50 protein-coding genes and 1 tRNA gene (2 of these 51 running past the window's edge) are annotated in these 57,671 nt (G+C 71.9%); 19 read left to right on the top strand and 32 right to left on the bottom strand.

The window, feature by feature from the left end:
• Positions 1–1,560, bottom strand: the 5' portion of a protein-coding gene (gene ftsH / locus ACYVLT_RS32955; RefSeq protein ID WP_461124029.1) for an ATP-dependent zinc metalloprotease FtsH. It extends 765 nt beyond the left edge of the window; only the first 1,560 of its 2,325 coding nucleotides appear in the window; it begins with the start codon at positions 1,558–1,560; its stop codon lies off the left edge, out of view.
• Between the two features lie 420 nt (positions 1,561–1,980).
• Here ftsH and ACYVLT_RS32950 point away from each other — a divergent pair, with 420 nt between their 5' ends.
• A complete protein-coding gene (locus tag ACYVLT_RS32950) occupies positions 1,981–3,681 on the top strand; it encodes a substrate-binding and VWA domain-containing protein (protein WP_461124028.1) in 1,701 nt (566 codons plus the stop codon).
• Between the two features lie 53 nt (positions 3,682–3,734).
• Here ACYVLT_RS32950 and hpt read toward each other — a convergent pair whose 3' ends face one another.
• The 4 genes from hpt to dacB all read right to left on the bottom strand — a co-directional run bounded on the left by hpt (position 3,735) and on the right by dacB (position 7,761).
• Positions 3,735–4,286 carry a hypoxanthine phosphoribosyltransferase gene (gene hpt, locus ACYVLT_RS32945; RefSeq protein WP_461124173.1) on the bottom strand — a complete coding sequence of 184 codons (552 nt, stop codon included), beginning with the start codon at positions 4,284–4,286 and terminating at the stop codon, positions 3,735–3,737.
• Positions 4,287–4,303: 17 nt separating this feature from the next.
• Positions 4,304–5,215, bottom strand: a complete 912-nt coding sequence (tilS, locus tag ACYVLT_RS32940; RefSeq protein ID WP_461124027.1) for a tRNA lysidine(34) synthetase TilS — start codon at positions 5,213–5,215, stop codon at positions 4,304–4,306.
• 24 nt (positions 5,216–5,239) lie between these two features.
• Entirely contained in the window at positions 5,240–6,253 is a 1,014-nt protein-coding gene (locus ACYVLT_RS32935) for a zinc-dependent metalloprotease (RefSeq protein WP_461124026.1), read from the bottom strand.
• Positions 6,254–6,432: 179 nt separating this feature from the next.
• Positions 6,433–7,761 (bottom strand): D-alanyl-D-alanine carboxypeptidase/D-alanyl-D-alanine endopeptidase, encoded by a 1,329-nt coding sequence (gene dacB / locus ACYVLT_RS32930; RefSeq protein WP_461124025.1) that lies wholly within the window; start codon positions 7,759–7,761, stop codon positions 6,433–6,435.
• A gap of 103 nt (positions 7,762–7,864) precedes the next feature.
• Here dacB and ACYVLT_RS32925 point away from each other — a divergent pair, with 103 nt between their 5' ends.
• Entirely contained in the window at positions 7,865–8,125 is a 261-nt protein-coding gene (locus ACYVLT_RS32925) for a hypothetical protein (protein WP_461124024.1), read from the top strand.
• Positions 8,126–8,163: 38 nt separating this feature from the next.
• On the top strand, positions 8,164–8,667 hold the full coding sequence (locus ACYVLT_RS32920; protein ID WP_360466180.1) for an inorganic diphosphatase: 504 nt from the start codon (positions 8,164–8,166) through the stop codon (positions 8,665–8,667).
• An 89-nt stretch (positions 8,668–8,756) separates the two neighbouring features.
• On the opposite strand, the gene ACYVLT_RS32915 is transcribed toward ACYVLT_RS32920, so the two are convergent.
• Both ACYVLT_RS32915 and ACYVLT_RS32910 read right to left on the bottom strand, forming a co-directional pair.
• On the bottom strand, positions 8,757–10,430 hold the full coding sequence (locus ACYVLT_RS32915; RefSeq protein WP_461124023.1) for an MDR family MFS transporter: 1,674 nt from the start codon (positions 10,428–10,430) through the stop codon (positions 8,757–8,759).
• Positions 10,430–10,933, bottom strand: coding sequence for a MarR family winged helix-turn-helix transcriptional regulator (locus tag ACYVLT_RS32910; RefSeq protein ID WP_461124022.1), 504 nt, complete (start codon positions 10,931–10,933; stop codon positions 10,430–10,432). The genes ACYVLT_RS32915 and ACYVLT_RS32910 overlap by 1 nt, the downstream gene beginning before the upstream one ends.
• Before the next feature lie 148 nt (positions 10,934–11,081).
• Here ACYVLT_RS32910 and ACYVLT_RS32905 point away from each other — a divergent pair, with 148 nt between their 5' ends.
• On the top strand, positions 11,082–12,032 hold the full coding sequence (locus ACYVLT_RS32905; RefSeq protein ID WP_461124021.1) for a TIGR03617 family F420-dependent LLM class oxidoreductase: 951 nt from the start codon (positions 11,082–11,084) through the stop codon (positions 12,030–12,032).
• Here ACYVLT_RS32905 and ACYVLT_RS32900 read toward each other — a convergent pair.
• A complete protein-coding gene (locus tag ACYVLT_RS32900; RefSeq protein ID WP_461124020.1) occupies positions 12,019–12,195 on the bottom strand; it encodes a hypothetical protein in 177 nt (58 codons plus the stop codon). The two genes, ACYVLT_RS32905 and ACYVLT_RS32900, sit on opposite strands and share 14 nt — an antisense overlap.
• 172 nt (positions 12,196–12,367) lie before the next feature.
• A tRNA-Thr gene (locus ACYVLT_RS32895) sits at positions 12,368–12,441 on the bottom strand.
• Between the two features lie 122 nt (positions 12,442–12,563).
• Here ACYVLT_RS32895 and ACYVLT_RS32890 point away from each other — a divergent pair.
• On the top strand, positions 12,564–14,168 hold the full coding sequence (locus ACYVLT_RS32890; protein WP_461124019.1) for a hypothetical protein: 1,605 nt from the start codon (positions 12,564–12,566) through the stop codon (positions 14,166–14,168).
• Between the two features lie 10 nt (positions 14,169–14,178).
• On the opposite strand, the gene ACYVLT_RS32885 is transcribed toward ACYVLT_RS32890, so the two are convergent.
• The 8 genes from ACYVLT_RS32885 to ACYVLT_RS32850 form a co-directional block, all read right to left on the bottom strand.
• On the bottom strand, positions 14,179–15,378 hold the full coding sequence (locus ACYVLT_RS32885) for a DNA polymerase III subunit delta' (RefSeq protein ID WP_461124018.1): 1,200 nt from the start codon (positions 15,376–15,378) through the stop codon (positions 14,179–14,181).
• Between the two features lie 20 nt (positions 15,379–15,398).
• A complete protein-coding gene (locus ACYVLT_RS32880; RefSeq protein ID WP_461124017.1) occupies positions 15,399–17,426 on the bottom strand; it encodes a bifunctional MFS transporter/dTMP kinase in 2,028 nt (675 codons plus the stop codon).
• A gap of 84 nt (positions 17,427–17,510) precedes the next feature.
• Positions 17,511–17,999 (bottom strand): hypothetical protein, encoded by a 489-nt coding sequence (locus ACYVLT_RS32875; protein ID WP_461124016.1) that lies wholly within the window; start codon positions 17,997–17,999, stop codon positions 17,511–17,513.
• 13 nt (positions 18,000–18,012) lie between these two features.
• A complete protein-coding gene (topA, locus tag ACYVLT_RS32870) occupies positions 18,013–20,775 on the bottom strand; it encodes a type I DNA topoisomerase (protein ID WP_461124015.1) in 2,763 nt (920 codons plus the stop codon).
• A 126-nt stretch (positions 20,776–20,901) separates the two neighbouring features.
• Entirely contained in the window at positions 20,902–21,804 is a 903-nt protein-coding gene (locus tag ACYVLT_RS32865) for a hypothetical protein (RefSeq protein WP_461124014.1), read from the bottom strand.
• A gap of 92 nt (positions 21,805–21,896) precedes the next feature.
• Positions 21,897–22,502 carry a hypothetical protein gene (locus tag ACYVLT_RS32860; protein ID WP_461124013.1) on the bottom strand — a complete coding sequence of 202 codons (606 nt, stop codon included), beginning with the start codon at positions 22,500–22,502 and terminating at the stop codon, positions 21,897–21,899.
• A 40-nt stretch (positions 22,503–22,542) separates the two neighbouring features.
• Positions 22,543–23,124: a hypothetical protein gene (locus ACYVLT_RS32855; RefSeq protein WP_461124012.1), complete on the bottom strand. Its 582-nt coding sequence runs from the start codon at positions 23,122–23,124 to the stop codon at positions 22,543–22,545.
• A 162-nt stretch (positions 23,125–23,286) separates the two neighbouring features.
• A complete protein-coding gene (locus ACYVLT_RS32850) occupies positions 23,287–25,590 on the bottom strand; it encodes a sodium-translocating pyrophosphatase (RefSeq protein WP_461124011.1) in 2,304 nt (767 codons plus the stop codon).
• A gap of 256 nt (positions 25,591–25,846) precedes the next feature.
• On the opposite strand from ACYVLT_RS32850, the gene ACYVLT_RS32845 reads away from it, so the two are divergent.
• On the top strand, positions 25,847–28,285 hold the full coding sequence (locus tag ACYVLT_RS32845; protein ID WP_461124010.1) for a DEAD/DEAH box helicase: 2,439 nt from the start codon (positions 25,847–25,849) through the stop codon (positions 28,283–28,285).
• Here the strand turns inward: ACYVLT_RS32845 and ACYVLT_RS32840 are convergent.
• From ACYVLT_RS32840 to ssd, 8 genes are all read right to left on the bottom strand, one after another.
• Complete coding sequence (locus ACYVLT_RS32840; protein WP_461124009.1) at positions 28,255–28,857, bottom strand: bifunctional DNA primase/polymerase; 603 nt, start codon at positions 28,855–28,857, stop codon at positions 28,255–28,257. The genes ACYVLT_RS32845 and ACYVLT_RS32840 overlap by 31 nt on opposite strands.
• A 264-nt stretch (positions 28,858–29,121) precedes the next feature.
• Entirely contained in the window at positions 29,122–29,454 is a 333-nt protein-coding gene (locus tag ACYVLT_RS32835) for an Rv3654c family TadE-like protein (protein WP_461124008.1), read from the bottom strand.
• Complete coding sequence (locus tag ACYVLT_RS32830; RefSeq protein WP_461124007.1) at positions 29,447–29,839, bottom strand: TadE family type IV pilus minor pilin; 393 nt, start codon at positions 29,837–29,839, stop codon at positions 29,447–29,449. Before ACYVLT_RS32830 ends, ACYVLT_RS32835 begins: the two co-directional genes overlap by 8 nt.
• Complete coding sequence (locus ACYVLT_RS32825) at positions 29,836–30,012, bottom strand: DUF4244 domain-containing protein (RefSeq protein ID WP_461124006.1); 177 nt, start codon at positions 30,010–30,012, stop codon at positions 29,836–29,838. Before ACYVLT_RS32825 ends, ACYVLT_RS32830 begins: the two co-directional genes overlap by 4 nt.
• Before the next feature lie 28 nt (positions 30,013–30,040).
• Positions 30,041–30,595 (bottom strand): type II secretion system F family protein, encoded by a 555-nt coding sequence (locus ACYVLT_RS32820; RefSeq protein WP_461124005.1) that lies wholly within the window; start codon positions 30,593–30,595, stop codon positions 30,041–30,043.
• 475 nt (positions 30,596–31,070) lie between these two features.
• Positions 31,071–31,832, bottom strand: coding sequence for a type II secretion system F family protein (locus ACYVLT_RS32815; RefSeq protein WP_461124004.1), 762 nt, complete (start codon positions 31,830–31,832; stop codon positions 31,071–31,073).
• Positions 31,829–32,959, bottom strand: a complete 1,131-nt coding sequence (locus tag ACYVLT_RS32810) for a TadA family conjugal transfer-associated ATPase (RefSeq protein WP_461124003.1) — start codon at positions 32,957–32,959, stop codon at positions 31,829–31,831. Before ACYVLT_RS32810 ends, ACYVLT_RS32815 begins: the two co-directional genes overlap by 4 nt.
• Before the next feature lie 565 nt (positions 32,960–33,524).
• The gene (ssd, locus tag ACYVLT_RS32805) at positions 33,525–34,583 is read right to left on the bottom strand and encodes a septum site-determining protein Ssd (RefSeq protein ID WP_461124002.1); all 1,059 of its coding nucleotides are present in this window, start codon (positions 34,581–34,583) and stop codon (positions 33,525–33,527) included.
• 471 nt (positions 34,584–35,054) lie between these two features.
• Between ssd and ACYVLT_RS32800 the strand changes: the two genes are divergently transcribed.
• From ACYVLT_RS32800 to murQ, 6 genes are all read left to right on the top strand, one after another.
• A complete protein-coding gene (locus ACYVLT_RS32800; protein ID WP_461124001.1) occupies positions 35,055–35,867 on the top strand; it encodes an HAD-IB family hydrolase in 813 nt (270 codons plus the stop codon).
• 614 nt (positions 35,868–36,481) lie between these two features.
• Complete coding sequence (locus ACYVLT_RS32795; protein ID WP_461124172.1) at positions 36,482–38,197, top strand: glycoside hydrolase family 3 protein; 1,716 nt, start codon at positions 36,482–36,484, stop codon at positions 38,195–38,197.
• Between the two features lie 5 nt (positions 38,198–38,202).
• Positions 38,203–39,450, top strand: coding sequence for an exo-beta-N-acetylmuramidase NamZ family protein (locus ACYVLT_RS32790; RefSeq protein WP_461124171.1), 1,248 nt, complete (start codon positions 38,203–38,205; stop codon positions 39,448–39,450).
• A 13-nt stretch (positions 39,451–39,463) separates the two neighbouring features.
• On the top strand, positions 39,464–41,116 hold the full coding sequence (locus tag ACYVLT_RS32785; RefSeq protein ID WP_461124000.1) for a serine hydrolase domain-containing protein: 1,653 nt from the start codon (positions 39,464–39,466) through the stop codon (positions 41,114–41,116).
• A gap of 109 nt (positions 41,117–41,225) precedes the next feature.
• A complete protein-coding gene (locus tag ACYVLT_RS32780) occupies positions 41,226–42,143 on the top strand; it encodes a MurR/RpiR family transcriptional regulator (protein ID WP_360454791.1) in 918 nt (305 codons plus the stop codon).
• Positions 42,140–43,075: an N-acetylmuramic acid 6-phosphate etherase gene (gene murQ / locus ACYVLT_RS32775; RefSeq protein ID WP_461123999.1), complete on the top strand. Its 936-nt coding sequence runs from the start codon at positions 42,140–42,142 to the stop codon at positions 43,073–43,075. Before ACYVLT_RS32780 ends, murQ begins: the two co-directional genes overlap by 4 nt.
• Here the strand turns inward: murQ and ACYVLT_RS32770 are convergent.
• Positions 43,044–43,493, bottom strand: coding sequence for an Lrp/AsnC family transcriptional regulator (locus tag ACYVLT_RS32770; RefSeq protein ID WP_360454785.1), 450 nt, complete (start codon positions 43,491–43,493; stop codon positions 43,044–43,046). The two genes, murQ and ACYVLT_RS32770, sit on opposite strands and share 32 nt — an antisense overlap.
• Before the next feature lie 107 nt (positions 43,494–43,600).
• Here ACYVLT_RS32770 and ACYVLT_RS32765 point away from each other — a divergent pair, with 107 nt between their 5' ends.
• Both ACYVLT_RS32765 and kynU read left to right on the top strand, forming a co-directional pair.
• Positions 43,601–44,416, top strand: coding sequence for a tryptophan 2,3-dioxygenase (locus ACYVLT_RS32765; RefSeq protein WP_461123998.1), 816 nt, complete (start codon positions 43,601–43,603; stop codon positions 44,414–44,416).
• Positions 44,413–45,543 carry a kynureninase gene (kynU, locus tag ACYVLT_RS32760; RefSeq protein WP_461123997.1) on the top strand — a complete coding sequence of 377 codons (1,131 nt, stop codon included), beginning with the start codon at positions 44,413–44,415 and terminating at the stop codon, positions 45,541–45,543. Before ACYVLT_RS32765 ends, kynU begins: the two co-directional genes overlap by 4 nt.
• 212 nt (positions 45,544–45,755) lie before the next feature.
• Here kynU and ACYVLT_RS32755 read toward each other — a convergent pair whose 3' ends face one another.
• The gene (locus ACYVLT_RS32755) at positions 45,756–46,481 is read right to left on the bottom strand and encodes a Fic family protein (RefSeq protein ID WP_461123996.1); all 726 of its coding nucleotides are present in this window, start codon (positions 46,479–46,481) and stop codon (positions 45,756–45,758) included.
• 92 nt (positions 46,482–46,573) lie between these two features.
• Here ACYVLT_RS32755 and ACYVLT_RS32750 point away from each other — a divergent pair, with 92 nt between their 5' ends.
• The 5 genes from ACYVLT_RS32750 to ACYVLT_RS32730 all read left to right on the top strand — a co-directional run bounded on the left by ACYVLT_RS32750 (position 46,574) and on the right by ACYVLT_RS32730 (position 52,144).
• Positions 46,574–47,143, top strand: coding sequence for a GNAT family N-acetyltransferase (locus ACYVLT_RS32750; RefSeq protein WP_461123995.1), 570 nt, complete (start codon positions 46,574–46,576; stop codon positions 47,141–47,143).
• A 202-nt stretch (positions 47,144–47,345) separates the two neighbouring features.
• Positions 47,346–49,322 carry an acetate--CoA ligase gene (gene acs / locus ACYVLT_RS32745; RefSeq protein WP_461123994.1) on the top strand — a complete coding sequence of 659 codons (1,977 nt, stop codon included), beginning with the start codon at positions 47,346–47,348 and terminating at the stop codon, positions 49,320–49,322.
• Positions 49,323–49,473: 151 nt separating this feature from the next.
• Positions 49,474–50,670, top strand: a complete 1,197-nt coding sequence (gene nhaA, locus ACYVLT_RS32740; RefSeq protein WP_461123993.1) for a Na+/H+ antiporter NhaA — start codon at positions 49,474–49,476, stop codon at positions 50,668–50,670.
• A gap of 59 nt (positions 50,671–50,729) precedes the next feature.
• Entirely contained in the window at positions 50,730–51,209 is a 480-nt protein-coding gene (locus ACYVLT_RS32735) for a phage holin family protein (protein ID WP_461123992.1), read from the top strand.
• Positions 51,210–51,217: 8 nt separating this feature from the next.
• Positions 51,218–52,144, top strand: coding sequence for an alpha/beta fold hydrolase (locus ACYVLT_RS32730; RefSeq protein ID WP_461123991.1), 927 nt, complete (start codon positions 51,218–51,220; stop codon positions 52,142–52,144).
• 13 nt (positions 52,145–52,157) lie between these two features.
• Here ACYVLT_RS32730 and ACYVLT_RS32725 read toward each other — a convergent pair whose 3' ends face one another.
• The 5 genes in view from ACYVLT_RS32725 to ACYVLT_RS32705 are tightly spaced (at most 29 nt apart) and all read right to left on the bottom strand, a layout consistent with a single transcriptional unit that may run on beyond the window.
• A complete protein-coding gene (locus ACYVLT_RS32725) occupies positions 52,158–53,465 on the bottom strand; it encodes an AAA family ATPase (RefSeq protein ID WP_461123990.1) in 1,308 nt (435 codons plus the stop codon).
• Complete coding sequence (locus tag ACYVLT_RS32720; RefSeq protein ID WP_461123989.1) at positions 53,462–55,327, bottom strand: toll/interleukin-1 receptor domain-containing protein; 1,866 nt, start codon at positions 55,325–55,327, stop codon at positions 53,462–53,464. Before ACYVLT_RS32720 ends, ACYVLT_RS32725 begins: the two co-directional genes overlap by 4 nt.
• 29 nt (positions 55,328–55,356) lie before the next feature.
• A complete protein-coding gene (locus ACYVLT_RS32715) occupies positions 55,357–56,544 on the bottom strand; it encodes a MarP family serine protease (RefSeq protein ID WP_461123988.1) in 1,188 nt (395 codons plus the stop codon).
• Positions 56,545–57,213, bottom strand: coding sequence for an NUDIX hydrolase (locus tag ACYVLT_RS32710; RefSeq protein ID WP_461123987.1), 669 nt, complete (start codon positions 57,211–57,213; stop codon positions 56,545–56,547).
• Positions 57,210–57,671: the 3' portion of a TlpA family protein disulfide reductase gene (locus tag ACYVLT_RS32705; protein WP_461123986.1), read on the bottom strand. Its footprint extends 141 nt past the window's final position; the window shows 462 of its 603 coding nt (coding positions 142–603); the start codon falls outside the window, past its right edge; it ends in the stop codon at positions 57,210–57,212. The genes ACYVLT_RS32710 and ACYVLT_RS32705 overlap by 4 nt, the downstream gene beginning before the upstream one ends.

The following is a 57,671-nucleotide window of genomic DNA, read 5'->3' as shown; positions in this document are numbered from 1 at the left end:
GCCGTACTCGGTCACCATCGCGCGGGCGATCTTGGTCGCCTGCTCGATGTCGTTGGACGCGCCCGTGGTCGGCTCGTGGAAGACCAGCTCCTCGGCGGAGCGGCCGCCCAGCGCGAACACCAGCCGGGCGATCATCTCGGACCTGGTCATCAGGTCCTTGTCCTCCTCGGGCACGGAGAGGGTGTGACCACCCGTCCGGCCGCGGGCCAGGATCGTGACCTTGTAGACCGGGTCGATGTCCGGCATCGCCCACGCGGCCAGGGCGTGCCCGGCCTCGTGGTAGGCGGTGATCTTCTTCTCCTTCTCGGAGATGATCCGGCTCTTGCGGGCCGGACCGCCGATCACCCGGTCGACCGACTCCTCCAGCTCGACGCTGGTGATGATCGTGCCGTTCTTGCGCGCGGTGAGCAGCGCGGCCTCGTTGACCACGTTGGCCAGGTCGGCGCCGGAGAAGCCGACGGTGCGCTTGGCCAGGCCGTCGAGGTCCGCCTCGGGCGCCAACGGCTTGCCCTTGGAGTGCACGCGCAGGATCTGCTTGCGGCCCTTCAGGTCCGGCGCGGACACCGGGATCTGCCGGTCGAACCGGCCGGGGCGCAGCAGCGCCGGGTCGAGGATGTCGGGCCGGTTCGTCGCCGCGATCAGGATGATCCCGCCGCGCGAGTCGAAGCCGTCCATCTCGACCAGCAGCTGGTTGAGCGTCTGCTCGCGCTCGTCGTGCCCGCCGCCCATGCCGGCGCCGCGGTGGCGGCCGACCGCGTCGATCTCGTCGACGAAGATGATGCACGGCGCGTTCTGCTTGGCCTGTTCGAACAGGTCGCGCACGCGCGAGGCGCCGACGCCGACGAACATCTCCACGAAGTCCGAGCCGGAGATCGAGTAGAACGGCACCCCGGCCTCACCGGCCACGGCGCGCGCGAGCAGCGTCTTGCCGGTGCCGGGCGGGCCGTACAGCAGCACGCCCTTGGGGATCTTCGCGCCCAGGGCCTGGTAGCGGCCCGGGTTCTGCAGGAAGTCCTTGATCTCGTAGAGCTCTTCGACGGCCTCTTCGGCGCCCGCGACGTCCGCGAACGTCGTCTTGGGCATGTCCTTGGACAGCTGCTTCGCCTTGGACTTGCCGAAGTTCAGGACGCGGTTCCCGCCGCCCTGGGCGTTGTTCATCATCCACATCAGCAGGAGCAGCAGCAGGCCCAGCGGGACCAGGTACAGCAGCATCTGCATCAGGAACGAGTCCTGGGTGACCTTGGTCTCGACGACCGGCTTGTTGCCCGCCTGGTCGAGGATGGTGAAGATCTCGTCCGTTGAGCTCGCCGGGAACTGGGCGCGCACGCGGTTGCTGCCCTCGACGGTCACCCCGTCGTTGAGGGTGAGCTTGAGGAGCTGCTCCTTGTCCTCGATCGTGGCTTCCTTGACCTGGCCGTCCCGGATCTGTTGCAGTGCCTGGGACGTCTTGATCGGGGTGTAGCCCCGGTTGTCGTCGAAGAGCACGTTGAAGGCGTAAAAGAGCAGCAACACCGCCACGATCCACAGCAGCGGGTTGCGAAGCAGGCGCTTGCGGTCCATGCACTTACGGCCGGCGGGCGGCCTCGACCCTCCCTGACTTGTCGACGGGCGCAGACGGGCACACCCGTCCGACCAGACTACCGCCCATGGCTCGGGCGAAGCGCTCCGCGTGCGGGCCCTGTCGCGTCTTGCCCGACCAACGGGCGAGGGCCGCCCGGGGTTCCCGTGGTGACCGCGAACACGGATCCCAGGTCAGCGCGGTTCAGCCGGTCGGATGACTCGATCATGAACCGGGTGGGGCTCAACCCCGTAACACTTACATGGGGTGGTCCGTTACTAGCAGGTAGCGACGATGTGAGGACCATTCGAGTGATGTAGAACACGAGAGTTTGTCATGTGAGTGAGCCGTGTCATCCTCGGCCAACCACCGAGTGTTCTTCGCCCACCCGAAAGGGTGAACACCGACCGAAGGTACGAAGCATGTCAGCTCGCAACCCGGACAAGCCCGGTCGCTTCCGCCGCGTCCTCCTGCCCGTCGGCGCGCTGCTCGGCGTCATCGCCGCCGCGGGCGTCACCGTGGTGGCGCTGCGAGCCACCAGCGGCCCCGAGTGCCGGGGCACCCTCCCGCTCAAGATCGCGGTCACCCCGGCGATCGAGGAGGTCGTCCGCGGCGCCGCCGACGACTACCAGACCACCCAACCCATGGTGGACGACAAGTGCGTGCAGGTGCAGGTGGAGGCGCGCGGCGCGGCCGACGTGGCCAACGAGCTGCCGACCGCGCAGATCAACCCGCCCGCGCTGTGGGTGCCGGACTCGTCCATGTGGGCGGCGGAGACCCAGCGGCAGGCCGGTGACGAGGGCGCCGAGGCGCCGCGGCTGGACATCCTCGACCCGCTGGCGAGCTCGCCGCTGGTGATCGCGGGCTCGGAGCGGGCGATGACCGCGCTCGGCTGGCCGATCTCGCCCGTGACCTGGGCGAAGGTGGTCGACCCCACGGTGCCGGTGACGTTGAGCGACCCGACCACGTCCACCGAGGGCCTGGCCACGCTGGCGGTCATCCGCGCGCAGCTGGGCAACCCGGACGGCACGCCGAAGCCGGAGCTGATCGGCGCGCTGCTGCGGGTGGGCCGCAACGCGCTGCCGTCCGTGCGCGACGCGTTCGGCAAGGCCGTGCAGGGCGCGGAGAACGCGCCGGTGTTCACCGCTTCGGAGCAGTCCGTGCTGGCCGCCAACCGGGCGGCCGGGGCGCGCCGCGTGGTCGCGTCCTACCCCAAGGAGGGCACGGTCTCGTTCGACTACCCGCTGGTGCGGGTGAGCCGGCCGGGCGAGCAGGCGGGCACCGCGCAGGCCGCGGTGGACTTCGAGAAGGCGTTGCGCACCGGCCGGACCGCCCAGCGGTTCACCGAGGCGGGCTTCCGCACGGCCGACGGCAGCGCGCCCGGCGGGTGGACGAACGAGGAGCACGGCGTGCGCGGCGACGACGTGGCCGTGCTGAAGACGCCGGACCCGGACCAGGTCTCCGAGCTGCTGCGGACGTGGGGCGCGGTGAGCCTGGACACCAGGCTGCTGGCCGTGCTGGACGTCTCCGGTTCGATGGCGGAGAAGATGAGCAACGGCCAGACCAGGATCGAGGCGGCCCGGGAGGCGGCGCTGACCGCGCTGGGCATGCTGCCCGACACCTCGGAGATCGGCCTCTGGGCGTTCTCGACGAACAAGAAGCCGCCGAACGACTGGATCGAGCTGGTGCCGGTCGGACCGCTGGGCGAGCCGATCGGCGGCGCGCCGCGCCGGGTGCAGCTGCAGAAGGGCGCGGGGAACCTGCCCGCCCTGGTCGGCGGCGGCACGTCGTTGCACGAGACGGCGCTGGCCGCGTTCCGACACGTGCAGCAGACCTACGACCCGTCGAAGATCAACTCGGTCACGCTGATCACCGACGGCAGCAATGACGACATCTCCAGCATCGACCTGCCCGGCCTGCTGGCCACCTTGAAGCAGGAGGCCGACCCGGCCCGCCCGGTGCCGATGATCATGGTGGGCCTGGGCGCCGACGCCGACATGAACGCGTTGCGCCAGATCGCCGACGCCACCGGCGGCAAGGCCTACCAGGCCATGGAGCCAGAGGACATCCGCGGCGTGCTCCTGGACGGCATCTCGCAGAGGCGCTGCCGGCCGAACTGCTGACGGCGAGTCGGAACGGGGGCGGCACCATCGCGGGCCGCCCCCGTTCCGCGTCCTCAGCTTGAGTAGACCTTCGGGTCCAGGGTGCCGATGTAGGGCAGGTCGCGGTAGCGCTCGGCGTAGTCCAGGCCGTAGCCGACGACGAACTCGTTGGGGATCTCGAAGCCGACGTACTTGACCGGCACCTCGACCTTCACCGCGTCCGGCTTGCGCAGCAGCGTGCACACCTCCAGCGACCGCGGCTTGCGCGACGCCAGGTTCTTGAGCAGCCACGACAGCGTCAGGCCCGAGTCGATGATGTCCTCGACGATGATCACGTCGCGGTCCGCGATGTCCCGGTCGAGGTCCTTGAGGATGCGCACCACGCCGGAGGACGAGGTCGACGAGCCGTAGGAGCTCACCGCCATGAACTCCAGCTGCACCGGCACCGGCAACGCCCTGGCCAGGTCGGTCATGAACATCACCGCGCCCTTGAGCACGGTGATCAGCACCAGGTCGTTCACACCGTCGGCCGGGTAGTCAGCCGCGACCTTGTTGGCCAGCTCGGTGACCTTGTCGCTGATCTCCTGCTCACTGATGAGCACGGAACTGATGTCGCCGTCGTACACGGACGGTTCCCCTTTTGTCATGACTGCACTGGTTCCACTCGCAGCCTGCCATGCGCGCGCCGCGCCACAAAGCCGCCGGGCAGCCACACGCCGCCCTGTCCACGCCACTCGCTCACCAGTGCGTCGACCCGGCGCAGGTGCGAGTCGGACAACTCGGGCACGTCCTCGGCCAGCAGCCAGCGGCGCAGGACGCGGCGGCGCAGCGCGGTCGGCAGGCGTGCCACGTCGTCGACCGAGCGGCAGTCGCCGTCGAACGCCTCGGCGAGCTCGTCCAGCGCGTCGTTGTCCTCACGCAGGTGGGCCGCAGTGCGGGCGAGGGCGTCGGCCACCCCGCCCCGGAGGACCTCCTCCAGCAGCGGGAGGACCTCGCGGCGCAGGCGGACCCTGGTGTAGCGCGGGTCCTCGTTGTGCGGGTCGCTCCACGGCGTGAGGCCGAGTTCGGCACAGGCGGCGTTCGTCACGGCCCGGGAGACGCGCAGCAGCGGACGGCCCCACGGCGGGTCGTGCGGGCGCATCCCGGCGATGCTGCGCGGCCCGGAGCCGCGGCCGAGGCCGAGCAGCACCGTCTCCGCCTGGTCGTCCCTGGTGTGGCCGAGCAGCACCAGGCCGCGCTCCGGTCTCAGCGCCGCGTACCTGGCCCGGCGGGCGGCCGCTTCAGGACCACCCGGTCCGGTGACGACGACGCGGCGCACCTCGGCGGTCAGGCCCAGCTCGCGGCAGGTGTGCGCGGCCCGTTCGGCGACGTCGGCGGAGTCGGCTTGCAGGCCGTGGTCCACGACGACGGCCCTGGCCTCGGTGAGCCCGGCCGTGACGGCGGCCAGGGCGAGCGAGTCCGCGCCGCCGCTCACCGCGACGGTCACCTGGTCGGGTCGGTGCTCGTGCAGGAAGCGCTTGACGGCCGTGCGCACTTCGGCGAGGGGTCCGTTCACGACTGGTCGCTCATGGCTGCTCGCTCACGGCTGGACGCGACGCAGCCACCCCGCCGGGTCGGCGATCTCCGCGCGCGTGGGCAGGGTGTCCGCGCTGGTCCAGATGGTGTTGAAGCGGTCCATGCCGACCGCGTCGACCACGTGCCCGGTGAACGCCGCGCCCTCCGCGTACTGGCGGACCTTCGCCTCGACGCCGAGGAGGGTGCGCAGCACCCGGTCCAGCACACCACCGCCCTGGCGGCGGGCGGTGAAGCGCTCGCGGATCGTGCGGACCGACGGCACGACGTCCGGGCCGACGGCGTCCATCACGTGGTCGGCGTGGCCCTCCAGCAGCGTCGACAGGGCGATGAGCCGGTCGAGCACCTCGCGCTGCGCGGGGCTCTGCAGCAGTTCCACCAGGCCGCCCGCCTCGCGCAGCCGCTTCGGCAGGTCGCGCAGGCGTGGCGCGGAGCTCTCGTCCATGCTGCCGAGCAGGGTGCCGACCAGGCCCGCGAAGTGGTCGGCGAGCCACGGCACGGCGGTGAACTGCAGGCGGTGGGTGCCCTCGTGCAGGCACACCCACATGCTGAAGTCCTCGCCGGAGACGTCGAGGGCGCGTTGGGCGCCGACGATGTTCGGCGCGACCAGCAGCAGCCGGCCGCCTTCGGAGAACGGGTCGTACTGGCCGAGCACCCGGCCGCTGAGGAACGCGATGACGACACCCGCCTGGACGCCCGCCGTGCCCGCGAGGACGCCGCTGAGCGCGCCGGACTGCTTCGGCAGGGCGCCGTCGGTGAGCGCGGCGAGCCCTTGCACGGCGGCGCGCACCCAAGCCGGCCGGTCGACCACCTCGCCCTGCTTGAGCGGCAGCCCGTGACCGAGGCCGGTGAGGTCGCGGACGTGCACCTCGGCGTCCACGGCGAGTTCGCGCAGGCGGTGCACGGCGACGTCGGCCTCGGCTCTGGGCACGACCGGGCCGGGGCGGACGAGCCTGGTCGCCGTGGTGACGGCCAGGGCCCAATCGACCGGGGCACTGCGGTCCTGCGTCGCCGGGTTCACCCTCCTGACGCTACCTGCGCAACCCGCCCGAACGTAGAACTCTCACGTCCTGAACGTACGACTCACGCGTTCCGAACGTAGGACTCACGCGAGAGTCCTACGTTCAGGTCGCGCGTGTCCTACGTCCGGAACAGGCGTGTCCTACGTTCAGGTACCCCGAGTTCAACGCTCAGGACAGGTCAGCAGCCGCAACCGCGCAGGGCGGCGGCCATCTCGTCCAGCGCGCCACGCACCTGCGCGAGCTCGTCGCCGCTCAACGAGATGAACGCGAACACCAGCAGCCGCCCCTCGGCGTCCACCACCACGCCCGCGAGCGAGTTCACGCTGGTCAACGTGCCCGTCTTGGCCCGCACCCAACCGCGCCCGCCGGCACCCCACTGCTCGTAGCGGTTGGCCAGCGTGCCGCTGCCGCCCGCCACCGGCAGGGCCGTCAGCAACGGGCGCAGCTTGGCCGTCCTGGGGTCGGAGGCGTCCGGCTTGGCCGCCGCCACGAGCACGTCGGCCAGCAGCTTCGCGGGCACCTTGTCGTTCGGCGACAACCCGCTGCCGTCCACCATCGTGGCCGCCGACAGGTCGAACCCGTTCTCCGTCAGCACGTCCCGCACGGCCTTGGCCGCACCGGCGAACGACGGCTCCGCCCCGCGCGCCTTGGCCACCTCCCGCGCCATCGTCTCGGCCAGCACGTTGTCCGAGATCTGCATCAGGTTCTCGACCAACCGGTCCACCGGCACGGACTTCACCTCGCCGAGCACCTCCGCGCCCGGCGGCGCCACGCCCGCAGCCACCGCCGGCACGCCCAACCGCTGCGCCAACCCCTGCGCCGCCAGCGCCGCGGGGGTCGACGTGCGCCGCACCTCGTCCTTCGTCGGGTCCTCACGCCCGCCGTCCAGCATCACCGGCTCGATCGGCGCGACGTACCCGCCCGGCACGTCGTCGGGGTGCCAACCGGGCGCGGTCCCCGGTCCCGCGTACCGGGACACGTCGTACTGCACCTGCGTCACCGGGCCACCGGCGGCACGCACCTGCGCGGCCAGGTCGTCGATCGTCGCCGCGCCCGGGTACACCGTCGGCTGCCCGGCGGGCAGGGACGACAGCGTCGGGTCACCCCCGCCGACCAGCACGACCGACCCCGGCTGCGCGCCCCGCACGACCTTGGTCGACAGCTGGGACGTGTGGTCGAGGCTCAGCAACGCCGCCGCGGCGGTGAGGATCTTGATCGTGGACGCGGGCGTCAACGGCGTCGCCTCGCCCTGGTTCCACAGCACCGTCCCGGTGACCGGGTCCACCACCACGCCCGACACGGGGTCCAGCAGCCCGTTCGCCGCCGGACCGGCCAGCACCGCGCGCACGCCCGCGGCCGTGGCCGGGGTGCCGCCCGCGCCGACCCCCTTCATCGCCAACGACACGGGCGCGGGCGGCAGCGGCGCGGCCGTCGTCGGCGCCGGGGTGGTGTCGAACCACCCCATCCGGGTGCCGGTCACCGCCGTGCCCGCGAGGGCGATCACCATCAAGGCCACTGCGGCGAGCACGAACGGGCGCTTCCGACGACGCGCCGGGAGTGCCGGCGCTTCACTTTCCGTGATCGGTTCAGGGACCGGTTCAGGTTCCGACTTGATCTCGGTCGGCGGCGCCGCGGCGGGCGGCGAGACCGGCTTCGGCGGCACCCTGACGGGCTCGGCGCGCACCGGCGCGGTGATCCGCATGGTGGGCGGGTCAGGCCGCCTGACCTGCACCGTCGGCGGCTCGCGGTCGACCTCGTCACCGTCAACGGTCGGCCACGATGGCTCGTCGGGCACGCAGTCCTCCGCGGTCGAGTACGGGCAACGTCACACCCTCGGCAAGGGGTTGACGAGACGTCGTAGTCCACACTAGTGGCGTAACGAACGGCGAAGACGAGCGAGGACCGCGCAGTGGAGTTCGACGTCACCATCGAGATCCCCAAGGGGGTCCGCAACAAGTACGAGATGGACCACAAGACGGGGCGCATCCGGCTGGACCGGACCCTGTTCACGGCCACTCAGTACCCGGCGGACTACGGGTTCGTCGACAACACGCTGGGCGAGGACGGCGACCCGCTCGACGCGCTCGTGATCGTCCAGGAGCCGACGTTCCCCGGCTGCCTGATCAAGTCGCGGGCGATCGGCATGTTCCGGATGACCGACGAGAAGGGCGGCGACGACAAGCTGCTCTGCGTCCCGGCGGAGGACCCGCGCTCGGAGCACCTGCGCGACATCCACCACCTCAACGAGTTCTACCGGCTGGAGATCCAGCACTTCTTCGAGGTCTACAAGGACCTGGAGCCGGGCAAGAGCGTCGAGGGCGCGACGTGGGTCGGCCGCACCGAGGCCGAGGCCGAGATCGTCCGCTCGTACCAGCGCCTGAAGGACGCCGTGGCGCGCGGCGAAGAGCACTGAGCCGAACCTGAGCCGACGCGGCAGAGGCCCGCTCCCCCGATCGGGGAGCGGGCCTCTTCTTTCGTCCGACGGCGCCGGGCGCTACCGGATCAGTGCATCGCGATCGGGGCGGGCTTCTCGTCCTCCGCGCTCGCGTCCTGCACCCGCTCCAGGCCGGACCGGTTGGACAGCGGCACCTCGCGCAGGAACCAGATCATCGCGAAACCGATCAGCGTCACCACGCTGCCGACCAGGAACACCAGGTCGATCGACTCGGAGAAGCCGTCCAGGAACGGCCGGGCCAGCGCCGGGTCGAGCTTGGTCAGGAACTCGGTGTTGTCCAGGTCGAAGCCGCCGCCGCCCTGCAACCCGGCGGCGAACTCGCGGTTCTCCGGTCGGGCCAGCGCGGCCTGGAAGTCCGGCGTGCCCGCGGCCGTGCGCAGCGCGTTGCCGATCTTGTCGCCGACCGTGCTGAACAGGATCGACAGGAACACCGCGGTGCCGACCGTGCCGCCGATCTGGCGGAAGAACGTGGCCGACGAGGTCGCCACGCCCATGTCGCGCGGCTCGGCGTCGTTCTGGATGGCCACCAGCAGCGTCTGCATGCACAGGCCGAGGCCCGCGCCGGTGAAGAACATCAGCACCAGCGGCTGGTAGCTCGGCGTGTCCGTGCCGACGAAGCTGAACAGGAACAGCGAGACCGTCATCAACCCGAACCCGATCACCGGGAACACCTTGTAGCGGCCGGTCTTCGCGGTGATGTTGCCGCTCGTGCCCGCCGCCGTCATGATGCCCAGCGTCAGCGGCAGCATCATCAGGCCCGACTCGGTGGCCGAGTAGCCCTTGACGATCTGCAGGTACAGCGGCAGCGACACCATCGCGCCGAACATCCCGACGCCCAGCACGAAGTTGATCCCGTTGCCCAGCGAGAACGTCTGCCGCTTGAACAGCCGCAGCGGGAGCAGCGCCTCGTCGCCCATGCGCCGCTCGGTGAGCACGAACCCGATCAGGCCCAGCACGCCGACGACGTACATGGCGATCGCGGTGCCCGACGCCCAGCCCCACTCGCGGCCCTGCTCGGCCACGATCAGCAGCGGCACCAGGCCGACGGTCAGCAGACCGGCGCCGACGAAGTCGATCCGGTGGTTCACCCGCTGGTGCGGGATGTTGAGCACCTTGGCCACCACGGCCAGCGCGACCAGCGCGATCGGCACGTTGATCAGGAACACCCAGCGCCAGCCGGCCGTGCCCAGGAACGACTCCATGCCCGCGAACAGGCCGCCGACGACCGGGCCCGCGACGCTGGAGATGCCGAACACGGCCATGAAGTAGCCGGTGTAGCGGCTGCGCTCACGCGGCGAGGTGATGTCCGCCAGGATCGCCATGGCCAACGACATCAGACCGCCGGCGCCCAGGCCCTGCACCGCGCGGAACGCGGCCAGCTCGTACATCGAGTTCGCGATGCCGGACAGCAGCGAGCCGGCGAGGAACAGCGAGATCGCGGTCAGGTACATCGGCTTGCGGCCGTAGATGTCGGACAGCTTGCCGTACAGCGGCGTGGAGACCGTCGCGGTGATCAGGTACGCGGTGGTGGCCCACGCCTGCAACGTCTGGCCGTGCAGCTCGTCCGCGATGGTCTTCATGGCCGTGGCCACGATCATCTGGTCGAGCGCGGCCAGGAACAGCCCGAGCAGCAGGCCCGACAGGATCGTCAGGATCTGCCGGTGGGTGAGCAGGGCGGCGCCGGGTGGCGGCGCGTCCGCTCGGGTTGTCGCTTCCGACATCACTTCTCCCCTTCTGAGCGCGGCCCCAGTCCGCTCTCAGCGATGAAATCCGGTAGCGCCTTCTCGTAGTCCCCCACGAAGCGCTCGAAGTACTCGATGAACTGGCCCCACTCGTGCGCGGGCCAGTCCGCGAACAGGCGGGCCAGCGCCGCGTTGCGCTGCGCCCGGCGTTCGGCCAGCAGACGGGCGCCGGCCTCGGTCACCGCCAGCACGCTCGCCCGGCCGTCCTCCGGGTCGGCCCGGCGTTCCACCAGGCCGTCCTTGACCAGGGTCGCCACCTGGCGGCTGACCGTGGACGGGTCGGAGAACACCGCCTCGGCCAGCGCGCTCGCCCGCGACGGGCCGAGCTGGTTGAGGTTGGCCAGCAGCACGAAGGAGGCCTTGTCCAGGCCCGACTTGCTCATGTGCGCGGCGACGCAGGCGTGCATCTTGTTCATGCGGACCAGCGCCATGCCGACGCGGTCGGCCATGGCGAGCTCATCGGCCCGCACTCCGTCACTCACCGGGGTCGCCATCGCACACTCCGTTTGCTTGCATCAACCAACTAGTTGCTGAGTACAAGCATGAACTTTGCCGCGCGCGTTGGCAAACGAAATACCGGTGACCCCGGTCTCACGGTCGCCGCTGATCACCGCGTAGTAGAACGTCCCCATGAAGGTCGACCGGCTGGAGATCGAGTACGACCCGCGGACCGTCCTCGACGCGGCACGGGCGGCCGAGGCCGGGGGTTGCGACGGGTTCTGGTTGGCCGAGACCCGGCACGACCCGTTCCTCGCGCTGGGCCGCGTGGCGGACCAGGTGGCGCGGGTCGAGCTGGGCACGGCGATCGCGGTGGCGTTCGCGCGCAACCCCATGAGCACCGCGGTGCAGGCCAACGACCTCCAGCTGCTGTCCGGCGGCCGGTTCAACCTCGGGCTGGGCTCGCAGGTGGAGCCGCACGTCACCAAGCGGTTCGGCATGCCGTGGTCACGGCCCGCCGCGCGGATGCGCGAGTTCGTGCTGGCGCTGCGCGCGATCTGGGAGGCCTGGGCCACCGGGGAGCGGCTGAGGTTCCGCGGCGAGTTCTACACGCACACGCTGATGACGCCGTTCTTCGACCCCGGCCCCAACCCGCACGGCCCGCCGAAGGTGTGGCTGGCGGGCGTCGGCGAGCTGATGACCGAGGTCGCGGGCGAGGTGGCCGACGGGTTCCTGTGCCACGCCTTCACCACCGAGCGGTACCTGCGCGAGGTGACGCTGCCCGCGTTGGCGCGGGGCCGGGCCAAGGCGGGCAGGACGCTCGCCGGGTTGGAGATCAGCGGACCGTCGCTGGTGGCCTGCGACGAGGCCGCCGTGGCCGAGGTCAGGCGGCAGATCGCGTTCTACGGCTCCACGCCCGCCTACCGCAAGGTGCTCGACCTGCACGGGTGGGCCGACCTGCACGAGGAACTGCACCGCCTGTCCCGGCGGCGCCAGTGGGACGACATGGCCGCCGCCGTCGGCGACGACGTTCTCCACACCTTCGCGATCGTGGGCACGCCGGAGGAGGCGAAGGCCGAGGCGACCCGCCGCTACGGCGACGTGATCACCAGGATCGCGGCGCCGGTCCTCAGGACCGGATGAGGTGCGGTCCGCTCGGATCTTCCCGCACCCAGTGCCGGAACAACTCGGCCCGAACCCGCGCCACGGTCCGCCGCCGCACCCAGCGCCGACGCCCCACGCGCGCCGCGAGCACGGCCAGCGGCAACGCCAGCACGGTCACCACGACCATCGTGACCATCGCCATCACCTCCACGGTGGCAACGACACCGTCGCCCACACCTGACGCCAATGGTGAAAAGGTCACCCCGATGGAGCAGTGTCGCCGACTCGCGCCGTAATCGGCGAGCGAACGAGCGGAACGGGGCCGGACACGACGAAGGCCCCGGGTGGGACACCCGGGGCCTTCGGATCTCGCGAGCCGCCTATCGGAATCGAACCGATGACCTGCTCATTACGAGTGAGCCGCTCTGGCCGACTGAGCTAAGGCGGCGAGACGCGACAACTATAGCCCAACCCAAGAGCGTCACCGCGCCGGGGTTGGCTCGTTGGAACAGGAGTGACGCTGCTCACGCGCGCGTCGCGAGGACGACGCCGCCATGGAGGTTCGACCACATGCGCTTGATGGCCTTGCCCGCCGCCGCCGTGCTGGTCGCGCTCTGCGCCGCTCCCGCCCTCGCCCAGCCGACGACGACCCCCGTGCCCGGCCCGCGCGACCCGAACCAGCCGCCGGTGTCCGCCGGACCGGCACCCACCGCGCACGCGATCGGCGACGCGGGAACCGGGTTGGCCGTGGTCAGGCTCGCGCCGGACTCGACGCCCACCGAGACGATCCTGCCCGGCTTCGGCGAGCAGCTGCCCAAGCAGGCGGCGGCCGAGATCGGTGTCGGGCTCGCCTCCGCCCAGGCCAACACCGAGTCCTACCTCGCCTCCGAGCGCTCGGTGGCGCAGGCGTCGCCGCTGGGCTTCGCGGTGCGGGGCCGGGCGCCGCAGACGCCGGGCACCCTGGTGCAGACCGCCTCGCCGGACAACGCCACGCCCGTCACCGGTGGCCTCACGCCGCCCGCCACGCCACTGGACGCCCTGCTCAAGGTCGGTCTGCTCAACGGCAGCGTGCACGCCCGGTGGGACGACGACCTGGGCCCGTGCGTGCAACCGCTCGCGGACGCCAAGACCTCCGTTGCGTCCCTCAGCGTGCTCAACGCGATCCCGACCCTGCCCAGCACGCCGGACCTCACCGACCTGCTCGCCGGCGACGCGCCGAAGCTCGACGCGACCGCCAAGCAGTCCCTGATCGACCAGGTCAAGCAGCTGACCGCGCCGCTCAGCCAACTCGGCGGCCTGCTCTCCGGCACGCCCGACAGCGGCGCGGACGGCTCGCTGCTCAGCCTCCCGGACACGCTCGCCGCCCGTTCCACGGTCGAGCTGGTCGACCTGCCCGGCAGCCCGAACAAGGCCGTCCGGTCGACCTCCACGCTCCAGGCCGCGAGCGTGCGGCTGCTGGCCGGCACCCCGGCCGAGATCCGCGTCGACGTGGTCGGCCAGCCGACCCTCGTCGCGCTGTCCACCGGCGACCAGGCCACGTCGAAGATCAGCTACACCGCGCCGGTGCTGCGGGTCAGCCAGGGCGGCAAGGAGCTCGGCACGCTCGACGCGGCCAACCCCAGGCTGGACGTGCCGATCGGGCTCACGCCCGGCCAGAAGCTGCCGCTCGTCGGCGCCCTGGCCGAAGGGCTGCCCAAGCTCGACATCGGCGTGCTGCGACTGCAGATCGCGCAGCTCAACCAGAAGGACATGGTGCTCGACGGACCCCTCCAGCAGGACGGTCCCACCATCAAGGGCTTCATGCTCGGCGCCACCGCGCGCCTGCTCGACCTCCAGCTGCTGCCGACCGACGCGCTCGGTCTGCCGAACCTGCCGTCGGCGCTGGCACAGGTGTCCCTGGGTGAGCAGATCGTGCGCGCGGCGGCGCCGAGCGGCGGCGTGGTCTGCGCTCCCACGCAGGCGCCGCCGGGCGGTGGCGGGCAGGCGGCGCCGCCGAAGGGCCGACCGCTGGCCTACACCAACGCCGCGTACCAGGCGGTGCCGATCTTCTGGACCGGGACCGCCCTGCTGCTGATCGGCGCCGTCCTGGTCGGCGCGCTGCCGAACCGCCGCCGCCCGACGGCACGCCCGGCCGGCGTCAGGACCCGATCGCCCGAGCCACCGCCCGCGGCCTGAGCACGGGCCGTCAGCCCCGCTGGAGCGTGGTGAGCATGGCCTCGATGGCGATGCGCGGCTTCACGTTCAGCTCCAGCGCGGTCCGGCAGTTCAGCACGGCCTCAAGCCTGCGCAACGTCGACTCCGGCGTCCACTCCGACGCCGCCGCACGGGCGTCCTCGGCCCGGTCCGGGTGGTTGAGCACGGCCCGCGCGCCGGTCGTGGTCACCAGCACGTCCCGGTAGAACGCGGCCAGGTCGACCAGCGCCTGGTCCAGCGAGTCGCGCTGGGTCCGGGTGGCCCGCGACTTCTGCCGCTTCTCCAGGTCCTTCAACGCGCCCTTGGCACCGCGTGACGCGGCGGCCGTGCCCTTGCCCGTGCCGCCACCGCCCATGGCGGTCTCCAACGCCTCGCGTTCGGCCACGTCACGACCCTCGTTCGCGGTCAACGCGTCGCCCTCGGCGGCCGAGACGAGCTGGTCGGCGCAGGTGAAGATGTCCGCGGGCCGGCGCAACGCCATGGGGATCCGCAGCACGGCCTCGCGCCGCGACCGGGACTGCTCGTCGGTCGCCAACCGCCGCGCCCGGCCCACGTGCCCGCCGCACACCGAGGCCGCCCACGACGCCACCTCCGGCGCCACGCCCTCGTCCTCCAACGCCGACGCGATCGCCGCGGCCCGCGGCGTGGCCAGCGACACGATCCGGCACCGCGACCGGATGGTCACCGACACGTCCTCGGGGTGGTCCGACGGCGCGCACAGCAGGAACACGGTCCGCGCCGGAGGCTCCTCGACGGCCTTGAGCAGCGCGTTCGCCGCGCCCTCGGTGAGCCGGTCGGCGTCGGCGATGATCACCACCTGCCACCGCCCGGACGTCGGCCGCCGGGCCGACACCTGCACCAGCGACCGCATCTCGGCCACCGAGATCGACAGGCCCTCGGGCGCGACCACCCGCACGTCGGCGTGCGTGCCCGCCAGCGCGGTGTGGCACCCGGCGCACGAACCGCAGCCCGGCCGGTCGTCCGCGGTGGTGCACAGCAACGCGGCGGCGAACGCCCGTGCCGCCACCGAGCGCCCCGACCCGGGCGGCCCGGTGAACAGCCACGCGTGGGTCATCGCACCCGGCGCCGGCGACCCGCCCGCCACGATCGACGCGGCGGCCTCGGCCGCCGCCGACAACACCGCGACCGCCTCGGGTTGACCGACGACGTCGCCCCACACACCACGGTTCACCAGCCGACCGTACCGATCCGTCAGGGCGTCTCCGCCACCGGCTTGACCGGGATCCTGGTCCGCCGGGCCAGCAGCGGCAGCACCGAGGTCCGCACCCGTTCGGCCACCTCGTCCTCGGTCCCGTCGGCGTCGACCACGACGTAGCGCTCCGGGTCGGCCGAGGCCATGTCGGTCAGCAGCTTCTGCACCCGCCAGTGGTGCTCGACGGTGTCCAGCGTGCCGCCGGAGGCCCTCACCTGCGACGGCGTCCGGTCCAGCAGCACGGTCACGTCCGGCCGCAGCCGCCCGGTGGCCCAGTCGACCAGGCCCTCCACCTCGCGCGGCTCCACGCTGCCCGCCGCGCTGAAGTGCGCCAACGGGCTGTCGACGTACCGCTCCATGACGACCAGCGCGCCGTTGTCCAACGCCGGGCGCACCTCGCGCTCCACCACGTCGGCCCGCACGGCGGCGGCCACCAGGGCGTGCGCCCGCACGCCGGCCAGGTCGGCGGTGGTCAGCAGGTTGCGCAACCGCTGCTCGTCCAGGTCGGGGTCGGAGGCCAGCACCACCTCGCGCCCGGTCTCGCGCAACGCCTCGGCCAGCCTCCTGGCCTGCACGGACGTGTCCTGCCGGGTGTCGCCCTCGACCGCGATCAGCAGCCCGCCCGTCCGCCGCGCCCGACCGCGCAGCGCCGCGAGCAGGTCGGACAGGATCGGCTCGGACCGCCGGTTGTCCATCTGCCGGTAGGCGATCAGGCCGAGCAGCGCGGCGATCACGCCCGCGCCGAACAGCACCGGCCGGGTGCCGTCCACCTGCATGGGGTGGTCGAAGATCGTGATCGTGCGCTTCTGCACCAGCGTGACCAGCAGCGGCGCGGCCGCCGACGCGGCGAACAGCACCACCTTGAGCAGCGACTGGAGCAGCGCCACGGTCCGGCCGCGCATCGCGTCCTCGACCTGCGAGCCGACGATGGTCAGGCCGGTGAGGAACGCCATGCCCGCCGACGCGCCCACGAACGCCACCGCCACCAGCGCGAACCAGAGGTGCGGCGCGAAGGCCACGAACAGCAGGCTCAGGCCCGCGACCAGGATCGTCACGCCGAACAGCCGGTCGTAGGGCAGCCGCCGGGCCATCCGCGGCGCGGTCGCCATGCCCAGCGCCAAGCCCGCGAACACGGCCACGAACAGCAGGCCGAACGTGGAGTCGCCGCCCAGCAACGACTGCGAGTACGGGGTCGCCGTGCCGATCACCGCGCCGGCCGCGGCGAACGCGCCGATCATGCCGACGACCAGGCCGCGGACCAGCGGTGTGCGGGCGGCGTACTTCATGCCGTCGCGCAGCATGGCGAAGAAGCCGGGCGCCTCGCCGTTCTCCCGGGTCTGCTTGACCGCGGCGATCCGCCCGGACAGCTCCGGGATGCGGGTCGCCACGATGATGGCCGACGTCACGTACAGCGCGCCGTTGACCATGACCGCGATGGTCGCGATCCGGAACTCGATGTCGCTGCTCTGCAGGCCGAGGTAGCCGGGGATGCCGGAGATGATCGAGTACAGGCCCGCGCCGGAGATGACCGAGATGCCGTAGGTCATCACCAGGCCGAGCTGGTTGGCCGTCTCCACCTGGTCCGGGCGGCGCAGCAGGTTCGGCACGGCCGAGTCCTTGGCCGGGATCCACAGCATCGCGCAGCAGCCGACCAGGAAGTTCGCGATGAACAGCCACCACGCCGTGCCGACCAGCGCGATCGAGATGAACAGGCCGCCGCGCAGCAGGTCGCAGACCACCATGATCTTGCGGCGGTCGAACCGGTCCGCGAGCACACCGCCGAGCGGGGCGAACAGGATGCCGGGCAGCAGCTGGGTCAGCACGACCAGGCTGAGCGAGAAGCTCTGCCACTGGTAGCTGTCCATCATCTTGGTGACCAGGCCGGTCAGGGCCAGCAGTGACAGCCAGTCACCCACGCTGCACAGATAGGTGACACCCCAGAGCCTGCGGAACGGCCGGATCGCCAACACGCTACGAATCCGGTGGCTGGTCGAGGCCGCTGTGCCGCCGTCTTGGATGGTGCTCACCCCCGCCGATGATGCAGGCCGTAAGGGTAGCCGGACCGATTCACCCGCCTGACCACATCCGCCGTTCGGGTGACCGAAGCGAGATCATCTCATCAGATCGACCACGGCTTCGATGATCTCACGCAGCACGTTGAACAGCAGCCCGCTGAGCGCGGCCAGCACGACCAGGCACCCGATCAGCCCACCTTTGCCCTTCTTCGGACCCTGCCGCACCGCGTCCTGCTGAGGCTGCCGACTGGCCAGCTGCGCGTGCGGCACGTGGGCCGCAGGCTGCCCGGACACGTGTTGCGCCGGAGCGCGCACGGGTTTGCGCGCCTGCTCGCGGGCGGACGCGCGGCGGGCCGGTGGGACGTAGGCCGGTCCTGGCTGCGGCACGGGCATCGGCGGCGGCGGCACGACCGGCGGCGCGGCCTTCGCCTCGTAGCGCTCGCCGGTCACCAGCCCCGCGAGCGCGTCCGGGAACAGCGGCGGCGGCGGGGGCGGCTGCGTGCCGTCGTAGCCGAACCGGCCGGCACCGACCTGGCCGGCGCCGGACCGGTCGGCACCGGACCGACCCGGGACTGAGCCGTCCACCGCCCCGCCTCCTCTAGCTCTTGGTCTTCGCCGGAGCCTTCTTGCGCGCGGGCGCCTTCTTGGCCGCCGGTGCCTTCTTCTTCGTGGTCGGCCCCTTGGCCCGCTTCTCGGCCAGCAACTCGGCCGCCCGCTCGTCGGACAGGCCTTCCACGCTGTCGGACTTGCGCAGCGAGGCGTTGGTCTCGCCGTCGGTCACGTACGGGCCGAACCGGCCCTCCTTGACCACCATCGGCTTGCCGGACACCGGGTCCGCGCCCAGCTCCTTCAACGGCGGAGCGGCGGCCGCCCGGCCTCGCTTCTTCGGCTCGGCGTAGATCTTCAGCGCCTCGTCGAGGGTGACCGAGAACAGCTGGTCCTCGCTGGTCAGCGACCGCGAGTCGGTGCCCTTCTTCAGGTAGGGCCCGTACCGGCCGTTCTGCGCGGTGATCTCCGCGCCGGTCTCCGGGTCCTTGCCGACCACGCGCGGCAGCGAGAGCAGCTTCAGCGCGTCGTCCAGCGTCACCGAGTCCAGCGCCATCGACTTGAACAGCGACCCGGTGCGTGGCTTCGGCGGCTTCTTCGTGCCCTCGGGCGCCTCGGGGAGCACCTCGGTCACGTACGGCCCGAACCTGCCCTCCTTGGCCACGATCTCGTGCCCGGTGACCGGGTCCGTGCCCAGCGAGCGGCCCTCCTGCGGCGTCGAGAACAGCTTCTCCGCGACCTCGCGGTTCAGCTCGTCCGGCGGCAGGTCGTCGGGCAGGTTCGCCCGCTGCGCGCTGGTCTCGCCCTCCGGCCCCTCGACCTCGCGCTCCAGGTACGGCCCGTAGCGGCCGACGCGGACGTAGACCGTGCGGCCCTCGACGTCGGAGAACAGCGGGATCGAGTTGACCTCGCGGGCGTCGATCGCCTCGACGCTGGAGCCGACCAGCTTCTTCAGGCCGCCGGACCGGCCGACCGACGACTCCGGGCCGACGTTGCCGCCGAAGTAGAACCCGGACAGCCAGGTGGTGCGCTCCTGGCGGCCCGCGGCGATGCCGTCGAGCTCGTCCTCCAGCGCGGCGGTGAAGTCGTAGTCCACCAGCCGGCCGAAGTGCTGCTCCAGCAGCCCGACCACGGCGAACGCCACCCACGACGGCACCAGGGCGGAGCCCTTCTTCCACACGTAGCCGCGGTCCTGGACGGTGCTGATGATCGAGGCGTAGGTGGAGGGGCGGCCGATGCCGAGCTCCTCCATCGTCTTGATCAGGCTCGCCTCGGTGAAGCGCGGCGGCGGGCTGGTGGAGTGGCCGTCCGCGGACAGCTCGGCCGCCAGCACCGACTGGTCCTTGACCAGCTGCGGCAGGCGCGACTCGGCGTCGTCGGACTCGCCGCCCGCCTCCGAGTCGACCGTCTCCACGTAGGCCTTGAGGAAGCCCGCGAAGGTGATCGTGCGGCCGGAGGCGGCGAAGGTGACGGCCTCGCCCGCCGCCGTGGTGCCGGAGATGCGGACGCTGGTCGTGTTGCCGCGCGCGTCGGCCATCTGGGAGGCGATCGTGCGCTGCCAGATCAGCTCGTAGAGCTTGAACTCGTCGGACTCCAGCTCACGGGCCACCTCGCCGGGGGTGCGGAACACCTCGCCGGCCGGGCGGATGGCCTCGTGCGCCTCCTGCGCGTTCTTGACCTTGCGGGTGTACTGGCGCGGCTCCTTGGCCACGAACTGCGAGCCGTACAGCTCGGTGGCCTGCGCCCGGGCCGCCGTGATCGCGGTCTCCGACAGCGTCGTGCTGTCGGTGCGCATGTAGGTGATGTAGCCGTTCTCGTACAGCTTCTGCGCGGTGCGCATGGTGCGGTCCGCGGAGAAGCGCAGCTTCCGGCCCGCCTCCTGCTGCAACGTGGAGGTCATGAACGGCGCGTAGGGCTTGCGCGTGTACGGCTTCTCCTCCACCGAGGAGACCGTCATGGCGGCGTTGACCAGGCCTTCGGCGATGGCCCTGGCCTGCGCCTCGTCCAGCACCCGCACTTCCGAACCGGCCTTGAGCCTGCCGTCGGAGCCGAAGTCTCGGCCCGCGGCCAGGCGGGTGCCGTCGACCGCGATCAGCCGGGCGCCGAACGTGCGGGGCGAGGCGTCGGCGCCCGCGTCCATGGTCGCCGAGACGTCCCAGTACGAGGCCGTGACGAACTTCATCCGCTCGCGCTCGCGCTCGACCACGATCCGGGTCGCCACGGACTGCACGCGGCCCGCCGAGAGCTTCGGCATGACCTTCTTCCACAGCACCGGGCTGACCTCGTAGCCGTAGAGGCGGTCGAGGATGCGGCGGGTCTCCTGCGCGTCGACCAGGTCCTGGTCCAGGTCGCGCGGGTTCGCGGCGGCGGCGAGGATCGCGGGCTCGGTGATCTCGTGGAACACCATCCGCCGGACCGGGACCTTCGGCTTCAGGGTGTCCAGCAGGTGCCAGGCGATGGCCTCGCCCTCGCGGTCGCCGTCTGTCGCGAGGTAGAGCTCGTCGACGTCCTTGAGCAGCTCTTTCAGCTCCGCGACGGTCGAGCGCTTGTCCGGCGTGACGACGTAGAGCGGCTCGAAGCCGTGGTCGACGTCGACACCGAGCCGGGCCCACGGCATGCCCTTGTACTTCGCGGGCACGTCGGCCGCGCCGCGGGGCAGGTCCCGGATGTGCCCCTTGGATGACTCCACGACGAAGTCGTTGCCGAGGTACGACGCGATCTTCCGCGCCTTCGCGGGCGACTCGACGATCACCAACCGCCGGTTGCCGCTCGCTGATCCCCCGTTTGTCTTCCTCGCCCGTGTCGATCCAGCCACGCCGTCCCGCTCTCTTCGAACACTGTGTCCCGACCCGCCAGTGTGCACTGTCCTTTGTCGCCGCTGGGCAGCCCTGGTCGGGACAGGGTGACACAACTGTGCCGGATCCTCCGCCAACCCGACGCGCTACGCGGCCGGCCAGGTGCGTTCCGCGACGCCCCTCGGCGCGCGTCCGACCAGCTCCGCGAGCCGTTCGAGCCGCCGTCGGCCGACGACACGCAGCGCCGGTCCCCCGGCTCTCCCCGCCAAGAGTGTCGCCGGGAGGCCCGACGTGGCCAACGCTTTTCGGAGGGTTTCGTGCGTGTCGGGCGCGTCCGGGTCGAGGCCGAGCAGGTACCCGGAGCCGGACTCCACCCACCGGCCGGACGCGAGCGCCCACAGCCGCAGCGCGCCGCCGTCGAGCGTGAAGTCGGGGGGCACGACCTTGCGGTCGCCGTCGAACCACTGCCCGGCCAGCCCGGCCAGGTCGGCCCGGAACGGGGTTGTGACCTGCCACGACTCCGTGATCTCCGGTTCGACCAGGCCCGGATCCGACACCTCGGGATCGGGCAGTTCGGGGTCGGTCGCGGCCGGCTCGGGTTCGGGCAGGTCGGCCTCGGACTCGGCCGGACCGCTGCGGCCCGACCCGATCACCACCGGCGCGAACCCGTCCGGCTCGTCGTCGACCGGCTCGTACTCGGGCAGTTCGCCGTCGATCGGCTCGTGACCGGGCAGTTCGTCGTCCGGCGACTCGTCCACCGGCTCGTCGGCGGCGGTCGACTCGGCCCCGGCGGGTTCGGGTTCCACGGCGTCGGCCGCCTCGACCCGGACCGGCCGGGAGCGGATCAGCTCGACCCGCGCCTGCACCCCGCGCTCGGCCAACGCCGCCACCACCGCGACGGCCCGGTCCCGGGTGTCGAGGTCCACCGACACCCGGGCCGCACGTCCACGGGCGAAGCCCAGCGCCCGACCGGGCCCGCACAGCAGGCCCGCCAGGTCACCGACACAAGGTTGTCTCGCCTCGGCCGAGTAGAAGGACAGTTGCCCCACGAAGACGCAGCGTAGAACACACGTTCGACCACGGCCAGTCTCCGAAGGGCTGAACCACGTGCCCCACCGGTCTCAGCCGTCCCATCGGCGGGTCAGCCGCCGAGCGACTTCAGCGCGTCCGCCATCTTGACGCACTGCGGGGCCTGCTTGAACGCCTCGGCGAGCTTCGGGTCCTCCTGGAGCTTCTTGATCTGCTCCTGGAGCTTCGACGGGTCGGCCTGGTCGCCACCCAGCTCGCCGAGCTTGGTGCTGAACTCCGGGTCGTTCGGGTCGAGCGCGGCCAGCTCGGTGTTGACCTTCTTCAGCTCCTCGCCGGAGTCCTGGAAGAACTTGACCAGCTCGTCGTGCAGCTGCTGGGTCTCCGGCGAGGGCGCGCCGAGCTTCGCCAGCTCCGCGCCGGAGTCGGTCAGCGCCTTGCCCGCGTTGGAGGTGTAGTCCAGCATCGCGGTCTTCTGCAGGGCCGGGTCCTCGGCACCACCCTCGAACATCGTCTTGAGCAGGTTCATCACGCCCTCGATCGTGGGCCCGAGACCGTCGCAGAACGTGCCGGTCCACTTGACCGGGTCGGCGTTGGCCGCCGTGGTGGTGGTCGCGGCGGCCGTGGACGAGCCCGACCCCGAAGACGACGAGCCACCACCGCACGCGGAGGTGACCAGGACGGCGGCGAACACGCCGGCGAGCGCGACACGGTGCTTCACGAATACCCCCAGGGAGATGACCAGTCGATGGCGCAACCTACTACGAGGTGGGTGACGCCGATTCCGACGGCCTCAAGGTCCGCAGGTCCTGGCAGGCACCGGCCTTCTCGGCCGCCGACGAAAGCTCAGGTGACGCCTCCAGCTGCTTCAGCGGCGCCACGAAATCATCCAGACGTGTGATGGCCTCACCGGCGGCCTGGAGCCCGCCGACGGGGTCGTTGGCGTCCGCCGCCTCGATGGCCGCCTTGGCGTCGGTGAAGTTCTTCGCGATGTCGGTGAACGTCGCCGCCATCTGCTCCACCTGCTGGTCGCCGCCCGCCACCGGCGACGGCCCGACGTCGCGCAGCCTGGCCGCGGTCTGGCTGAACGCGTCGGCCATCTGGCCCATGTAGGCGCCCATGTCGGCCTTGAGCTTCGCCGGGTCGTTGGCGTCCAGCTGCGGCGGCGTCTTCTGCACCGTGGCGAACGACGCCGCGGCCGTGCACACCTTGTCCATGTACGCCACCGCCGCGGCGTCGGACGGCGAGGTGGACGACGTGGGCGCGGTGGTGTCACCCCCGGACCCGCACCCGGCGAGCGCCACGACCACGGCGGTCGCGGCGACCAGCGGAAGAAGTCTCATCAGGGTGCTCCCCACCGTTCTGTGCGAGTTCGATCCTGGGCAGATTGAGTTCTGGGCGACACCCGACAGTGTGCGCCCATCCGGACGAGCCCACCCGACCTGCCCCGGACGCGCGAGGGCGGGGTGCCCCGAACCGCGACACCCCGCCCCCTTACCCGCACGTCACGCGGAGGTGGTGGCCTCCGCCGGGGTGTCCGCGATGGCCGTGCCGCGCCGCTTGGACACGACCACGGCCGCCACGATGACCACGGCCGCCACGACCGCGATCGAGTACCGGATGCCGGCCGACTCGCCCGCGCCGACGGAGAACCCGACGATCGCGGGCGCGATCAGCACCGAGACCAGGTTCATCACCTTGATCAGCGGGTTGATGGCCGGACCGGCGGTGTCCTTGAACGGGTCGCCGACGGTGTCGCCGATGACGGTCGCGGCGTGGGCGTCGGAGCCCTTGCCACCGTGGTTGCCGTCCTCGACCAGCTTCTTCGCGTTGTCCCAGGCGCCACCGGAGTTGGCCAGGAACACCGCCATCAGCGTGCCGGTCGCGATCGCGCCGGCCAGGTACCCGGCCAGCGGACCGACACCGAGGCCGAAGCCGACCGCGATCGGCGCCAGCACCGCCAGCAGGCCGGGGGTGGCCAGCTCGCGCAGCGAGTCCTTGGTGCAGATGTCCACGACCCGGCCGTACTCCGGCTTGACCGTGCCGTCCATGATGCCCGGGTTGTCCCGGAACTGGCGGCGCACCTCGAACACGATCGCACCCGCGGCCCGGGTCACCGCGTTGACCGCGAGACCGGAGAACATGAACACCACGGCCGCGCCGATGATGACGCCGACCAGCACGTTCGGGCTGAACACCACGTTGCTGAACGACACCGGCACCTCGCCCAGGCCCACCTGCACGTCCCGCAGCGCCTGTTCGATGGCGTCCTTGTAGGAGCCGAACAGCGCGGTCGCGGCGAGCACGGCGGTGGCGATCGCGATGCCCTTGGTGATGGCCTTGGTGGTGTTGCCCACCGCGTCGAGCTCGGTGAGGATCTGCGCGCCCTCGCCGTCCACGTCGCCGGACATCTCGGCGATGCCCTGCGCGTTGTCGGAGACCGGGCCGAAGGTGTCCATGGCCACGATCACGCCGACCGTGGTCAGCAGGCCGCAGCCCGCCAGCGCCACCGCGAACAGCGACACGACCACGGAGCCGGACAGCAGGAACGCGCCGTAGACCGCGCCGCCGATGACCAGCGCGGTGTAGACCGCCGACTCGAAGCCGACCGAGATGCCGGACAGGATGACCGTCGCCGCGCCGGTGAGCGAGGTGCGGCCGACCTCCTTGACCGGCTTGTGCTCGGTGCCGGTGAAGTAGCCGGTCAGCCACAGGATGACGCCCGCCAGCACGATGCCGATGATCACCGCGACGGCGGCGATCAGGGCCGGGTTGCCCGGGGTGCCCGCGATCTCCTCCGACACGCCCGCGAGGCCCGCGAACGAGCTCGGCAGGAAGAGGAACGCCGCGACCGTGCACAGCACCGCCGAGATGACCGCCGAGATGTAGAACGAGCGGTTGATCGCGGCGAGGCCGTTCTCCCCGGTCCGCGCGCTGGTGATGTACACGCCGATGACCGCGGTGAGCACGCCGATCGCGGGCACGATCAGCGGGAACAGCAGGCCCTTCGCGCCGAACGCGGCGGTGCCGAGGATCAGCGACGCCACCAGGGTGACGGCGTAGGACTCGAACAGGTCCGCGGCCATGCCGGCGCAGTCGCCGACGTTGTCGCCCACGTTGTCGGCGATGGTCGCGGCGTTGCGCGGGTCGTCCTCGGGGATGCCCTGCTCGACCTTGCCGACGAGGTCCGCGCCGACGTCGGCGGCCTTGGTGAAGATGCCGCCGCCGACCCGCATGAACATGGCCAGCAGCGCGGCGCCGAAGCCGAAGCCCTCCAGCACGCGCGGCGCCTGGCCCACGTAGACGAACACGACCAGGGCCGCGCCGAACAGGCCCAGGCCGACGGTGAACATGCCGACCACGCCGCCGGTGCGGAACGCGATCCGCATGGCCTTCTCCCGGCCGCCGGTCTCCTTGGCCGCGGCGGCGACGCGCACGTTCGCGCGGGTCGACAGCCACATGCCGAGGTAGCCGATGACGGCGGAGAAGCCGGCGCCGACGAGGAAGAACAGCGATCGGCCGATCCGTTCGCCGATGTCCTCGGCAGGAAGCGCGAACAGCAGCACGAACACGATGACGACGAAGATGCCGAGCGTTCGGAACTGCCGGTTGAGGTAGGCCGCTGCGCCCTCTTGGACCGCCTTGGCGATGTCCTGCATCTTGGAGGTGCCCTGGCCCGCGGCCAGTACCTCCCGGAGCAGCACGTAGCCCACGGCCAGGGCAGCCAGGGCGACCACGGCGACCACGGCGACGAGGCCGCGATCACCTCCGGAGAGCTCTAGGCCCTCCGCGAGGAATTGCCGGGACATCCGTCCTCCTGGTGAGTTTTCCAAGCCCAATGCCAGGGCCACCCCGCTGGTGTGAGGCGGGTCACTCACGCGACTGTCAGCCCCGACACAACGTGATGCACCCCTCATTGGATGCGATAGCGGCGGAGTCTATTCATAGTGCGCAAGCAGGCAACGAGGCGTCCCGTTCCGTGCACACACCGTTATCCGCGCAGGCTGTGTCGCATCCCTTCCGGAGGGGTCCGTGAAGTCGGCGCGATGTGCGAAGCTGCGCCCCGTGGCGAACCAGGGACGTCGTTTGCTGGACCGGGTCCTCGCCGGGGTGCCGGCGGGCGAATCGCCGTTGACGCACGCCGAGGAGCAGCCGCCGCGTCCGGCCCGACCCGTCGCGTGGCCGTCGTGGGTGCCGCCGTCGGTGAAGTCCGCGCTGGTGGAGCGGGGTGTGGCGCAACCGTGGCGGCACCAGGTGGAAGCGGCGACGTCGGCTTGGTCCGGGTCGCACGTCGTGGTGGCGACGGGCACCGCGTCGGGCAAGTCGCTGGCGTACCAATTGCCGGTGCTGAGCGCGTTGACGGTTGATCCGAAGGCAACGGCCCTGTACCTCTCGCCGACGAAGGCGTTGGGCGCGGACCAGTTGAGGTCGGTGAGCGGTTTGGGCGTGCCGGGCGTGCGGGCGGCGTCGTTCGACGGCGACACCCCGATGGCCGAACGCGATTGGGTGCGCGCCCACGCCAACTGGGTGTTCAGCAACCCCGACATGCTGCACCGGGGCGTGCTGCCCAACCACGCCCGGTGGATCAGGTTCCTGCGCCGGCTGTCGTACGTGGTGGTCGACGAGTGCCACACGTACCGAGGTGTCTTCGGTTCGCACGTGGCGTTGTTGCTGCGGCGGCTGCGGCGGGTCGCGCAGCGGTACGGCGCGGACCCGGTGTTCGTGCTGGCGTCGGCGACCGTGGCCGATCCGGCGGCGTCGGCGGCGGCGTTGCTGGGCGCGCCCTGCGCGGCGGTGACGGAGGACGGGTCACCGCGCGCGGGGCGGACGGTGGCGTTGTGGGAGCCGCCGCTGCTGGACGAGCTGGAGGGCGAGAACGGCGCGCCGGTGCGGCGGTCGGCGGGTGCGGAGACCGCGCGGATCCTGGCGGACCTGGTGGTGGAGGGCGCGCGGTCGTTGGCGTTCGTGCGGTCGCGGGTGGGCGCGGAGCTGACCGCGTTGGGGGCGCGGCGGGTGCTCTCGGAGGTCGACCCGGCGCTGGCCTCGCGGGTGGCCGCCTACCGGGGCGGGTACCTGCCGGAGGAGCGGCGGGCGTTGGAGCGGGCGGTGTCGTCGGGCGAGCTGCTGGGTGTGGCGACGACGAACGCGTTGGAGCTCGGCGTCGACATCGTCGGGTTGGACGCGGTGGTGGTGGCCGGTTTCCCGGGCACGCTGGCGTCGTTCTGGCAGCAGGCCGGGCGGGCGGGACGGACCGAGGACACCGACGCCCTGGTGGTGTTCGTGGCGCGGGACGACCCGTTGGACACCTACCTGGTGCACAACCCGTCGGCGGTGCTCGACAAGCCGGTCGAGGCGACGGTGCTGGACCCGACGAACCCGTACGTGCTGGAGCCGCAGCTGGCGTGCGCGGCGGCCGAGCTGCCGTTGACGCCGGAGTCGTTGGAGTCGTTCGGCGGTGCAGCGGCGCTGGCCGTGGTGGAGGACATGACGGCGCGGCGGGTGCTGCGGCGGCGGCCCAACGGCTGGTACTGGACCTCGCACGACCGGCCGCACTCGGCCGTGGACATCCGCGGGTCCGGTGGCGAGCAGGTCGTGGTGGTGGAGGCCGACTCCGGGCGGATGCTCGGCACGGTCGACCCCGGTTCGGCGTGCTGGCAGGTGCACTCCGGGGCCGTCTACCTGCACCAGGGCGAGTCGTACGTGGTGGACGAGCTGGACCTCGACGCCGGTCTGGCGATGGTGCACGCGGAGAAGCCGGACTGGACGACGACGGCCCGTGACACCAAGGACATCTCGGTGGTGCGGGTGCTGGAGAAGCGCGAGTTCGACGGGGTGACCGTGTGCCTCGGCGAGGTCGAGGTGACCTCGCAGGTCGTCGGCTACCTGCGGAAGCTGCCGTCCGGTCAGGTGATCGACTCGGTGCCGCTGTCGCTGCCCGCGCAGACGTTGGTGACGCGGGCGGTCTGGTACACCGTGTCCGCCGAGTTGTTGAGCGGCGAGGTGTCGGGCGACGGGGTGTCGGGCGACGGGTCGGTGGACGGTCGGGGTGTGGGCAGTGCGCCGGGGGGCGCCGGTCTGGCTCCGGCGCGCGTCCCCGGCGCACTGCACGCCGCCGAACACGCGGCGATCGGCCTGCTACCGCTCTTCGCGACCTGTGACCGCTGGGACATCGGCGGAGTCTCGACCGCGCTGCACGAGGACACCGGGGAGGCGACGGTGTTCGTGCACGACGGTCATCCCGGGGGAGCCGGGTTCGCCGACCGCGGGTTCACCGCGGTAGTCCCGTGGTTGGTCGCTACTAGGGAGGCCATCGCGTCTTGCGCGTGTCCGGCCGGGTGCCCGTCCTGCGTTCAGTCGCCGAAGTGCGGGAATGGCAACGATCCGCTGGACAAGGCGGGCGGTGTGGCCGTGCTGGACGTCGTGCTCGGGGTTGTCGGGGAGAGCCGTCACGACGCCCGGCACGGCCACGTGGATCACGACCGGTCGGCGGCGACCAGGCCGTAGTCGGTGGTGCGGTCGGCGGCCTGGAGGAAGGCGTCGCGGACCACGTCCGCGTGCGGCAGGTGCCACGCGCAGATCTGCGGCTTGACCCGCCAGTGCACGACGCCGACGTGGGCCGGGCTCGGCGGCAGCGCGACGTACTCGCCCTTGCCGTGGTGCTTGACCTCGGGCTCGGTGACCGGCGCGCCGCCGGAGGCGACCAGGAACATCCAGCGGCCCTCGGGGGTCGCCAGGATCGGCACGGGGACGCCGGTGGCGCGCAGCTCCACCGCGGCCCGGCGGCCCAGGTCGGCGCCGACCTCGATGGCGTCCACGCCGTGGCCCGTGGCCAGCAGGATGCTGTAGGAGTGGCCCGTCCACCAGGTGGCGACCTGCGCCGCCTTGGTGCCGATCCGCTCCTGCCAGTCGTGGTGCACCGGAACCGGCCCGTCGTCCTCGACGCCGTCGCGCCCGGCCCACCGCTCACCCGCCGGATAGGTGCCCGGCAGCACAGGCCACCCGTGCCACGCGAGGTTGACCGCCTCTGCGCGCAGCTCGATGCGGAAGGCCCCGCGCCAGCTATCCGACCACTCCATCTTTCGTTCGCCTCCTGCGGTTCCACGACACCGTGTCGCGTGTTGTTCGACACCGTGTCGGTGCCACCACTTGAACTAACGGCATGACCGGGGGTTTTGGTAACCGCCAGTCGACAACTGGTCGTTGTGGCACGGCGAGCGCGGTGGGTGGGGGCGTGCGGCAGAACGCGTCACCAGCCGTTCACCCACCGCGAAGCCGCGAATCTGCGGTCGTGTGAGTCCGCTCACCGCCGGCGGACGACCGTTCGTCGCGTCGGGTAGGGGTCACGGTTCGGCCGGACCTGCGCGAGCGCGGACGCTCACCGAGCCGAACGCGGTGGTACCACCGGACACCCTCACGGTCACCTCCCAGCCCTCTACCAGGCACGCGACCAGCCGACCGCCCATCTGGTCGACGACCCACTCGGCGCGGGCACAGGCGTGCGCGACCCCGGAGGCCAACTGGCCGGCCGCCGCCAACGCGCCGAGATCTGCCGCCGCGCTCACCCGGTGCCTGGTCACGACGGCCTCGCCGACGTGCACGCCGACCACCACCAACGCGAACCACACCGCCGCGACCGCCACCGCCACCACGGACGCCGCCCCTCGGTCATCCACCGGCCACCCCCGGCTCGACCACCGCGTGGGCCCGGGCCCGGAGCTCCACGCCCAGGCGCGAGACGGTGACCTCGACCGAGGCCGTGTCCCCCTCTCGCCGGACCGCCCACCGGGCCCCTTGCGGCGCGATCGCCCCGACCACACCGTCCACGCGCCCGACGTCGCCCCGGGCCACCAACCGCGCCGCCTCCCGTGCCGCGTCGGTGCACCGGAGCTGGCCCACGACCGCCATCACGGCGGCGACACCCAGGGCGAGGACGGCCACCAACCCGCACACCGCCACCGCCGCCTCGACCGTCACCCCTCCCCGGTCACCGACGAGCGCACCCCGGCCATCAGCGGACAGGCCCCGGTCACCGACGAGCGCACCCCGGTCGGGGTTCACGCGTCCACCGTGAACGCCCGTTGCAGCAGACCCCGTAGGAGGCCCTCCACCCAGTCCCCGCTCAACAACGAGAACAGCAGCAGGGCCAGCGCGGCGGCGGCGAGCGTGCCGATCGCGTACTCCACCGTGGACATCCCGCTGTCGTCCCACAACTTCTGCTTACCGGCAATCATGTTCCAGCCTTCCGTCCATTGTGGACTTTCACCAGTTGTGTGTCACGCCGGCGACGATGCCGATGACCACCGGCACGACACCCAGGCACAGGAACGCGGGCAGGAAGCACAGCGCCAGCGGTCCCGCCACGAGCACCGCGGCGCGTTGCGCACGCGCCTCGGCCTGGTCGGCCACCCTGGCCCGCGCCTCCACCGCGAGATCCGCCGCCGCACCGGCCAGCGCGGCACCCGACCGGGCGGTGCGGCGGGCCGCCCTGGCCAGCGGCGCGGTGTCCGGGTGGCCGAGCGCCCCGGCCCACGCGTGCACCGGGTCCGCGCCCAGCGCGAGCAGGTCGACCACCTCGCGCAGGCACTCGGCCGGCCCCGGCGGCACGCCGGGCAGGACGGCCCGCACCGCCCCCGCCACCGGCAACCCCGCCCGCAACGCGGCCGCCAGCAGATCCCAGGTAGCCGCCGCGGCAAACGGATCCGGCGGCCGCGCCTTCGCCTCCGTTTTCCGCTCGGGCACCGGCTTCACCCGCAACGCGGCCCTCGACCGCACCGGCAACACGAGCACCGCCAACACGAGCAACAACAGGCTCACACGACCACCCACCCACCACACCGCCGGCGCCGAACACGGATCACGCCCGCCCCGACCACCCTCGCCGGCACCACCCGACGACCCCGCCCGAACAGCCGGCCACCGCACCCCACCCCGACCCAGACCCCGCCCACGCGCACCGCACTCAAGCGATCACCCGACCGACCAACCAACCACCCCACCGCAACCCCACCCAGCCCACGACCGCCCCGACCGTCCGCACCAGCCATCCCCACCCCACTCAGGCGACCACCCACCCAATCGACCGGCCCGCCCACCACGACTTCGACCAAATCCCAGCCGCCCCACCCGCGCACCCCAGTCATGCGACCACCTGCCTGGCCAGCCGACCGCTCCACCGCAGGCCCGCACAGGCCACGACCGCCCCGACCATCCGCACCGGCCATCTCCACCCCACTCATGCGATCACCCACCCGACCGACCCGACCGGCCGCGCCGGCCATCCCCACCCCACTCATGCGATCACCTGCCTGGTCAGGCGACCGCTCCACCGCAGACCCGCGCAGATCAGGACGACTCCGGCGACCAGCAGCGCCTGTCCCGGCGCGGTGCCGGTCAGGATTGCCAACGGACCCGCGCCGCCCAGTTCGCCGAGCACCACGCCGAAGAGCGGCAGGCCGGCCAGCACCGCCGCGCCCGCCCGCGGGCCGGCCATGCGGGCGTTGACCTGACCGGCGAACGCGGTGCGCCGATCGAGGTCGCGGCGGACCGCGTCCAGCACATCGGCCAACGGCACGCCGTGCGCCGCCGACAGCCGCCACGCCCGGGCCAGGTGGTGGGCGTCCGGGAAGTCGGCGAGCGCCGCCTCGACATCACCGCCGCGTGCCGAAGTCGAAGCGATCGCGCGCAGGACCTCGCTCGCCGGTGGTTCCGCGTCCTCGGCGGCACCGAGGGCGGCCTCGGCCGGGTGGGCGCCCGAACGCAACTCGGCCACGAACCCCTTCAGCCCGTCCGCGAGGGCGACCGAAGCCGCCAAGTGCTCCCGTTGCCGGGTCGTCTCGCGGTACGTCCGCCACACGGTCCCGGCCAGCAACGCACCCGCGACCGCCCCGCCGACGCCGACCGGGATGCCCAGGAGGAATCCCGCCGCCACGACCCACCAGGGGTTGGGCCTGAACCCCTTCCACCGCCGTCTTCCCCGAAGCCGGACAAGTCGCCGCCGCGCCTCGGCGGACGGCAAGACCACCAGGGCGGCCGCCAGCAACAACCAACTCATGGCCACCCCACAGTCGACTTCAGGGCCGCGGCGGCCTCCTGCCAACCGCCGTCACGTCGCCACGCCGGCCGGATGACCAGGTGACCGGAACGTCGTTCCAGCACACCGATCTCGGCGAGGTGTCGGCTGCCGTCGCCCGCACGGCGCATGTGCAACACGACCTTGACCGCCGCGGCGAGCTGGCTGTGCAACGCCTGCCGGTCGAGCCCGCCGAGCGCGGCCAACGCCTCCAGCCGGGCGGGGACCTCGGCGGGCGAGTTCGCGTGCAGCGTCCCGGCCCCACCGTCGTGCCCGGTGTTGAGCGACGACAGGAGCTCGCACACCTCCGCGCCACGCACCTCACCGACCACGATCCGGTCCGGCCGCATCCGCAACGCCTGTCGGACCAGGTCGCGCACCGTCACCTCACCCGCGCCCTCGACGTTCGGGCCGCGCGCCAGCAGCCGGACGAACTGCGGGTGGTCTGGCTGGAGCTCACCCGCGTCCTCCACGCACACCACCCGTTCGTGGTGCGGCACGCACCCGAGCAACGCGGCGAGCAGGGTCGTCTTCCCCGAGCCGGTGCCGCCGACGACCAGGAAGGCCTGCCGGGCCACCACGATCGCGCGGAGCAGGTCGGCCGTCGGCCGGTCGAACGTGCCGCACGCCCGCAACGTCGCCAGGTCGTGCACCGCCGGGCGCAGGATCCGCAACGACAGGCAGGTGAACGGCGCGATCGGCGGCAACACCGCGTGCAACCGCACCGAGCCGGGCAACCACCCGTCGACGCAGGGCGCCGCGTCGTCCAACCGCCGCCCCGCCGCCACCGCGAGCCGCTGCGCGAGCCGGCGGACGGCGGCTTCGTCGGGGAAGGCGACGTCCGTGCGCCGCAGACCGCCGACGCCGTCCACCCACACCTCGTCAGGCCTGGTGACCAGGACGTCGGTGGTGTCGGGATCCCGCAGCAGCGGTTCGAGCGGACCGGCGCCGACGAACTCCTGCCGCAGCACGGCGAGCGCCCGCTGGACGTCCTCGTCGCCCAGCACCCCACCGGCTTCCCCGCGCACCGCCGCCGCGACGGCGGCCGACGTGAGATCGCCACGCCCACTGGCCAGCCGCTGACGGACGCGCTCAACAAGATCGTTCACGACCGACCTCCTTCGACAACCCCGTGCGACGCCTCGCCACGACCTCCGACGCCGCCTCCACCAACACCCGCCGCCCACCACCCGGCCCGGTGGGGAAGTGCGCCGCCAACTCGCCGAGTACGAGGGTCGACAGCGGCACGGGACGACAGGTCCGGAACACCCGCGTCGGTCGGAACGCGGGATGCCGCCTCACCGCGGGCTTGCGATCACCGCTCACGACCCACCAACCCGATCGCATCCCGCGCGGCTCATGCGGCACCGCCGACTTCCGTTGCCACCACACGACCTCTCGGCCGACCGCCATCGCCCGACATCACCGGCACTCCGACCCGCCGGCGGGACCGGACGACAACCGCCATGGCCCATCGGCGACCGCCGTCTCGCGCAACACCGCCGGCGAAAGCGCCCGAAGTGCCGGCTGGGCGGCCACAACGGACACGGCTCGCCTGCCAGAGCCGTTGCCCGAACCACGGCGCGAACCCGCGGGTGACGGGAAGGACTGAGCGGCGACCGACGACGCCGCTCGCCGGGAGTGGAAGTCATTGAGCGGCGAGGATTGGCACGGCTAGTGGTCATGGAGGGCCGCCAGGACCGTTCGGGCCGCCTTGGCCAGGGGACCGCGGGTGGTGGCCGGGAAGTGGCCGTTGTCCAACGCCCTCGCCAGCCTCGGCTCCGGGCGCATGGTGGTCAGCAGGGGCAGGCCTATCGCCGCCACCACCTGCGCCGTGGTCAGACCGCCCGGAGCCGGACCGCGCACCACCGCCTTGAGCCGCACACCCCGTTCGGCGGCCTGGTCGACCACCGCCTTGGCCGCCATGCACGCCTTCACGTCGGCCGGCACCACCAAGACCGCCAGGTCGGCCCGGTCGAGGGCGGCGCACGCGGCACCGGTCAGCTGCCGCGGCACGTCGCACACCACCGTCCCGCCCGCGCGCCTACCGGCCTCGACCACCGCCACCACGGCGTCCGGCTCCGGTCCGGGACCGGTCCGACCGCAGGACAGCACGGTCAGGCTGCCGCGCCCGCCGGAACGACCCGGCAGCGCCGAGCGCAGCGCCGCGGCGGGCACCCGGCCACCGGTCAACCGCAACGTCGGCCACCGCAGCCCCTCCTGCCGCTCGGCGCCCAACGTCAGGTCGAGACCGCCGCCCAGCGGGTCGCAGTCGACGAGCAGGCCGTGGCCACCGGCGGACAGCACGGCCTGCCCCACCGCCACCGACAGCACCGACGCCCCGGCGCCACCGCGCGCGCCCAGGATCGCCAGCACCCGACCGTCACCGACGGGCTCGCCCTCGGCGGCATCGGCCAGCACCGCGCGCAGCCGTTCCTGGTCGGCGGGCAGCTCCAGCACCTGCTCGGCGCCCAACGCCAGCGCACGCCGCCACACCTGCTCACCCGGCGGCCCGGCACCGACGATGTGCACACCCGATCTGCGCGGGAACCCGGCGGACGCGCACGCGACGACGGCCGCCTCGTCCAGCACCACCGCCGACGCCCCGTGCCAACGGCCCCGCAACGCCGTCACGTCGACCACGCGCTCCAGCTCGCAGCCGACGACGGCCGCCGCGTGCAGCACCTCGTCCACCACACCGCCGTCGGCCACCAAGGCCACCGGTCGCCTCATCACGCCCTCCCCTGCCGTTGTGGATCTGCTGGTTCCACGGTGGCGAGCGGTGAGGAAGCACACAACGGGACATGATCAACATGTGGACAACCGGACTGCCTGTGGACAACTCGGGGTGCCACGAAGGGCCGCGGCGACGCCGTCACGGGCGGTTCGGCGAAAGATCGAGGTTCGATGCAAGAAGGGCCGCAAGAGGGCCGAGGTCCAGCGCGAGGTACCCGGGAAACCGACCCCGGACATGGGACGACCCCCGCCAGGGGGGAGGGACGGGGGTCGTCATTGGTTCAGTCCCGGGGGGTCGGACTGAACCTGTCCGGTCGAGCCGGACAGGACTACTGTATCCCCACGGGACAGGGTCACGCGTGTCTTCCGTTAGAGGGACGCAAAAATTCAATAGACCGCACACCTGGTTCGTAAACTCCCGAACAGCCACCGGCGGCCGGCCCGGCCCACCCCGCCTAAGCTTGACCGGTGACCGAGCACGCCACCGAAGGCCGTCGGGTCGCCGCGTTCTTCGACCTGGACAAGACCGTCATCGCCAAGTCGAGCACGCTGGCGTTCAGCCGGCCCTTCTTCCAAGAAGGCCTGATCAACCGGCGTGCGGTGCTCAAGAGCGCCTATGCGCAGTTCGTCTTCATGCTGGCCGGCGCCGACGCCGACCAGATGGACCGGATGCGCTCGCACATCACCGCGCTCTGCGAGGGCTGGGACGTCGAGCAGGTGCGCTCGATCGTCGAGGAGACGCTGCACGACATCGTCGACCCCCTCGTCTACAAGGAGGCCACGCAGCTCATCTCCGACCACAAGGACGAGGGCCACGACGTGGTCGTGGTGTCCGCGTCGGGCGAGGAGCTGGTCGCGCCCATCTCCACCATGGTCGGCGCGACGCACAGCGTGGGTACCCGGATGGTCGTCGCCCAGGGCCGCTACTCCGGCGACGTCGACTTCTACTGCGCCGGCGAGAACAAGGCGATCGCCGTCAAGCAGCTCGCCGAGCAGCACGACTACGACCTGAGCCGCTGCCACGCCTACTCCGACTCGATCAGCGACCTGCCGCTGCTGGAGGCCGTCGGTCACCCCACCGCGGTCAACCCGGACCGCGCGCTGCGCCGGGTGGCGACCCAACGCGGCTGGCCCGTCCTGACGTTCTCCGACCCCGTGTCGCTGCGTGCCCGCATCCCCCGCCCGTCGGGCACCGCGGTCGCCGTGACGGCGATCGGGTTGGGCGCCGCGACGGCGGCGGGCGTGGCCTGGTACGGCCTGCGCAGGCGGCGCCGGAACTGATTTCACCCCGGCGTGCCCCCGGTCAGCGGTACCGGGCGCTCCGCCGGCACGAAATCACTGTCACAGAAGCCTTTCCGCTACTGAACGTCGCTTGACCGGTGCACTCCATCGAGCCCTTGCCGTGACACCCCACACGCACTACAAAGGAAGTGCGGACCTCGGGTCGGCCAGGGACGAAGCGGAAGAGAAGCAGCGTCCACCCCGGCAGAGCTCCGTGCGCGGACTTCGAGACACCCACGCGCAGCACGCCGCGGGAGGCTTGTCGTCTAGGGCCTGCGTACCGGGACGCCGGACGCCGAGGCCAGGTCGGTACGACACGAGTTGCACGCTTGGTAACTCAGAAGCCCGCGCTGACGACGGTGGGGCCCCTCCACGAGGGGCCCCACCGTCTTTGTGTCTGCCTTCTGCCCCGAAAGCACCCACGCGCAGAACAAGTGCCCGATCGAGTGATGCGGCAAACCCCTGGTTTTGTCGGTACCCCTCCCCACAATGGCCACACAGCGCAACCCGTTGACCCACCTCTGTGACGTGGGTAACTTGCCAAACGCACCACTTGGTGGTGGAAGATTCCCAGTGGGGAGGCCGCAGTGCTCCGTCCGCTCGTCGCCGTCGCCATGGCCGCGGCTTCCGCAGTGACCACACCGGCACACGCCGCACCGGCGCACCCGGCACCCGCGCACGCCGCACCGGACCAGGCTCAGCACATCACCGCCCTGGTTCGGGGCATGTCGCTGGAGCAGAAGGTCGGCCAGCTCTTCGTCACCTACCTGCACGGCCAGGCCCCGGACGAGGCGCACCCGGGCAACCTGCGCGACTTCGGCGTCGCCACCCCGGCCGAGGTGGTGGCGAAGTTCCAGCCGGGCGGTGTCGTCTACTTCAACAACTCCAGCTACGACAACATCGACACCCCGCGCCAGATCGCCGCCCTCTCCAACGGCCTGCAACGCGCCGGCCGCATCCCCCTGGCCATCGCCACCGACCAGGAGATGGGCATCGTCACCCGCATCGGCGCGCCCGCCACCCAGTTCCCCGGCAACATGGCCCTCGGCGCGGGCCGCAGCGCCGAGGACGCCGAGCGGGCCGCCCGGATCACCGCCCGCGAGCTGCGCGCCATGGGCATCACCCAGAACTTCGCGCCGGACGCGGACGTGAACTCCAACCCGGCGAACCCGGTCATCGGCGTGCGCTCCTACTCCAGCGACCCGGCGTTGGCCGCCGAGCTGACCGCCGCCCAGGTGCGCGGTTACCAGGGCCGCTTCCTGTCGCCGCACGCGGTGAGCGCGACCGCCAAGCACTTCCCCGGCCACGGCGACACCGACCAGGACAGCCACACCACGCTGCCCAGGGTCGACCGGACCGAGGCGCAGTGGAACGAGGTGGACGCCCCGCCGTTCCGGGCCGCCATCGCCGCGGGCGTCGACTCGGTCATGACCGCGCACATCCAGATGCCGAAGATCGACCCGTCGGGTGAGCCGGCGACGTTGTCCAAGCCCGCCCTCGACCTGCTGCGCGAGAACCTCGGCTACGACGGCGTGGTCATCACCGACTCGCTGGCCATGGCGGGCGTGCGCCAGCTGCACGGCGACGCCGAGATCCCCGTGCTCGCCCTGAAGGCGGGCGTCGACCAGCTGCTCATGCCGGTGGACCTGGAGCTGGCGGTGAACAGCGTGCTGGCGGCCGTGCGCGGCGGCGAGCTGACCGAGCAGCGCATCGACCGGAGCGTGCTGCGGGTGCTGCGGATGAAGTTCCTGCGCGGCATGCTCACCGGCCCGCTCGTGGACGTGGACGCGGTCGACTCCGCGGTCGGCCCGGCCGAGCACCTCGACGCCGCCCGGCGGATCACCGAGCGCACCGTCACCGCCGTCCGCAACGACGCCGGCGTCCTGCCTTTGCGGGCCAAGCCCACCGCCGCGCTGGTCACGGGTTGGGGCGAAACGACGACCCGAACCCTGGCCGGCATCCTCGGCGGCACCGCGCTGCCCACCGGCAGCGCGCCCACCGAAGCCCAGATCACCGCCGCCGTCCAGGCCGCGGGCAACGCCGACGCGGTCGTCGTGCTGACCAACGCGCTGTCCCGCCAGCCGGCGCAGCAAACCCTGCTGACCAGGCTCCTGGCCACCGGCAAACCGGTCGTCGCGGTCGCCGTGCAGAACCCGTACGACGTGGCGCACACCGCCGCGCCGACCTGGCTGGCGACGTACTCCTACAGCGCGGTGTCGATGGCCGCGCTGGCCGGGGTGATCACCGGCGAGATCGCACCGGTCGGCAAGCTGCCGGTCGCGGTTCCCGGACCGACGCCGTACCCCTTCGGCCACGGATTGGCTTGGTGACCGACATGGACCGCAGGCACTTCCTCGCCGCCGGCGCCCTCGCCGTTCCCGCGCTCACCGCGCTCGACCCGCCCGCCGCGGACCAGGCCCCCGACCGCCACCGCCCCCTGAAGACCGGCGCGGAGCAGTTGGCCGAGGACGGTTGGCGCCGGTTCGCGGGCCACCGGGTCGGCGTGGTCACCAACCCGACCGGCGCGCTGCGCGACCAGACCCACATCGTCGACTCGATGGTCGCCGCCGGACTCACGCCGCGGGCCGCGTTCGGCCCGGAGCACGGTTTCCGCGGCACCGCACAGGCCGGCGGCTCGGAGGGCGACTACCTCGACCCGCGCACCGGCGTCCCCGTCTACGACACCTACGGCGCGAGCACCGCCAAGATCGCCGGGATGATCACCAAGGCGGGCGTCGACACCCTCGTGTTCGACATCGCCGACATCGGCGCGCGCTTCTACACCTACATCTGGACCATGTACGCGGTCATGCAGGCGGCCGCCGCGACCGGCGTGCGGTTCGTCGTGCTCGACCGCCCCAACCCGGTCGGCGGCACGGCCCGCGGCCCGCAGCTCGACCCGGCCTACGCGACGTTCGTGGGCCGCAAGCCGATCGCCCAGCAGCACGGCATGACGATCGGCGAGCTGGCGCGCCTGTTCGACGGCGAGTTCCTGCCCACCGACGGCGGCCGGGTGAGCAGCCTCGAAGTGGTCGACGTGAAGGGCTGGAAGCGCGACGACCTGCACTCCGGCCTGCCCTGGATCCCGCCGAGCCCGAACGTGCCCACGCACGACACCGCGCTGGTCTACCCCGGCACGTGCTTGTTCGAGGGGCTCGTGTTCTCCGAGGGCCGCGGCACCACCCGCCCGTTCGAGACGATCGGCGCGCCGGGCCTGGACTGGCGGTGGGCCGAGGACCTCAACGCGCTGGAGCTGCCCGGCGTCCGGTTCCGCGAGACCTACTTCACGCCCACGTTCAACAAGTTCGCCACCAAGCTGTGCGGCGGTGTCGCCCTGCACCTGACCGACCCGCACCGCTTCGACGCGCCGCGCACGGCCGTCGCCATGATCGTCACCGCGAGGACCCGCTACCCGGACGTGTTCGCGTGGCGACCGGACCACTACATCGACAAGCTCAGCGGCTCGGACCGGCTGCGCCGCATGGTCGACGCGGGCGCGGGCACCGATGAGGTGGTCGGCGCCTGGGCCGACGAGCTCGCCGCGTTCGACCGCACCCGCCGGCCGTACCTGCGCTACCGGTAGAGGGAGACAAGCGATGCGCATCCCCGCCCTGCTGATCGCGACCACCATGGCCCTGTCCGTCGCCCTGCCGGCGCACGCCGACCGCCGCGAGGCCCGCTTCGACCAGCCGCACGACGGTTGGGCGAGCAGCGTGCTGCGAACGGGTACCCCGCAGCGCGTGGGACTCGACCCGGCTCCGCTGGACGCCGCACTGGCGCAGATCGAGCGGTACACGGTGCCGGACGCAACCGGCCACCCCCTGTTCGCGGGCGCCGTCACGCTGTTCGCGCACGACGGCGTCGTGGTCACCCACGAGCCGACCGGCTGGGCGGTCCGCTACGCCGACGCCGTCGGCACCGAGCTGCCCGAGCCGCAGCGGGTGCCGATGACGCGGGACACGATCTTCGACCTGGCCTCGATCTCCAAGCTGTTCACCTCGATCGTGGTGATGCGGCAGCACGAGCTGGGCCGCTTCGGGCTGGACGACCCGGTCGCCCGCCACCTGCCGGAGTTCGGCGTCAACGGCAAGGGGTCGATCACCGTCCGGCAGCTGCTGACCCACACGTCGGGCCTGGTGGCGTGGCTGCCACTGTGGTCGCAGTACCCGGACGTGCCGTCCCGGCTCAAAGCCGTGATGGACACGACGCCCCGCAGCGCGCCCGGCACCGCGTACCTGTACTCGGACCTGAACCTGATCACCCTCGGCGTGCTGGTCGAGAAGTGGTCGGGCAAGACGCTGGACCAGCTCGTCCGCGACGACATCACCGGCCCGCTGGGCCTGGTGGACACCGGCTACAACCCGCCGGCGGCCAAGCTGGACCGGATCGCGGCCACCGAGTACCAGGCGGGCCGGGGCATCATCCGCGGCACCGTGCACGACGAGAACGCCTGGTCGCTGGGCGGCGTCGCGGGTCACGCGGGCATGTTCTCCACCGCACGCGAGCTGGCCGTGCTCGGTCAGACGATCCTCAACGGCGGCGCGTACGCGGGCGGCCGGATCCTGCGCCCGGACACCGTCGAGCTGATGCTCACCGACTTCAACCAGGGCTTCCCCGGCAACTCGCACGGCCTGGGCTTCGAGCTGGACCAGCGCTGGTACATGGGCGCCCTGACCTCGCCGAGGGCGGCCGGGCACACCGGCTACACGGGCACCACGCTGGTGCTGGACCCGCTGTCGCGGTCGATCGCGATCCTGCTGACCAACCGCGTGCACCCGAGCCGGAACTGGGGCTCGATCAACCCGGCGCGGCGCGTGGTGGCCAACGGCCTGGCGCAGGCCCTGGCGGTGCGGCCGCGGCACGGCACGGCGTGGACGCCGGAGTCGGACGGCGGCACGTTGACCACGCGCGACCTGCCGCTGCGCGGCGAGCGGCAGCGGTTGTCGTTCTGGGCGTTCGTCGACCTCGACCCCGGCGACCGGGTCGTCGTCGAGGCCACTAACGACGGGGCCGCCTGGCGCGATGTCCAGGTGTTGGCCGGTTACGGACAACGGCGTTGGCAGCGGGTCGAGGTCGAGACGGCGTCGGCGACGCGGTTCCGCTGGCGGTACGTGCGCGGCACGGGCTACGGCGGGCGCGGAGCGTACGTGGACGCCGTGCGCGTCACCGACGACCGGGGCGTCGCACTCGACGCGGAGCGCGAACCAGCGGGTTTGCACCCCGAAGGGTGGCGGGCCGCGGACCGTTAGTGACATCCGCATCGCGGTGGCCCGCCAAGCGGTGCGATTCGGTCACGGTTGGGGTGAGTTACCCCCACCCCGCGTTGACCGAGTGTTGGACGGTTAGTAAGTTTCCCACGTGTCCACCGAAAGTACCGCCGACTCCAGTCCCCTGGTCAAGATCCGTTCACTCCTGCCCGGGCTGGCCCGGGCGGAGCAGCGGGTCGCCAAGGTCGTGCTGGACAACCCGGCGACCGTCGCACACCGCAGCATCACCGAGGTCGCCGAGGCCGCGGGCACCAGCGAGACCACGGTGACCCGGTTCTGCAAGGCCATCGGCGTCGGGGGCTACCCGGAGCTGCGCATAGCGCTGGCCGCCGACACGGCCCGCACCTCGATGCGCCCCGATCGCGACCTGGGCGGCGACATCGGCCCGGGCGACGACATGCGCCAGGTGGTGGGCAAGGTGGCGTTCGCCGACGCGCGGGCGGTCGAGGAGACCGCCGAGCAGCTGAACGTGGAGACGCTCGAAGCGGTGGTCGAGGCCGTCGCGGGCGCGGGCCGGGTGGACGTCTACGGGTTCGGCGCGAGCGCGTTCGTCGCGTTCGACCTCCAGCAAAAGCTTCACCGGATCGGGCGAACCTGCTTCGCCTGGAACGACACCCACATCGCGCTCACGTCGGCCGCCGTGCTGACCGGGGCCGACGTCGCGGTCGGGATATCGCACACCGGCTCCACCTCCGAGACCGTCGAGGCGCTGCGGGTGGCCAAGGAGCACGGCGCGACCACGGTGGCGTTGACCAACTTCCCGCGTTCGCCGATCAGCGAGGTCGCCGACCACGTGCTGACCACGGCGGCGCGCGAGACCACGTTCCGCTCGGGCGCGATGGCCAGCCGGATCGCCCAGCTCACCGTGATCGACTGCCTGTTCATCGGGGTCGCCCAGCGGCACGTGGACAGCGCCAAGACAGCGCTCGAAGCGACGTACGACGCGGTGTCGGGGCATCGCCTCGGCGCCCGACCGGACGGCAGGCGACGCCGGGAGTCCGGTAAATGACGCCGCCCCGGCACGATGTCGCGGTCCGCGTGGACTCACCCACCGAGGCCAGGAACCCGCGGACGGAGGACATCGACCGGCTCTCCACGCTGGACGTGCTCCGCCTGATCAACGCCGAGGACCACCTGGTGCCCGGGGCGGTGGCCGCCGTGCTGCCCGAACTCGCGCGCGCCGCGGACCTCGCCGTCGGCGCCCTGCGCGCCGGTGGCCGCGTGCACTACGTCGGCGCGGGCACGTCGGGCAGGCTGGCCACGCTGGACGCCGCCGAGCTCGTGCCGACGTTCAACGCGCCGTCGGACTGGTTCGTCGCCCACCACGCGGGCGGCCGGGACGCCCTGGTCAACGCCGTGGAGGACGTCGAGGACCAGGGGTCCGACGGTGCCGCCGAGATCCGCAAGCACGCGGCGGCGGGCGACCTGGTGGTGGGCGTCACGGCGTCGGGCCGCACGCCGTTCGTGATGGCCGCGCTGGAGGAGGCGCGGACGCTGGGCGCGCACACCGTGCTGGTCTCCAACAACCCGACCGCGCCCGCGCCGGTCGAGGTGGACGTGCTGATCGCGGTCGACACCGGCCCGGAGGCGATCGCGGGGTCCACCCGGATGAAGGCGGGCACCTCGCAGAAGCTGGTGCTGACGTCGTTCTCGACCGCCGTGATGGTCCGGCTCGGCCGCACGTACTCGAACCTGATGGTGTCGATGCGCGCGACCAACGCCAAGCTGCGCGGCCGCACGGTGCGCATCCTGCGTGAGGCGACCGGCCTGGGCGAGCACGAGTGCACGACGGCGTTGGCCGACGCGGGCGGTGACCTGAAGGTGGCCTTGGTGCACCTGTTGGCGGGCGTCCCCGCGGCGCGCGCGGCGGAGGTGTTGGAACGCACGCAGGGGCACGTCCGGATGGCGCTCAGCCAGCTAGCACCGGGCGCCACGGGATAGGCGTCGACAGCACCATCGCGCTGGACGTCTCGCCGTAGCCGCCCAGCCGCACCAGCAACCGCTCCAGCTCGCTGATCGACGTGGTCACGACCTTGACCACCGAGCAGATGTCGCCGGTCAGCCGCACCACCTCCACCACCTCGGGGCAGTCGTCGAGCAGCTCCGGGTGCACCGTGATGCACCGCGGCCCATAGCACTTCATCCGCACCAGGGCGACCACCGACCGCCCCACCGCCGTCGGGTCCACGGTCGCCCGGTAGCCGGTGATGACGCCCGCGTTCTCCAGCCGTCGCACGCGTTGCGCGACCGTCGGCGGCGACACGTGCACGCGCCGTGCCAACTCGTTGTACGACAGCCGCGCGTCCTCTTGCAGGGCCTCCAGCAGGCCCCAGTCCACGCCGTCCAGTTCGATGCTCACGACCGCAAAGCTACTCGCGATGTCGCCTTTCGTTTGTAAGAACTTCTCGGCGCAACGCCGTCCCTTGCCCATTCAATTCACCCGAAGACGCGGTCATGATGGAAGGCATGACTTGTCCGGTCGCACCCAAACTCGATTTCGGCGGCACGACGCCCTACGAGGACTACGTGCACGCCTCCGTGCTGCACTCGCTGCAACAGCAGTGGTCCAAGGACCCGCGTGAGATGTCGTTCCTGGTGATCACGCAGGTCATGGAGCTGTACTTCGGGCTGCTGTGCTTCGAGTGGCGGCAGGCCAAGACCGAGCTGCGCGCCGACGACCTGCGGGCGGCGGTCCGCACCCTGCGGCGCAGCGAACTGCACATGCAGGCGCTCAACGCGGCGTGGCGGCCGATTGCCCGGATGACGCCCGCCGAGTTCAACTCGTTCCGGGACGCGCTCGGCGAGGGCTCCGGCTTCCAGTCGGGCCGGTACCGCGAGGTGGAGTTCCTGCTCGGCGAGAAGTCCCGGTCGATGCTCGTGCCGCACCGCGCCGTGCCGCAGCAGCACGACGCGCTCGAAGCGCTGCTCGACGAGCCGAGCCTGTACGACGACGTGCTGGCCGCCTTGGGGCGCCAGGGCCTGCCGATCCCGGCCGACGTGCTGGAGCGCGACGTCAGCCAACCGTACGAGCCGAACGCCGAGGTGGAGGCCGTGTGGGCGGACGTCTACCGCGGCGGGTCGCGTGACCTGCTGGAGCTGGGCGAGGCGTTGACCGACATCGCCGAGGAGTTCGCCCGCTGGCGCTACGACCACCTGCTCGCCACCCGCCGTTCGATGGGCGCGAAGACCGGGACCGGCGGTTCGGCGGGGGTTGCGTGGCTGGAGAAGCGCACGCAACGCTCTGTCTTCCCCGAGCTGTGGACGGCTAGGAGTCACGTATGACGCGCACGACCGACCCGCTGGCGCACGTTCGCGACCTGTTCGACCTCGACGACGACGTGGTCTACCTGGACGGCAACTCCCTGGGTGCGCCGCCGAAGGCCGTCGCCGAACGGGTGCAGGACGTGGTGCGCAACCAGTGGGGCCGACGGCTCATCCGGAGCTGGTCGGAGGGCTGGTGGGAGGCGCCGGAACGGGTCGGCAACCGCATCGGGCGGCTCGTCGGTGCCAAGCCGGGGCAGGTCGTGGTGGCGGACTCGACCAGCGTGAACCTGTTCAAGGCGCTGATGGCGGCGGTGCGCAACACCGACCGCATGGAGATCGTGGTGGACGCGGGGACGTTCCCGACCGACGGGTACATCGCGCGGTCGGTGGCGGAGCTGACCGGTCTGGCGTTGCGGCCGGCGCCGCCGGAGGCGCTGGACCTGCGGGACACGACGGCGGTCGTGCTGCTCAACCACGTCGACTACCGCACGGGTCGGCTGCTGGACATGGCGAAGCTGACCGAGCAGGCGCACGCGGTGGGGGCGAAGGTCGTGTGGGACCTGTGCCACAGCGCGGGCGTGCTGCCGATCGAGCTGGACGCGCTCGACGTCGACCTCGCCGTCGGCTGCACGTACAAGTTCCTCAACGGCGGGCCGGGCTCGCCCGCGTTCCTGTACGTGCCCAAGCACGCGCAACCGACGTTCGACCAGCCGTTGACGGGGTGGACGGGCCACGAGGTGCCGTTCGCGATGTCGCCGGAGTACACGCCGGACCCGGGTGTTTCCCGTGCCCGCGTGGGGACGCCGGACATCATCTCGATGCTCGCGCTGGACGCCGCCCTGGACGTCTGGGACCACGTCGACCTGAAGGACGTGCGCGCCAAGGGCCTGGCCCTGACCGCCCACTTCCGCGCCCTGGTGGAGGACCTGCCCGGCATCGAGGTGATCACCCCGGCCGACGAGTGGCGCGGCCACCAGGTCTCCCTCCGCCACCCCGACGCCGCCCGGCTCATCGACGAGCTGGTCGAACGCCAGGTCATCGGCGACCACCGCCCACCGGACCTGCTGCGCTTCGGCTTCGCCCCGCTCTACAACACCTTCGACGACGCCGACCGCGCCGCCACCACCCTGAAACAACTCCTCTGACCGCGAGAGTCCAACACTCACCACACGAGAGTCCAACACTCACCACCCGCGTGTCCTACGTTCAGAACGCGCGTGTCCTACGTTCAGGTACCCCGAGTTCAACGCTCAGGACGGCCACCCGTGTTCTGAGTGTTGAACTCGGGTGTTCCGAACGTAGGACACGGTGGTTCTGAACGTAGGACACGCGCGGGCTGGAGGTACGACTCTCGCGGCTAGGGGGTGGCGGCGTCGGCGATGCTGCGGGCTTCACGGGCGCCGGCGGTCAGGGCCTCGCAGTAGAACAGGACCCAGCGGGTGATGCCCTCGGGGTCGCCGGTGGAGAAGCCGTGCAGGGCGGCGGCGTAGTCGTTCTGACGGCGCAGGCACAGCACCTCGGGCACGCCCAGCGACTTCGGGTCCAGGCCGGTCGCGATGGACGCCAGGCGGGACGCCGCACGTGCCACCACGCCGTTGGCCGTGTCGAACGGCGCCAGCGACATCAGCTCCCCGTGCACCACGGCCACCAGCAGCGGACCGGGGACGAAGGTGCCGCCGGTGACCAGCTCGGAGAGCACGCCCAGGCGTTCCGAGACGCCCGGTGCGGCACGGGGGCGGCCCAGGTCACCGCCCAGGTCGGCGGCGGCCAGCACGTGCAACCGCGCCAACGCCTGCAACGGCGCCCGCTGCCACGTCGGGAACACCACGCCCAACGACTCCGCCACCCGCAACGCACCCGCCAGCACGGGATCGGACACGGTGCCGTCGGACGGGATGGCGGTCGGCCCGCCGTCCAACGCCGCCGACGCACGGGCGGCGCGCACGGACGCCTCGGCCGCGGTGGTCGCCCACCCGCGCAGGTTCACCCGGTGCCGGTGCACCTGGAACACGGCGTCGCGCGCCGCGGCGACGGCGTCGGCCACACCGGGCAGGTCCAGCAGCGGGGCAAGCGGATCGGTCACGCCGGAGCACACTACCCGCCGGTAAGTGGCTATCCACAACTAGCTGGAAATGGATATTCAAGATAGCCACTAACCGGAGTTACCGTCGGTTCATGAACTGGTACGACCGCCCCGTGCTCACCGGCGACCACGTCCGCCTCGAACCCCTCACCCCCGACCACGCCGAGGGCCTGCACGAGGCGGGCAAGGACCCGGAGGTCTGGACCTGGCTCAGCTCACCCCAGCCGGCCACGGTCGAGGAGACCCGCGCGTACATCGAACGCGGCCTCGCCGACACCACCCGCCTCGCCTGGGCGCAGATCGACCCGCGGACCGGCGAGGTCGCCGGCACCACGTCGTACTACGAGATCGACCCGAAGCACCGCGGCCTCTACATCGGCCACACCTGGATCGGCCCGCGCTGGCAGCGCACCGCCCTCAACACCAACGCCAAGTTCCTGCTCCTGCGCCGCGCCTTCGAGGACCTCGGCGCGCTGCGCGTCGGCTGGCACACCGACCTGCGCAACGAGCGCTCGCAGCAGGCCATCGAACGCCTCGGCGCGACCCGCGAGGGCATCCTCCGCGTGCACCGCATCCGCCCGGACGGCACGCTGCGCGACACGGTCGTCTACTCGATGACCGCCGCCGAGTGGCCGGACCTGAAGGCCAAGCTGACGGCGTGACGCGCGTCACGGAGGGTGCCGCTGGTCGCAACCTACGTGTCGTTCGGCGGCATCGCAGTGGTCACGCGGCACGGGTCGGGTTACACAGTTACCCACGCGTTTCGAACTCGGCCGAAATTGGTCTGAACCTTTTGGGTGCGCAGTGAGCTGAATCGCACTACGGTCAGTGCGCATCCCCACGGATTCAGGAGGTCCGCCCACCATGACAGAGCCGCAAGCCGCCCTGGACAACCTGTCGACGGAGACCAGGACGTTCCCGCCCGGCGAGGAGTTCGCCGCGCAGGCGAACGCCACCGCCGCCCTCTACGAGGAGGCGGACGCCGACCGCGAGGCGTTCTGGGCGAAGCAGGCCGAGCGGCTGTCCTGGGACACGAAGTGGGACCGGGTCCTCGACTGGTCCGACGCGCCGTTCGCCAAGTGGTTCGTCGGCGGCAAGCTCAACGTCGCCTACAACTGCGTCGACCGGCACGTCGAGTCCGGTCACGGCGACCAGGTCGCGATCCACTGGGAGGGCGAGCCCGGCGACAGCCGCACCATCACCTACGCCGAGCTCCAGCGCGAGGTCTCCAAGGCCGCCAACGCGCTCGTCGAGCTCGGCGTCGGCGCGGAGGACCGGGTCGCCATCTACATGCCGATGGTCCCCGAGGCCATCTTCTCCATGCTCGCCTGCGCCCGCCTCGGCGCGATGCACAGCGTGGTGTTCGGCGGGTTCTCCGCCGAGGCCCTGCGCACCCGCATCGAGGACTCGCAGGCCAAGCTCGTGATCACCACCGACGGCCAGTTCCGGCGCGGCAAGCCGGCGGCGCTCAAGCCCGCCGTGGACGAGGCCGTGGCCAACGCCGGGAGCATCGAGCACGTGCTGGTCGTCAAGCGGACGAACAACGACGTGGAGTGGACCGAGGGCCGCGACGTCTGGTGGCACGACGTCGTCGACCGCCAGTCCGACCAGCACACGCCGGAGGCGTTCGACTCCGAGCACCCGCTGTTCATCCTCTACACGTCGGGCACCACGGGCCGCCCCAAGGGCATCCTGCACACCTCCGGCGGCTACCTGACCCAGGCGTCCTACACGCACCACAACGTGTTCGACCTCAAGCCCGACACCGACGTGTACTGGTGCACCGCCGACATCGGCTGGGTCACCGGGCACAGCTACATCGTGTACGGCCCGCTGTCCAACCGCGTCACGCAGGTCGTCTACGAGGGCACGCCCAACACCCCGCACGAGGGCAGGCACTGGGAGATCGTGCAGAAGTACGGCGTGTCGATCTACTACACCGCGCCGACGCTGATCCGCACGTTCATGAAGTGGGGCGCGGACATCCCGGCCAAGTACGACCTGTCCAGCCTCCGCGTGCTGGGCAGCGTCGGCGAGCCGATCAACCCCGAGGCGTGGATCTGGTACCGGGAGACCATCGGCGCGGGCCAGACGCCCGTGGTGGACACCTGGTGGCAGACCGAGACGGGCGGGATCATGATCTCGCCGCTGCCCGGCGCCACCACCACCAAGCCCGGTTCGGCGCAGCGCCCGCTGCCCGGCATCGGCGCGAAGGTCGTGGACGACCAGGGCAACGAGGTGCCGCACGGTGGCGGCGGCTACCTGGTGCTGGACCAGCCGTGGCCGGGGATGCTGCGCGGCATCTGGGGCGACGACGAGCGCTACCGCGACACGTACTGGTCGCGGTTCGGCGACCTGGGCTACTACTTCGCCGGTGACGGCGCGAAGTACGACGCCGACGGCGACATCTGGCTGCTGGGCCGGGTGGACGACGTGATGAACGTGTCCGGGCACCGCATCTCCACCACCGAGGTCGAGTCCGCGCTGGTCTCGCACCCGACGGTGGCCGAGGCGGCGGTGGTCGGCGCGACCGACCCGACCACGGGCCAGGGCATCGTGGCGTTCGTGATCCTGCGCGGCGGCGTGGCCGAGGGCTCCGACGGCGCGGAGGCGATCAAGGCGCTGCGCGAGCACGTGGCCAAGGAGATCGGCCCGATCGCGAAGCCGCGCCAGATCATGGTCGTGCCGGAGCTGCCGAAGACCCGCTCGGGCAAGATCATGCGCCGCCTGCTGCGCGACGTGGCGGAGAACCGGCAGGTCGGCGACGTGACCACGCTCGCGGACTCGTCGGTGATGGACCTGATCTCGAACGGCCTGAAGTCGGGCGCTTCCGAGGACTGAGCACGGCAGGACCGAGCACGCCGGCACTGAGCACGTCGGGAGGGGTCCGCCGATCATCGGCGGGCCCCTTCCCGGGTTAGGATCACTCCCGGTGAGCCGGGAAGCCTGGTCGGCACGAGGATGAGTCGTAGCCGAACCACCGGAGTCGATCTTGAACCGCATTCGCCCGGCCGCCGCCGAGTTCGCGCGCTACCTGCGCACCGAGACCGTCGGCGGGATGATCCTCCTCGCGGCCACCGCCGTCGCGCTGATCTGGGCGAACTCGCCGATCTCCGGCAGCTACGCGGCGTTGCGCGACTTCCACCTCGGGCCGGCGTCGCTGCACCTGAGCCTGAGCGTCGGCGACTGGGCCAAGGACGGCCTGCTCGCGATCTTCTTCTTCGTCGCCGGGTTGGAGCTCAAGCGCGAGCTCGTGATCGGCGAGCTGAACGACTTCAAGTCGGCGATCCTGCCGGTGGTGGCCGCGGCCGGCGGCATGGTCGTGCCCGCGGTGATCGCGCTGGGCGTCGGTTGGGGCGAGCCGGGCGTGGAGCGGGCGTGGGCGATCCCGGTGGCCACGGACATCGCGTTCGCGCTGGGCGTGCTCGCGATCACCGCCTCCGGTCTGCCGAACAGCCTGCGGTTGTTCCTGCTCAGCCTGGCCGTGGTGGACGACCTGGGCGCGATCTTCCTCATCGCGGTGCTGTTCACCGCGTCGTTCAACCTGGTCGCGGCGGCCGCGGCGGTCGCGTTGCTGGCGCTGTACGCGTTCCTCCAGCACAAGCGGGTGACGACGCCCTGGCTGTACGTGCCGATCGCGCTCGGCACGTGGGTCGCCGTGCACGCCGCGGGTGTGCACGCCACCATCGCGGGTGTCGCGCTGGCCCTGCTGACCCGCGTGCGCAAGGACCGCTACGAGCACGAGGCGCCGGCGTTGCGACTGGAGCACCGGTTGCAGCCGTGGTCGGCGGCCGTCGCGGTGCCGGTGTTCGCGCTGTTCGCGGCCGGTATCCCGGTCAACGGCGAGGCCTTGGGCTCGCTGTTCTCCGACCGGTTGGCGCTGGGCGTGATGCTGGGCCTGGTGGTGGGCAAGGTGGTCGGCATCGTGGGCGCGTCGGCGTTGGCGGTGCTGTTCAAGGCCGCGGTGTGGCCGAGCGGTGCCGGGCCGCGGGACATCTTCGCGGTGGCGATGCTCGGCGGCGTCGGGTTCACCGTGAGCCTGCTGATCGCGGACCTGGCGCTGGACGGGCCCGCGGCCGAACAGGCCAAGGCGGCCGTGCTGCTGGCGTCGTTGACGGCGTCGCTGCTGGCCGCGGTTTTGCTGGTGCGGCGCAGTCGGGTGCACCAACGCGCCGATGACGACGAGTAAACCGCAGTGGATCAGCCGGTCGGGCGGCCCCCGGCCGGTGTGCATGGCACGATGAGCCGGTGACCAGCGCTCGGGAGAACACCAACGGCAGCGGACTGCCACCTGTTCCGTCGATCCCGTTGACCGCGGAGAGCGCGGTGAAGATCGCGGAGGAAACGTCCATCGGCGGGCTGGTACGCGACGCCACGGCCCACCTGTCCACCTTGGTCAGGGCCGAGGTGGAGCTGGCCAAGTCCGAGGTCGCGGGCGAGATCAAGAAGGGCGTGAAGGGCAGCGTCTTCTTCATCGTCGCGCTGACGGTGCTGCTGTTCAGCTCGTTCTTCTTTTTCTTCTTCGGCGCGGAGCTGCTGGACGTGTGGCTGCCCCGCTGGTCGGCGTTCCTCATCGTGTTCGGGCTGATGCTGCTCACCGCAGTGCTGTTCGCGCTGCTGGGCTACCGCAAGGTGAAGAAGCTGCGGGCACCCCAGCGGACCATCGACTCGGCCAGGGACACCGTCGCGGCCCTCCGGCACCGCGGCGAAGACCGCGACGGCCGCTGAGCCACGCCGTGCGGCTGCCACCGGACCCGTCGACCGCTCGGGTGCCCGGCCCGTGGACGCACCGCGACGTGTCCGCGAACGGCATCCGCCTGCACGTCGCCGAGCTGGGCGAGGGCCCGCTCGTGCTGCTGCTGCACGGGTTCCCGGAGTTCTGGTGGACCTGGCGGCACCAGCTGGTCTCGATCGCCGAGGCGGGCTACCGGGCGGTGGCGGTGGACCTGCGCGGCTACGGCGACTCGGACAAACCACCGCGCGGGTACGACGGGTTCACGCTCGCCGGTGATGTCGCGGGCCTGGTGAAGGCGCTCGGCGAACCGCGGGCGCACCTCGTCGGCCACGCGTGGGGCGGCATGCTCGCGTGGACGGTCGCCGCCATGCACTCCCGGCTGGTCTACTCCGTGACGGCGGTGGCCGCGCCGCACCCGCTGGCGCTGCGCCGTGCGATCCGCCGCCACCCGCGCGGTCAGGGCCGGGCCAGCGCGCACCTGTTCCGCTCCCAGCTGCCGGTGTACCCGGAGCGGTGGCTGACCAGGGACCGCGGTGCGGCGGTGGCCGCCATGCTGGACGCGTGGGGCGGTCCGAAGTGGAGGGTGTCGCCCGAGTTCGACGAGGTGGTGCGCCGCAACCGCGAGGCGGTCCTGGTGCCCGGCGTCGCGCACAGCTCGATGGAGTACCAGCGCTGGGCGGTGCGGTCCCAGCTGCGCGGCGACGGCCGCCGCTTCGCCGAGGCGGTGGACCGCCGGCTGGAGGTCCCGGTGCTCCAGCTCCACGGCGCCCTCGACCCGGTGGTGCTGGAGTCGACCGCGTCGGACTCGTCCCGGTGGACGGGCGCGCGCTCGTCGTACCGGGTGCTGCCCGAGGTGGGTCACTTCCCGCACCAGGAGGCGCCGAACACGACGAGCCGGATCATCACGGACTTCCTGGCGAAGGTCTGACCACCGGGTCCGACTACGCCGTCAGCTTCTGCTTGAGCGCGCCGACGAGCCCGACCAGCTCCGCCGGGCTGCCGCCCCGGTAGACGAGCCCCGGCGGCAGGTCGTCGGGCAACCGGCCGCAGTCCAGCAGCAGGATCCGGTCCGGGTGCCGCGCGGCGACCGAGTCGTACTCGACCCGCGTCCAGTGCTTGGCCGCGTAGACCTCCGTGGCCAGCACCAGCACGTACCGGCTGCGCGCGCCGTAGGTGTTGGGCAGCAGCCGGGTCAGGTCGCCGCCCCACAGCGCCGCGTCCTGGTCCGGCGCGTAGAACACCTTGAACTCCGCGCGCAGCTGGTGGTTGATCTGCCTGGCCAGCGGTTCGTCCTCGGAGGCGTAGGAGATGGCCAGGTCGAACACCAGCTCGTCGGGGTCGCGCCCGAGCAGCCACTCGGTGAACAGCCGCGGACCGCGGGTGAGCCGACCGCCCGACAGCCGCAACGCGCCGACGCTGCGACCCACCCGGACCGCTTCACGGTGCCGTGACCACGGCGGACGGCGCAGCTCCTCGCGCGTGAGGCCATCGTCGGGCAGGTCGCGCACGAGCCGCCGCCCGGCCTCGCCCAGTTGCCGCTCCCACACCGGGAACGTGCCGACGACCTGGTCGAACACGTCGTCCACCGCGTCGTCGAACAGCGTGCCGTCGTGCAGCTCGGCGAGCAGCCGGGTGGTCAGCCACGCGTGGCCGCCGCCGTGGTCGAGCAGCCGGTCCACGTCGGCGCCGGGCGTCGGCGCGGCCAGTTCGGCCACCGCGTCCCGGTCCAGCGGGTCGAGGAACTTCGGCTCGGCCGTGTTCAACGGCGGCGAGCCCCGGTCGTCCGGGTCGCGGAACAGCGCGAGCACCGGTCCGCCCGCGAGCAGGATCGCGATGTCGTCGCGCAGGTGCGTGTCGTCCAGCCAGCGCAGGAACGCGAAGAACCCCGGTCCCCACGTCGCCAGCAGCACCCGGTCGGCTTCGTCCACCACGAGCGTCACCGGCCGGCGTTCGGTCAGCGCCGCGGCCACGTCGTGCCGGGTCGCCGATGCGTGCGCCGTCTCCTGCCTGCCTTCGACGGCGCCGAGCAGCGCCCCCAGCGCCGCGTCCTCCGACGACAGGTCCCAGCCCATCACGTCGGTGCGCACCAACAGCCTGCCCTCGCTCACCAGGTGCCGGGCGAAAGTCGATTTACCGACCCGCCGACCGCCGATGAGCAGTGCGGACCTCCCCTGCTCTAATACCCCGGCCACGTGCGCGAGCTGGACGTGGCGGCCGACGAACAACGCCGACGAGTAGTACGGGTTCATCCGGCCTCATCGTCCAGCAGCCACTGCCGGAACAGGCCGATGCGCACGCCGTCGCCATCGACCAGGCCCTGCGCCCGCAACGCGGCCAGCGCCTGCCGTTCGGCGGCACGGGGCACGAACTCCGGCACGGGCCGGTCGTGCACGACGGCAAGCACGACCTCCCGTTCCACCGGGGTCATCAGCTGCCACAGGTTGTTGCGCAGAAAGAATCCCACGGCGTCGGTATCCTCCAAACGGTCGAGCCCGGCGTGCAGATCCCGCGCCACAAGCTCGTACGGCCTCCGCCGCTGCCGGTAGGCCTCCGCTGCCACTGTCCGTACCAGGGCCGGGTGGCCGCCGGTCAAGTCGAACAGCTCGCCGACGAAGTCCGAACCCGGCGGCTCGACGCCCATCGCGCCGCTCAGCGACACCACCATCTCCTCGACCGCATCGCCGTCAAGCATCGGGACCGGCATCTCCTGGAAGAACGAGAAGAACGGGTTCGTACCCGCCGGTCCGAGGTCGTTGGCACGGTTGACCTCGGCCCGCAGGTCCGCGCCGATCACGACGAGGTGCCGGTGCTCGCCCTGTGCCAGTGCCCGCAACGCGCCGGCAGCCCGCACCCACTGCCGGGCCGCGTAGTCCTCACCCGGCGCGGGAAAGACGCGTTCCAGCTCGTCCAGCACCACCACCAGGGTCGTCGGGGAGGGCCCGAGGTGCTGCTGGCGGCGCTCCAACTCGGCTTCTAGTTCCGTCGCCGTCTTCGGCCGGGCCGGATCGAACGGCCAGTCACCCCGCTCGGCCCGTCCCCACCGGTCGAACGCCCGCAGCACCATGGCGAACAGCGCGCGCGGCCAGTCCTCCCGGTGCCTGTCGAAGCGTTCGAGGTCCACCTGGCACACCGGCCGGTCGACCAAGTGCTGGCGCAGGATGTTGAGCAGACTGGTCTTGCCGACCTTGCGCAACCCGGTTACGAGGACGTGCTCGTGCCGGCGCAATGCGCTGCCGATCGTGTTGAGCATGACGTCGCGCCCGTACAGGAACCGCTCGTTGATCAGCGCGTTCCTGGTGTCGAACAGGTTGTCCCGGTTGCCGTAGTCGCGTTCCAGCTCGGCTAGGAACGCCTCAACCCGCTGGTCAGCGTGCGCCGCACGCAACGACCGCGTGGTGATCGCCACCACCGGCTTGCCACCAACCCTCATCTGGTCCAGCGCGATCTGCGCCTCGCGGCTCATCTCGCCCACGTGAACGAAGTAGCCGAGGCCGCCGTGGGGCACGTGTTCGGCGAATCGCTCAAGCTCACGACCGGTCGGCGACACCTCGACCGAGATCCACACGGGACCGGGGCGGAACAAGGTCAGCGTGTCGGGTTGGAGCCGCAACGGTCGGCGTGCGGCGCCGAACGCGTCCATCACCAAGCTGCGCACGGCCTGCAGGTCGTCGAGCCCGAGCACATCGGCGTCGACGCCCAACACGAGGTGCGCCCGGTTCGCCCGGGCGGCGATCGCTCGCCGCACCCGTTCCGCAAGCCGCCGCAACGACTCCGGCGAGGAGAAGTCGGCCCGGACGCTCTGCCTGCTCGCCAGGGTATGGGGTAGCCGCTCCGGCGCGCCGGCAGCGAGCACCGGAATGAGCAACGTGCCGGTGCTCGCCGCCGTTTCGATCTCACGCAAGGTCCACGGTGACAGATGCTCCGCCGTAATCACGGCCAGCACGGCGTCGGATGATCGCAGGCCGGCGTCGATGCCCGTACCGAGCGGCATACCGGGAAGCAACTCATTCGTGTCCAGCCACACGTCGAGCCCGACCGACTCCAACGCTTCGGCGAGCTTCGCGGCCAACTCGCCGTCGCGGTGCTGGTACGAGATGAAGACCTGGGGCACGCTGGGTAATCGTGCCGTGACGGAGATCGTTACGACGCGCAGGTCTGGGTGGACACCCGACGCACCATCGTTGGCGCCTTCGACACTTCCTCCGCGACCTCGTCCGCGGTCAGCACGAACCCGGTCTCCTGGTCGTCCACGGCCGCGCCGAACACCACGCCCATCACCCGGCCCTGCGGGTCGACCAACGGCCCGCCGGAGTTGCCGCTGCGCACCTTCGCCCGCACCGTGTACACGTCCCGCGTCACGGTCTGCGCGTCGTAGATGTCCGGTCCGCGCAGCATCTTGATCCGCTCCCGCACCCGCGCCTCGGACGCCGTGTACGGGCCGTCCAACGGGTAGCCGAGCACGATCCCGTCCTCGCCCGGCGCGATCTCGTCGGTGCGGAACTGCAACGGCGTGGCCTCCAGGTCCGGCACGGCCAGGATCGCGATGTCGGTCTGCGCGTCGTAGTGCACGACCGTGGCGTCGAACTCGCCGATGCCGACCTCGACCGTCACGTCGGTGGTGCCCGCGACCACGTGCGCGTTCGTCATCACCCGCTCGGGCGAGATGACGAAACCCGTCCCCTCCAACGCCCGCGAGCACGACGGCGCGCGCCCGCGCACCTTCAGCACGCTGGGCTCCAGCTTGCGCACGATCGGGTTCCCGCTCAACGCCGGGTCCGGCGGACCCACGTCCCGCAACGGGGTCTGGTCGAAAGGGTCCATCGCGGCCGGGAAGCCGGACACGTCGAACAGGGACTGCAGGTCGTCGGCCAACGTCCGCGCCGCCTGCGGCATGGTGTCGTCGACGGTGGACAGGATCACCGACTGGTTGAGCGCCTTCGCCAGCGACGGCAGGCCCGCGACCATGGTCAGCGGCAGCGCGATCATCCACGCCACCACGAACACCACCGCGCCCTGCACGATCGCGCCCAGCGTGTTGTCCGCGCCGCGCAACGGGCTGGAGTTGACCCGCGGCTTGATGGTGCGGCCCACGTACACGCCCAGGGTCTCGCCCAGCGCCACCAGCAGCACCACGATGCCGACGGCGAACACGACCTTGGTCACCACGTTGTCGAACTGGGCGACGACCAGCGGCGCGACCTGCGTGCCGAGCGCCAGGCCGAGGAGCACGCCGACGAACGCGGGCAGCGCCACGACCATGCCCTGCCGCGCGCCGGACACCGCGGCGAAGGCGGCCAGCGCCAGCACCAGCAGGTCAACCCAGTTCACTCACACCTCCACCGCGCGCAGGGCCAGGTCGAGATCACGCACGTCCCCGGTGTCCCAAGGCCGTTCCCACCCGCCCAGCGCGAGCAGGCCGTCGAGCAGGCCGGCGGTGAAGCCCCACACCAGCATGCCCGGCGCGGAGAACGCCGGACCGACGTAGCCGGACGGGTGGCTCACCCGGAAGCGGTTCGCCGGGTCCGCCAGGTGCGCGATCGGCACCCTGGCCACCGCGGCGGTCTCGGCCGGGTCGACCGGCGCGACCGGCGACGGCGCGTCCCAGTGCGCCAGCACCGGCGTGACGACGAACCCGGACACCGGCACGTACAGCCGCGGCAGCGTGGCCACCGGCCGGACGCCCTCGCGCAGCACACCCGTCTCCTCGAACGCCTCGCGCAGCGCCGTGTCCACCGGTCCGTCGTCGGTGGGGTCGGCCGCGCCGCCGGGGAACGCGACCTGGCCGGGGTGCGAGCCGAGGGTGTCGGCGCGGCGCAGCAGCAGCACGTCCGGGCCGCCGGGGCCCTCGCCGAACAGCATGAGCACGGCGGCGGGCCGTCCGGTGCCGTCGGGTGGCGGCTTGATGCGGGTGAAGGCGCGCGCGTCGGTCCCGGCGGTCGCCTCGACCAGCCCGCTCATCCACCCGGGTACGTCGTCCGGGTCGACCAGGGCCGTCATCCGACCACCTCGCGCACCTGGTCGACCGACGTGAAGACGATGGGATCGGTCACCCGGGTCAGCGAGCCGTCCGCGCCGACGAAGTAGTTCATCGGCAACGTCCGGGGCGTGCGGACGGCCTTGCGCACGGCGTCGGCCGGATCGACGACCGACGGCAGGTGCACGCCGAGTTTCGCCAGCAGCTCCAGACCGTCCGCCTCCTCGCTATCCACCAGGACCGCCACCACCGGCACCGCGCCGGGCTCCCGCGCGTAGGCGTCCAGCACCTTGAGCTCCTCTTGACAGGGAACGCACCAGGTGGCCCAGAAGTTCACCACAGCCCGGCCGGTCACGGTGGACGCCACGTCGACCGGGCGGCCGTCGCCCAGGCACGTGACCACGACACCGCGCAGCGGCTCCGGCCCCCGGACGTCCGGCGGCCCCTGGGGGCACGGCCCGAGCGCGGCCCGCGCCCGTGC

It is taken from the genome of Saccharothrix stipae, from assembly GCF_054781895.1.
The sequence above is the reverse complement of the archived record's forward strand: the minus strand, read 5'-3'. Positions and strand labels throughout refer to the sequence as shown.

What these genes read in the sequence shown, in the direction of transcription:
- ACYVLT_RS32825 (WP_461124006.1), bottom strand. Translation starts at nt 30,012, where the DNA reads ATGATTGCCGGTAAGCAGAAGTTGTGGGACGACAGCGGGATGTCCACG.
- ACYVLT_RS32840 (WP_461124009.1), bottom strand. Translation starts at nt 28,857, where the DNA reads ATGGAGTGGTCGGATAGCTGGCGCGGGGCCTTCCGCATCGAGCTGCGC.
- ACYVLT_RS32785 (WP_461124000.1), top strand. Translation starts at nt 39,464, where the DNA reads ATGCGCATCCCCGCCCTGCTGATCGCGACCACCATGGCCCTGTCCGTC.
- ACYVLT_RS32890 (WP_461124019.1), top strand. Translation starts at nt 12,564, where the DNA reads ATGCGCTTGATGGCCTTGCCCGCCGCCGCCGTGCTGGTCGCGCTCTGC.
- ACYVLT_RS32750 (WP_461123995.1), top strand. Translation starts at nt 46,574, where the DNA reads ATGAACTGGTACGACCGCCCCGTGCTCACCGGCGACCACGTCCGCCTC.
- ACYVLT_RS32900 (WP_461124020.1), bottom strand. Translation starts at nt 12,195, where the DNA reads ATGGCGATGGTCACGATGGTCGTGGTGACCGTGCTGGCGTTGCCGCTG.
- ACYVLT_RS32915 (WP_461124023.1), bottom strand. Translation starts at nt 10,430, where the DNA reads ATGTCGGAAGCGACAACCCGAGCGGACGCGCCGCCACCCGGCGCCGCC.
- ACYVLT_RS32850 (WP_461124011.1), bottom strand. Translation starts at nt 25,590, where the DNA reads ATGTCCCGGCAATTCCTCGCGGAGGGCCTAGAGCTCTCCGGAGGTGAT.
- ssd (WP_461124002.1), bottom strand. Translation starts at nt 34,583, where the DNA reads ATGAGGCGACCGGTGGCCTTGGTGGCCGACGGCGGTGTGGTGGACGAG.
- ACYVLT_RS32725 (WP_461123990.1), bottom strand. Translation starts at nt 53,465, where the DNA reads ATGAACCCGTACTACTCGTCGGCGTTGTTCGTCGGCCGCCACGTCCAG.
- ACYVLT_RS32950 (WP_461124028.1), top strand. Translation starts at nt 1,981, where the DNA reads ATGTCAGCTCGCAACCCGGACAAGCCCGGTCGCTTCCGCCGCGTCCTC.
- ACYVLT_RS32765 (WP_461123998.1), top strand. Translation starts at nt 43,601, where the DNA reads ATGACTTGTCCGGTCGCACCCAAACTCGATTTCGGCGGCACGACGCCC.
- ACYVLT_RS32795 (WP_461124172.1), top strand. Translation starts at nt 36,482, where the DNA reads ATGGCCGCGGCTTCCGCAGTGACCACACCGGCACACGCCGCACCGGCG.
- ACYVLT_RS32855 (WP_461124012.1), bottom strand. Translation starts at nt 23,124, where the DNA reads ATGAGACTTCTTCCGCTGGTCGCCGCGACCGCCGTGGTCGTGGCGCTC.
- ACYVLT_RS32815 (WP_461124004.1), bottom strand. Translation starts at nt 31,832, where the DNA reads ATGAGTTGGTTGTTGCTGGCGGCCGCCCTGGTGGTCTTGCCGTCCGCC.
- ACYVLT_RS32905 (WP_461124021.1), top strand. Translation starts at nt 11,082, where the DNA reads ATGAAGGTCGACCGGCTGGAGATCGAGTACGACCCGCGGACCGTCCTC.
- ACYVLT_RS32790 (WP_461124171.1), top strand. Translation starts at nt 38,203, where the DNA reads ATGGACCGCAGGCACTTCCTCGCCGCCGGCGCCCTCGCCGTTCCCGCG.
- ACYVLT_RS32710 (WP_461123987.1), bottom strand. Translation starts at nt 57,213, where the DNA reads ATGACGGCCCTGGTCGACCCGGACGACGTACCCGGGTGGATGAGCGGG.
- acs (WP_461123994.1), top strand. Translation starts at nt 47,346, where the DNA reads ATGACAGAGCCGCAAGCCGCCCTGGACAACCTGTCGACGGAGACCAGG.
- dacB (WP_461124025.1), bottom strand. Translation starts at nt 7,761, where the DNA reads ATGGTGATCGCCCTCGCGGGCACGGCGGTGACCGGCACCCGGATGGGG.
- murQ (WP_461123999.1), top strand. Translation starts at nt 42,140, where the DNA reads ATGACGCCGCCCCGGCACGATGTCGCGGTCCGCGTGGACTCACCCACC.
- kynU (WP_461123997.1), top strand. Translation starts at nt 44,413, where the DNA reads ATGACGCGCACGACCGACCCGCTGGCGCACGTTCGCGACCTGTTCGAC.